This window comes from Streptomyces sp. NPDC002680, assembly GCF_042889145.1.
GTDB lineage: Bacteria > Actinomycetota > Actinomycetes > Streptomycetales > Streptomycetaceae > Streptomyces > Streptomyces adonidis.
Genome location: NZ_JBIAQP010000015.1, coordinates 1 through 56,259 on the forward strand (window position 1 = coordinate 1; position 56,259 = coordinate 56,259).

At 70.6% G+C, this 56,259-nt stretch carries 50 protein-coding genes (1 of these 50 only partly in view); 20 read left to right on the forward strand and 30 right to left on the reverse strand.

The features are described 5' to 3' along the window. Nucleotides 1-613: 613 nt before the first annotated feature. Nucleotides 614-1,642, forward strand: coding sequence for a tryptophan--tRNA ligase (gene trpS / locus ACFYXF_RS33960; protein ID WP_389355516.1), 1,029 nt, complete (start codon nt 614-616; stop codon nt 1,640-1,642). 25 nt (nt 1,643-1,667) lie between these two features. Here trpS and proC read toward each other — a convergent pair whose 3' ends face one another. From proC to ACFYXF_RS33975, 3 genes are all read right to left on the reverse strand, one after another. Next, entirely contained in the window at nt 1,668-2,480 is an 813-nt protein-coding gene (gene proC, locus ACFYXF_RS33965; protein ID WP_389355517.1) for a pyrroline-5-carboxylate reductase, read from the reverse strand. A gap of 224 nt (nt 2,481-2,704) precedes the next feature. Beyond that, nucleotides 2,705-3,487: an ABC transporter permease gene (locus tag ACFYXF_RS33970; RefSeq protein ID WP_389355519.1), complete on the reverse strand. Its 783-nt coding sequence runs from the start codon at nt 3,485-3,487 to the stop codon at nt 2,705-2,707. Then, the gene (locus ACFYXF_RS33975) at nt 3,484-4,293 is read right to left on the reverse strand and encodes an ABC transporter ATP-binding protein (protein WP_389355521.1); all 810 of its coding nucleotides are present in this window, start codon (nt 4,291-4,293) and stop codon (nt 3,484-3,486) included. The genes ACFYXF_RS33970 and ACFYXF_RS33975 overlap by 4 nt, the downstream gene beginning before the upstream one ends. A gap of 253 nt (nt 4,294-4,546) precedes the next feature. Here ACFYXF_RS33975 and ACFYXF_RS33980 point away from each other — a divergent pair, with 253 nt between their 5' ends. Continuing rightward, a complete protein-coding gene (locus ACFYXF_RS33980) occupies nt 4,547-6,046 on the forward strand; it encodes a SulP family inorganic anion transporter (protein ID WP_389355523.1) in 1,500 nt (499 codons plus the stop codon). Here the strand turns inward: ACFYXF_RS33980 and ACFYXF_RS33985 are convergent. The 3 genes from ACFYXF_RS33985 to ACFYXF_RS33995 all read right to left on the reverse strand — a co-directional run bounded on the left by ACFYXF_RS33985 (nt 6,035) and on the right by ACFYXF_RS33995 (nt 8,091). Continuing rightward, nucleotides 6,035-6,826, reverse strand: coding sequence for a class I SAM-dependent methyltransferase (locus tag ACFYXF_RS33985; RefSeq protein WP_389355525.1), 792 nt, complete (start codon nt 6,824-6,826; stop codon nt 6,035-6,037). The genes ACFYXF_RS33980 and ACFYXF_RS33985 overlap by 12 nt on opposite strands. Nucleotides 6,827-7,190: 364 nt before the next feature. Then, nucleotides 7,191-7,679: an EamA/RhaT family transporter gene (locus tag ACFYXF_RS33990; protein ID WP_389355527.1), complete on the reverse strand. Its 489-nt coding sequence runs from the start codon at nt 7,677-7,679 to the stop codon at nt 7,191-7,193. A 67-nt stretch (nt 7,680-7,746) separates the two neighbouring features. Beyond that, nucleotides 7,747-8,091: an SH3 domain-containing protein gene (locus ACFYXF_RS33995; protein WP_389355529.1), complete on the reverse strand. Its 345-nt coding sequence runs from the start codon at nt 8,089-8,091 to the stop codon at nt 7,747-7,749. A gap of 184 nt (nt 8,092-8,275) precedes the next feature. On the opposite strand from ACFYXF_RS33995, the gene ACFYXF_RS34000 reads away from it, so the two are divergent. Then, nucleotides 8,276-10,435 (forward strand): PQQ-binding-like beta-propeller repeat protein, encoded by a 2,160-nt coding sequence (locus ACFYXF_RS34000; RefSeq protein WP_389355531.1) that lies wholly within the window; start codon nt 8,276-8,278, stop codon nt 10,433-10,435. A 104-nt stretch (nt 10,436-10,539) separates the two neighbouring features. Here the strand turns inward: ACFYXF_RS34000 and ilvD are convergent, their stop codons facing one another. From ilvD to ACFYXF_RS34020, 4 genes are all read right to left on the reverse strand, one after another. Further along, a complete protein-coding gene (gene ilvD / locus ACFYXF_RS34005; protein ID WP_389355533.1) occupies nt 10,540-12,393 on the reverse strand; it encodes a dihydroxy-acid dehydratase in 1,854 nt (617 codons plus the stop codon). A 151-nt stretch (nt 12,394-12,544) separates the two neighbouring features. Beyond that, nucleotides 12,545-13,159: a TetR family transcriptional regulator gene (locus ACFYXF_RS34010; RefSeq protein ID WP_389355535.1), complete on the reverse strand. Its 615-nt coding sequence runs from the start codon at nt 13,157-13,159 to the stop codon at nt 12,545-12,547. Continuing rightward, complete coding sequence (locus ACFYXF_RS34015) at nt 13,156-13,980, reverse strand: sugar phosphate isomerase/epimerase family protein (RefSeq protein ID WP_389355537.1); 825 nt, start codon at nt 13,978-13,980, stop codon at nt 13,156-13,158. Before ACFYXF_RS34015 ends, ACFYXF_RS34010 begins: the two co-directional genes overlap by 4 nt. A gap of 150 nt (nt 13,981-14,130) precedes the next feature. Beyond that, nucleotides 14,131-15,075, reverse strand: coding sequence for a Ppx/GppA family phosphatase (locus tag ACFYXF_RS34020; RefSeq protein WP_389355539.1), 945 nt, complete (start codon nt 15,073-15,075; stop codon nt 14,131-14,133). 83 nt (nt 15,076-15,158) lie between these two features. Here ACFYXF_RS34020 and ACFYXF_RS34025 point away from each other — a divergent pair, with 83 nt between their 5' ends. Beyond that, a complete protein-coding gene (locus ACFYXF_RS34025; RefSeq protein ID WP_389355541.1) occupies nt 15,159-16,007 on the forward strand; it encodes a hypothetical protein in 849 nt (282 codons plus the stop codon). A 25-nt stretch (nt 16,008-16,032) separates the two neighbouring features. On the opposite strand, the gene ACFYXF_RS34030 is transcribed toward ACFYXF_RS34025, so the two are convergent. Beyond that, on the reverse strand, nt 16,033-17,823 hold the full coding sequence (locus tag ACFYXF_RS34030) for a hypothetical protein (protein WP_389355543.1): 1,791 nt from the start codon (nt 17,821-17,823) through the stop codon (nt 16,033-16,035). 241 nt (nt 17,824-18,064) lie between these two features. On the opposite strand from ACFYXF_RS34030, the gene radA reads away from it, so the two are divergent. Beyond that, complete coding sequence (gene radA / locus ACFYXF_RS34035) at nt 18,065-19,474, forward strand: DNA repair protein RadA (protein ID WP_389355545.1); 1,410 nt, start codon at nt 18,065-18,067, stop codon at nt 19,472-19,474. A gap of 81 nt (nt 19,475-19,555) precedes the next feature. Beyond that, nucleotides 19,556-20,680, forward strand: a complete 1,125-nt coding sequence (disA, locus tag ACFYXF_RS34040) for a DNA integrity scanning diadenylate cyclase DisA (protein ID WP_235475871.1) — start codon at nt 19,556-19,558, stop codon at nt 20,678-20,680. Nucleotides 20,681-20,728: 48 nt separating this feature from the next. On the opposite strand, the gene ACFYXF_RS34045 is transcribed toward disA, so the two are convergent. Then, a complete protein-coding gene (locus ACFYXF_RS34045) occupies nt 20,729-21,586 on the reverse strand; it encodes a hypothetical protein (protein ID WP_389355547.1) in 858 nt (285 codons plus the stop codon). A gap of 467 nt (nt 21,587-22,053) precedes the next feature. On the opposite strand from ACFYXF_RS34045, the gene ACFYXF_RS34050 reads away from it, so the two are divergent. The 5 genes from ACFYXF_RS34050 to cseC all read left to right on the forward strand — a co-directional run bounded on the left by ACFYXF_RS34050 (nt 22,054) and on the right by cseC (nt 26,697). Then, nucleotides 22,054-22,974, forward strand: a complete 921-nt coding sequence (locus tag ACFYXF_RS34050) for an A/G-specific adenine glycosylase (RefSeq protein ID WP_389355549.1) — start codon at nt 22,054-22,056, stop codon at nt 22,972-22,974. A 270-nt stretch (nt 22,975-23,244) separates the two neighbouring features. After that, nucleotides 23,245-23,787 carry a SigE family RNA polymerase sigma factor gene (locus ACFYXF_RS34055; protein WP_389355551.1) on the forward strand — a complete coding sequence of 181 codons (543 nt, stop codon included), beginning with the start codon at nt 23,245-23,247 and terminating at the stop codon, nt 23,785-23,787. A gap of 191 nt (nt 23,788-23,978) precedes the next feature. Continuing rightward, nucleotides 23,979-24,590 carry a hypothetical protein gene (locus tag ACFYXF_RS34060; protein WP_389355553.1) on the forward strand — a complete coding sequence of 204 codons (612 nt, stop codon included), beginning with the start codon at nt 23,979-23,981 and terminating at the stop codon, nt 24,588-24,590. A 56-nt stretch (nt 24,591-24,646) separates the two neighbouring features. Next, nucleotides 24,647-25,354: a two-component system response regulator CseB gene (gene cseB / locus ACFYXF_RS34065; RefSeq protein ID WP_389355555.1), complete on the forward strand. Its 708-nt coding sequence runs from the start codon at nt 24,647-24,649 to the stop codon at nt 25,352-25,354. Nucleotides 25,355-25,362: 8 nt separating this feature from the next. Next, nucleotides 25,363-26,697, forward strand: coding sequence for a two-component system sensor histidine kinase CseC (cseC, locus tag ACFYXF_RS34070; protein ID WP_389355557.1), 1,335 nt, complete (start codon nt 25,363-25,365; stop codon nt 26,695-26,697). Between the two features lie 207 nt (nt 26,698-26,904). Here cseC and ACFYXF_RS34075 read toward each other — a convergent pair whose 3' ends face one another. Further along, nucleotides 26,905-28,515, reverse strand: coding sequence for an MDR family MFS transporter (locus tag ACFYXF_RS34075; RefSeq protein WP_389355559.1), 1,611 nt, complete (start codon nt 28,513-28,515; stop codon nt 26,905-26,907). A 151-nt stretch (nt 28,516-28,666) separates the two neighbouring features. Between ACFYXF_RS34075 and ACFYXF_RS34080 the strand changes: the two genes are divergently transcribed. Next, on the forward strand, nt 28,667-29,251 hold the full coding sequence (locus tag ACFYXF_RS34080; RefSeq protein WP_389355561.1) for a TetR/AcrR family transcriptional regulator: 585 nt from the start codon (nt 28,667-28,669) through the stop codon (nt 29,249-29,251). A 22-nt stretch (nt 29,252-29,273) separates the two neighbouring features. Here the strand turns inward: ACFYXF_RS34080 and ACFYXF_RS34085 are convergent, their stop codons facing one another. Continuing rightward, nucleotides 29,274-29,849: a M23 family metallopeptidase gene (locus ACFYXF_RS34085; RefSeq protein ID WP_389355563.1), complete on the reverse strand. Its 576-nt coding sequence runs from the start codon at nt 29,847-29,849 to the stop codon at nt 29,274-29,276. A 471-nt stretch (nt 29,850-30,320) separates the two neighbouring features. On the opposite strand from ACFYXF_RS34085, the gene ACFYXF_RS34090 reads away from it, so the two are divergent. Next, nucleotides 30,321-30,956 carry an HAD family acid phosphatase gene (locus tag ACFYXF_RS34090; RefSeq protein WP_389355565.1) on the forward strand — a complete coding sequence of 212 codons (636 nt, stop codon included), beginning with the start codon at nt 30,321-30,323 and terminating at the stop codon, nt 30,954-30,956. A gap of 86 nt (nt 30,957-31,042) precedes the next feature. Here the strand turns inward: ACFYXF_RS34090 and ACFYXF_RS34095 are convergent, their stop codons facing one another. Continuing rightward, nucleotides 31,043-33,568: an ATP-dependent Clp protease ATP-binding subunit gene (locus ACFYXF_RS34095; protein WP_235475881.1), complete on the reverse strand. Its 2,526-nt coding sequence runs from the start codon at nt 33,566-33,568 to the stop codon at nt 31,043-31,045. 440 nt (nt 33,569-34,008) lie between these two features. Here ACFYXF_RS34095 and ACFYXF_RS34100 point away from each other — a divergent pair, with 440 nt between their 5' ends. Then, a complete protein-coding gene (locus ACFYXF_RS34100) occupies nt 34,009-34,650 on the forward strand; it encodes an SCO3374 family protein (protein ID WP_389355566.1) in 642 nt (213 codons plus the stop codon). Here ACFYXF_RS34100 and ACFYXF_RS34105 read toward each other — a convergent pair. The 10 genes from ACFYXF_RS34105 to ACFYXF_RS34150 form a co-directional block, all read right to left on the reverse strand. Continuing rightward, a complete protein-coding gene (locus ACFYXF_RS34105) occupies nt 34,629-34,964 on the reverse strand; it encodes an Lsr2 family protein (RefSeq protein WP_235475883.1) in 336 nt (111 codons plus the stop codon). The genes ACFYXF_RS34100 and ACFYXF_RS34105 overlap by 22 nt on opposite strands. A gap of 240 nt (nt 34,965-35,204) precedes the next feature. After that, a complete protein-coding gene (locus tag ACFYXF_RS34110; protein WP_235475884.1) occupies nt 35,205-35,738 on the reverse strand; it encodes an amino-acid N-acetyltransferase in 534 nt (177 codons plus the stop codon). 9 nt (nt 35,739-35,747) lie between these two features. Continuing rightward, nucleotides 35,748-36,161 carry a BlaI/MecI/CopY family transcriptional regulator gene (locus ACFYXF_RS34115; protein WP_389355568.1) on the reverse strand — a complete coding sequence of 138 codons (414 nt, stop codon included), beginning with the start codon at nt 36,159-36,161 and terminating at the stop codon, nt 35,748-35,750. A 130-nt stretch (nt 36,162-36,291) separates the two neighbouring features. Then, nucleotides 36,292-36,465 carry a hypothetical protein gene (locus ACFYXF_RS34120; protein WP_389355570.1) on the reverse strand — a complete coding sequence of 58 codons (174 nt, stop codon included), beginning with the start codon at nt 36,463-36,465 and terminating at the stop codon, nt 36,292-36,294. A gap of 75 nt (nt 36,466-36,540) precedes the next feature. After that, complete coding sequence (locus ACFYXF_RS34125; RefSeq protein ID WP_389355978.1) at nt 36,541-37,182, reverse strand: hypothetical protein; 642 nt, start codon at nt 37,180-37,182, stop codon at nt 36,541-36,543. 315 nt (nt 37,183-37,497) lie between these two features. Next, nucleotides 37,498-38,295, reverse strand: coding sequence for a type III pantothenate kinase (locus tag ACFYXF_RS34130; protein WP_105970850.1), 798 nt, complete (start codon nt 38,293-38,295; stop codon nt 37,498-37,500). A 10-nt stretch (nt 38,296-38,305) separates the two neighbouring features. Next, nucleotides 38,306-39,283, reverse strand: a complete 978-nt coding sequence (gene nadC / locus ACFYXF_RS34135) for a carboxylating nicotinate-nucleotide diphosphorylase (protein ID WP_389355572.1) — start codon at nt 39,281-39,283, stop codon at nt 38,306-38,308. 5 nt (nt 39,284-39,288) lie between these two features. After that, nucleotides 39,289-41,043 (reverse strand): L-aspartate oxidase, encoded by a 1,755-nt coding sequence (locus ACFYXF_RS34140; RefSeq protein WP_389355574.1) that lies wholly within the window; start codon nt 41,041-41,043, stop codon nt 39,289-39,291. Beyond that, nucleotides 41,040-42,059 (reverse strand): pantoate--beta-alanine ligase, encoded by a 1,020-nt coding sequence (gene panC, locus ACFYXF_RS34145; RefSeq protein WP_389355576.1) that lies wholly within the window; start codon nt 42,057-42,059, stop codon nt 41,040-41,042. Before panC ends, ACFYXF_RS34140 begins: the two co-directional genes overlap by 4 nt. After that, complete coding sequence (locus ACFYXF_RS34150) at nt 42,056-43,009, reverse strand: Rossmann-like and DUF2520 domain-containing protein (protein WP_389355578.1); 954 nt, start codon at nt 43,007-43,009, stop codon at nt 42,056-42,058. Before ACFYXF_RS34150 ends, panC begins: the two co-directional genes overlap by 4 nt. Nucleotides 43,010-43,212: 203 nt before the next feature. Between ACFYXF_RS34150 and ACFYXF_RS34155 the strand changes: the two genes are divergently transcribed. Both ACFYXF_RS34155 and ACFYXF_RS34160 read left to right on the forward strand, forming a co-directional pair. Beyond that, nucleotides 43,213-44,385: a threonine aldolase family protein gene (locus tag ACFYXF_RS34155; RefSeq protein WP_389355579.1), complete on the forward strand. Its 1,173-nt coding sequence runs from the start codon at nt 43,213-43,215 to the stop codon at nt 44,383-44,385. Between the two features lie 58 nt (nt 44,386-44,443). Next, entirely contained in the window at nt 44,444-45,544 is a 1,101-nt protein-coding gene (locus tag ACFYXF_RS34160) for a DUF5937 family protein (RefSeq protein WP_389355581.1), read from the forward strand. Between the two features lie 21 nt (nt 45,545-45,565). Here the strand turns inward: ACFYXF_RS34160 and ACFYXF_RS34165 are convergent, their stop codons facing one another. Continuing rightward, on the reverse strand, nt 45,566-46,237 hold the full coding sequence (locus ACFYXF_RS34165) for a response regulator (RefSeq protein WP_389355980.1): 672 nt from the start codon (nt 46,235-46,237) through the stop codon (nt 45,566-45,568). Nucleotides 46,238-46,290: 53 nt separating this feature from the next. Further along, nucleotides 46,291-47,493 carry a sensor histidine kinase gene (locus ACFYXF_RS34170; RefSeq protein ID WP_389355582.1) on the reverse strand — a complete coding sequence of 401 codons (1,203 nt, stop codon included), beginning with the start codon at nt 47,491-47,493 and terminating at the stop codon, nt 46,291-46,293. Between the two features lie 131 nt (nt 47,494-47,624). Here ACFYXF_RS34170 and ACFYXF_RS34175 point away from each other — a divergent pair, with 131 nt between their 5' ends. Further along, entirely contained in the window at nt 47,625-48,638 is a 1,014-nt protein-coding gene (locus tag ACFYXF_RS34175; RefSeq protein ID WP_389355584.1) for an SAM-dependent methyltransferase, read from the forward strand. A gap of 12 nt (nt 48,639-48,650) precedes the next feature. On the opposite strand, the gene ACFYXF_RS34180 is transcribed toward ACFYXF_RS34175, so the two are convergent. After that, the gene (locus ACFYXF_RS34180; RefSeq protein WP_389355586.1) at nt 48,651-49,811 is read right to left on the reverse strand and encodes an NADH-quinone oxidoreductase subunit D; all 1,161 of its coding nucleotides are present in this window, start codon (nt 49,809-49,811) and stop codon (nt 48,651-48,653) included. 31 nt (nt 49,812-49,842) lie between these two features. On the opposite strand from ACFYXF_RS34180, the gene ACFYXF_RS34185 reads away from it, so the two are divergent. Continuing rightward, complete coding sequence (locus tag ACFYXF_RS34185) at nt 49,843-50,358, forward strand: PH domain-containing protein (protein WP_389355587.1); 516 nt, start codon at nt 49,843-49,845, stop codon at nt 50,356-50,358. Further along, nucleotides 50,355-51,692 carry a PH domain-containing protein gene (locus ACFYXF_RS34190; RefSeq protein WP_389355589.1) on the forward strand — a complete coding sequence of 446 codons (1,338 nt, stop codon included), beginning with the start codon at nt 50,355-50,357 and terminating at the stop codon, nt 51,690-51,692. Before ACFYXF_RS34185 ends, ACFYXF_RS34190 begins: the two co-directional genes overlap by 4 nt. A 31-nt stretch (nt 51,693-51,723) precedes the next feature. Here ACFYXF_RS34190 and ACFYXF_RS34195 read toward each other — a convergent pair whose 3' ends face one another. Together ACFYXF_RS34195 and ACFYXF_RS34200 are read right to left on the reverse strand one after the other, a co-directional pair. After that, nucleotides 51,724-53,073, reverse strand: a complete 1,350-nt coding sequence (locus tag ACFYXF_RS34195; protein WP_389355591.1) for a hypothetical protein — start codon at nt 53,071-53,073, stop codon at nt 51,724-51,726. A 134-nt stretch (nt 53,074-53,207) separates the two neighbouring features. Then, nucleotides 53,208-54,329, reverse strand: a complete 1,122-nt coding sequence (locus ACFYXF_RS34200) for an alpha/beta hydrolase (RefSeq protein WP_389355593.1) — start codon at nt 54,327-54,329, stop codon at nt 53,208-53,210. A gap of 232 nt (nt 54,330-54,561) precedes the next feature. On the opposite strand from ACFYXF_RS34200, the gene ACFYXF_RS34205 reads away from it, so the two are divergent. Further along, nucleotides 54,562-56,259: the 5' portion of a phosphatidylglycerol lysyltransferase domain-containing protein gene (locus ACFYXF_RS34205; RefSeq protein ID WP_389355595.1), read on the forward strand. It continues 111 nt past the right edge of the window; the window shows 1,698 of its 1,809 coding nt (coding positions 1-1,698); the start codon lies at nt 54,562-54,564; its stop codon lies beyond the right edge, outside the window.

Consider the following 56,259-nt stretch of genomic DNA (forward strand, 5'->3'; position numbering starts at 1 on the left):
GCACGCTGTTGAGTTCTCAAGGAACGGACGCTTCCTTCGTACTCACCCTCTCGGGCTTTCCTCCGGGCAGTTTCCCTTCGGTCTTGCTGTCTTGCGTTTCCGACTCTATCAGATCCTTTCGGGCCTGATTCCCAGTCAGTGGGGCTTGTCTTCCCGGCTGTTGGGCCGTTCCGACGAGTGAGACTTTAGCGGATTCCCTGCCCCCGAGCTAATCGGGGGCTGCGTCCTTTCGAACGCGGATTCCTCATTTCGCGAATACGCATGCCAATGACACGCCAACGGCGCGACGACAGGTCGTCGACCATTGCTTGGTACCTGCGGAATGGCTGTCCGGGGACCGACCGGGGTCGGCGCTCACGTCGGACAACTCGGAGAACACTACGTACGGGCCTGAGGTGTGTCAACTCGGTGTCGGAGGGGGCCCCTGCGGCGTACTCTCGTGCCCATGACCACGCGTACGTGCACCCAGCAGTGGTGGGCCGCCTGACGGCGGCCGTACACACGTATGTACTCAACGGCCGCCGCCTCGGCGGCCGTTCTTGTTTCTCCCTCCTGAGGGGTCGGCCGGCCGGGTGCGGTGGTCTCGACCGGTAGATCAGGAGATGGGGAAGAGATGACGCGGGTCTTCAGTGGGATCAAGCCGACCGGGCATCTGACGTTGGGGAACTACCTGGGGGCCATGCGGCGGTGGGCCGCGGTGGACCAGCACCGGGCCGACTCCCTGTTCTGCATCGTCGATCTGCACGCGCTGACCGTGGACCACGATCCCGCGCGCGTGCGTCGGCTCAGTCGGCAGGCGGCCACGCTGCTGCTGGCGTCGGGGCTCGATCCGGAGCTGTGCACCGTCTTCGTACAGAGTCATGTGGACGAGCACACGCGGCTGTCGTACGTGCTGGAGTGCGTCGCCTCCGACGGGGAGATGCGGCGGATGATCCAGTACAAGGAGAAGGCGGCGCGGGAGCGGGCGCGGGGTGGGAGTGTGCGGCTGTCGTTGCTGACGTACCCCGTGCTGATGGCGGCGGACATCCTGGCGTACGGGGCCGACGAGGCGCCCGTCGGGGACGATCAGACGCAGCATGTCGAGCTGACCCGGGATCTGGCCGTGCGGTTCAACCAGCGGTACGGGCATACGTTCGTGGTGCCGCGGGCCACTCGGCCGGGGGTGGGTGCTCGGGTCATGAACCTGCAGGAGCCGACGTCGAAGATGGGGAAGAGCGAGGACGTCGGGCCGGGGATCGTCTATCTGCTCGATGAGCCCGATGTGGTGCGGAAGAAGGTCATGCGGGCCGTGACCGACAGTGGGCGGGATGTCGTGTACGACCCGGAGGCCCGGCCCGGCGTCTCGAATCTGCTGGAGATTCTGGCCGCCTGTACGGGTGGGGATCCGGAGGGGTTGGGCGGCGTGTACTCGTCGTACGGGGATCTGAAGCGGGACACCGCGGAGGCCGTGGTCGAGGTACTTCGGCCGGTGCGGGACCGGCACAGGGAGTTGTGTGCCGATCCCGCGTTCGTGGAGGGGGTGCTCCGGGATGGGGCCGAGCGAGCGCGGGCCATGGCCCGGCCCACCGTTGATGCCGCTTATCGCGCGATCGGACTGCTGCCTGCGGCTTCCGGGGCTGTGGTGAGCGCGGGTCCTCGGTAGGCGCAGGGCCGGCCGGCGGTCGGTTTCAGTTGCTGTTGCCGGATGCCAGGGCTCGGCTGCGGTCCCGGGCTGCTTCCAGCGCGGCGATGAGGGCTGCTCGTACGCCGTGGTTCTCGAGTTCGCGGATGGCGTTGATCGTGGTGCCCGCGGGGGACGTGACGTTCTCGCGGAGCTTCACCGGGTGTTCGCCGCTGTCGCGGAGCATCACGGCGGCGCCGATCGCGGACTGGACGATCAGGTCGTGGGCCTTGTCGCGGGGCAGGCCCAGCAGGATGCCGGCGTCCGTCATGGCTTCGACCAGGTAGAAGAAGTACGCCGGGCCCGAGCCGGAGAGCGCCGTGCAGGCGTCCTGCTGGGACTCGGGGACGCGGAGTGTCTTGCCGACTGCGCCGAAGATCTCCTCGGTGTGGGCGAGGTGGTCGGCGGTAGCGTGGCTGCCGGCGGAGATCACCGACATGGCCTCGTCCACCAGGGCCGGGGTGTTCGTCATCACGCGGACGACCGGGGTACCGGTGGTGAGGCGGGCCTCGATGGAGGTGGTGGTGATGCCGGCGGCTCCGCTGATGACCAGGCGGTCGGCGGGGACGTGAGGGGCGAGTTCGTCGAGGAGGGTGCCCATGTCCTGCGGTTTGACCGTGAGGATCAGGGTGTCGGCGGTCTTGGCGGCCTCGGGGTTCGTGACCGGGGTTACTCCGTAGCGGGTGCGGAGTTCTTCGGCTCGTTCCGGGCGGCGGGCGGTGACCAGGAGGTCTGCGGGGGCCCAGCCGGCTCGGATCATTCCGCTGAGCAGGGCTTCGCCGATTTTGCCGGTGCCTAGGACTGCGACTTTCTGGGTCATGGTGCGGTGCCCTCCGGGGGTTGCGTCGTCCGGGGTCATCCTCGCATTGGGGGGTGTGGGGTGGGGTTTGTGTCCGGTGGGCGGGATGTCCTTGTTTTTTCGCCCCCGCCGCCCCTACCCGTTCCCATCCCCTGGGGGCTGCGCCCCCAGACCCCCCTTGTCGCGCTGAACGCGCTCGTCCTCAAACGCCGGACGGGCTGGATAGTGCCGGGCGGGTTGAACCGTTATGTCGTTCGGCGGCGGAGAGTTGCTGCTCCCAGGGTCAGGACCAGTAGGGCGCAGGTTGCGACGATCAGGGTGTCTCGTACGAAGTTGGTGGTGATGTCCGTGTGGGTGAGGACCTCGTTCATGCCGTCCACCGCGTAGGACATGGGGAGGACGTTCGAGATCGCCTCCAGGATCGGGTGCATCTCGGAGCGGGGGGTGAAGAGGCCGCAGAGGAGGAGTTGGGGGAAGATCACCGCCGGCATGAACTGGACCGCCTGGAACTCCGACGACGCGAAGGCCGAGACGAAGAGGCCCAGGGCCGTGCCCAGTAGGGCGTCCAGGAGGGCCACTAGGAGGAGGAGCCAGGGAGAGCCCGTCACGTCCAGGCCCAGGAGCCAGACCGCCAGGGCTGTGGCCAGGGCCGACTGGATGATCGCCAGGATTCCGAAGGCCAGGGCGTAGCCGGCGATGAGGTCGCCCTTGCCGAGGGGCATGGCCAGGAGGCGTTCGAGGGTGCCCGAGGTGCGTTCGCGGAGGGTGGCGATCGAGGTCACCAGGAACATCGTGATCAGAGGGAAGATCCCTAGGAGCGACGCTCCGATGCCGTCGAAGGTGCGCTCGTTGCCGTCGAAGACATAGCGGAGCAGGAGCAGGAGCAGGCTCGGGAGCACGATCATCATCGCGATCGTGCGTGGGTCGTGGCGGAGTTGGGCCAGGACGCGGGCTGCCGTGGCTGTCGTTCGGGAGGCGTTCAGGGCCGTTGTGCGGGAGCGGGGGCGCGTAGGGGTTGCGGTGGTCATTTCTGGGGCTGCTTCCTCTTTGTCTGCTCTGTCTGTGGCTTCTTCGCTTCGTCCACCAGGTGCAGGAACGCCTCCTCCACCGTCTCCGTCGCCGTGCGGATGCGCAGGGCCTCCGGGGTGTCGTCGGCCAGGAGTTCGCCGGCCCGCATGAGGAGGAGGCGGTGGCAGCGTTCGGCCTCGTCCATGACGTGGGAGGAGATCAGGAACGTCGCTCCGCGGGTCGTCGCGATCGTGTGGAACAGGGCCCACAGGTCGCGGCGGAGTACCGGATCCAGGCCTACCGTCGGCTCGTCCAGGACCAGGAGTTCGGGGGCCCCGAGGAGGGCCACCGCCAGGGAGACGCGGCTGCGCTGGCCGCCGGAGAGGTTGCCCGCGAGGGTGTCGCCGTGGGTGGTGAGGTCGACGTCGGCGATGGCTCGGGTGACGTTCTCGTGGCGGCGGTCGGCGGCCGCGCGGCCGGGGTCGAGGATCGCGGCGAAGTAGGCGAGGTTCTGGCGGACCGTCAGGTCGTCGTAGACCGACGGGGCCTGGGTCACGTAACCGATGCGGTTGCGGAGGGTCGCGTGGCCGGCCGGGTGGCCGAGGACCTCCAGGGTGCCGGTGACCATGGCCTGGGTGCCGACGATCGCGCGCATCAGGGTCGACTTTCCGCAGCCCGAGGGGCCCAGCAGGCCGGTGATCTGACCTCGCGGGACGGTGAAGTCGAGGGCGCGCAGGACGGTTCGGGTTCCTCGTACGACGGTGAGGTCTTCGGCCTGGACGGCTTCGACGGCCCATCCGGGAGGCGGGTCACTGTAATTCATCATGTGATGAATAATGCTCGCCGTGCGGCGGCTCGTCAAGGCGATGCGTCGAGCGGGTGGGGGCGCAGGCGCGTGGTGGGGTGATCGGAGGAGGGGCGTCCGGTTCGGGTGACTCCGGGGGCTTCCTTTGACTCCGGTTCTCGGCCGGGGGCTGTGCGATGTGGGTGCCGCGCCTGTCCTACTTGCTGACAATGGGATTCATTCGCCGTACTGCTTCGCCGCCCCGCTTCCGTTCGCTGTCGGAGGTGTATTCGTCATGCGCCTTGGCTTGCGCAAGGCCGATCTGCTCGCTTCCCTCGTCGTCTTTCTCGTCGCGCTGCCGTTGTGCGTGGGCGTCGCCGTCGCCTCCGGTGTGCCCGCCGAGCTGGGGCTGGTGACCGGGATCGTCGGTGGGCTGGTCGCGGGGGCGCTGCCCGGCAGCAGCCTTCAGGTGAGCGGGCCGGCGGCGGGGCTGACCGTGCTGGTGTACGAGGCTGTGCGGGCGTACGGGCTCGAAGTGCTCGGGGTGGTCGTGTTCGCGGCCGGGGTCGTGCAGGTCGGGCTGGGGGCGTTGCGGCTCGGGCGGTGGTTCCGGGCCGTGTCCGTGGCCGTCGTCCAGGGGATGCTCGCCGGGATCGGGATCGTGCTGGTCGCCGGGCAGGTGTACGCCCTCGGCGACGTGAGCGCGCCCGCCAGTGCGCTCGGGATGGTGGGCGGGCTGGTCTCGCTTCCCGGGGACGCGGATCCCGTGGCGTTGGCCGTCGGGGGCGCCACCATCGCCGTACTGCTGCTGTGGCGGCGTTGGGCGTGGGGGACGCGGCTGGTGCCCGGGCCGTTGGTGGCGGTGGTGCTCGCGGCGGGGGTGACCTGGGGGTTCGACCTGGATGTGCGGCGGGTCGAGGTGCGGGGGCTGCTGGCTGCCGTACGGGTGCCGGAGGCGGCGGATTTCGGGCGGCTCGCGGAGGTGGGGGTGATCGGGACCGTGGTCGCCTTCGCCCTGATCGCGTCCGCGGAGTCGTTGTTCAGTGCGGCGGCCGTCGATCGGCTTCATCAGGGGGCGCGGACCGACTACGACCGGGAGTTGATGGCGCAGGGGGTCGGGAACGCGGTGTGCGGGGTGCTCGGGGCATTGCCGATGACCGCGGTGATCGTACGGAGTGCGGCGAATATCGGGGCCGGGGCTCGTACGAAGGTGTCACGGGTGCTGCATGGGGTGTGGCTGCTGGGTTTCGCGGTGGTCGTGCCGGGAGTGCTCGGGGTGATTCCCGTGGCCGCGTTGGCCGGGCTGCTTGTTTATGCCGGGTGCAGGTTGGTGCCTGTGCGGGAGGCGGGGGTGCTGTGGCGGGGGCATCGGGGGGAGGTGGTGGTGCTGGTGGTGACGGCGGGGGCCATTGTCCTGGGGAATTTGATCGCCGGGGTGGTGGCCGGGCTTGCGCTGGCCGTGGGGAAGGTCGCCTGGGAGATCAGTCATGTGCATGTGGAGGTGGGAGAGCCGGGCGACGGCCGTGACGGTGGTGATGCTGATGGTGGTGGTGACGGTGTTGTTGTCGTACGGGTCGTCGGGCATGCGACGTTCTTGCGGTTGCCCAAGTTGCTGGACGCGTTGGAGGCGTTGCCTCGGGGGCGTGAGGTTCGGCTGGAGTTGGGTGGGCTTCGGCATGTGGATCATGCGTGTGCGGCGGCTTTGGAGGGGTGGGTTGCCGGGCGGGGACGGGGGCCGGGGGTGGATCAGGGTGCGGGTGCCGGGGGCAATGGCGGTGGCGGGTCAGGTGGTTGAGGTTCTTGCTACCAGCAGGTCTACGTCGTAGGTCTCTTCGAGCGTTTCGGACGGGAAGAGCTTGAGCAGGAGGTTGCGTTCCTCGGCCAGGAAGGCGGCGGCTTCCTCCTTGTCGTGGACCAGGAAGAGCGAGTGGCTGCCGATGTTGGCCAGGTGGGTGTCGATCGGGACGCGGCGGCTCCAGCGGAGCTGACGGCGGGTGAAGTCGAGGCGGCCCGAGGGGTCTGCGGCTCGGAGGTAGGCGCCGTTCTGCTCCAGGGCCGTGTCTATGCCGAAGAAGTACTGGATGCGGTTCGCCTGGGCGGCGATCCAGGGGATGTTCAGGGCGTACGTGTTCCACCACAGGGCGAGTGCGCCGCCCGGGCGCAGGACGCGGAGGGCCTCCGGGACCGCGAGTTCCGGGTTGGTCCAGTGCCAGGACTGGGCGTAGGTGAGGAAGTCGACGGAGGCGTCGGCCAGGGGGAGGGCGTTGCCGTTGCCCCTGACGATCGGGACGTCGGGGAGGGTGCGGCGGAATTGGGCCGCCATGCCGTCGCCGGGTTCCACGGCGATCACGTGGGCGCCGTGGGCGTGGAGGAGGGCGGTGGAGATGCCTGTGCCGGCGCCGATGTCTGCGACGCGGGAGCCGGTCAGGGGGTGGGCGGCCAGGTGTTCTATTGCGTCGAGTAGGGCGGGTGGGTAGGAGGGGCGGTTTTGGGCGTACTGGGATGCGGCTGTGTTGAAGGATGTGGCGCGGGATGGGGAGGGGGACTGGCTGGGGGGTTGGGTGGAGGCCGTCATGTGGACATGGTGGCGGGGGGTGTGGGTGGGGGGTAGGGGTTTGGAGAAGAGTTGGGGCTTGGGTGGGGGTGCTTCTCGCCCCCGCCGCCCCTACCCGTCCCATCCCTGGGGGCTGCGCCCCCAGACCCCCCTTTGTCCTCAAACGCCGGACGGGCTGAAATGCCTGGGCCTGGGCTGAAAGATCAAGCCCGGCCGACACCATCCAACCCGGCCGGCACCATCCAGCCCGTCCGGCACCATCCAGCCCGTCCGGCGTTTGAGGACGAGCGCGTTCAGCGCGATACGGGGGTTCGGGGGCAGCGCCCCCGAGGATGGGACGGGTAGGGGCGGCGGGGGCGAGAGAACCCCGGCCTCCGCCCCTCCCTCAGGACCTGTTCCTCTTCGCCGGGTTGCCCGTTCGGCGGGTGGATTTGCGGGTGTGTTGGTCGCGCGCCGCCTCGTATTCCTGGCGCGTCAGGGACTCGCCGGGGGCCTCGCGCAGGGAGCGGAGGAAGTACGCCGTCAGGGAGCCCACGAAGCCGATCGTCAGCAGGCCTCGGAGGGAGGCCTGGCGGGCCGGGTCCGGGCGTTTGGTGAAGGCGCCCCAGGTGTGGCCGAACGCCAGTGCGCTGCACGTGGCGAACATGATCACCACCAGGAGGGTCACCAGGTCTCCCACCTGGCCTATTCGCAGACCCTCGTACGCGAAGCGGAGGATCAGGCACGATGCCGCCGTGGCCGCCAGGGAGCCGACGGCCACTCCCCACCGGCGAGCCGTGTAGCCCGCGTCGTGCTCCACCCACGTCGTGCCGAAGAAGCGGATGGGCTCGGGGCTGGGGCCAGTGTCGCCGCCCCGGGCGTTCTTGTCGCTCACCCCTCGATTATCGCCAGCCGGGTACCGGCACCCAATGCCGGTGCCGGTACCCGGGTGGATCACGCGGTCAGGAGCAGTGCGGTGCCACGTACCCGTCGCTGCCTGTCAGGACGTACGCGTCAGAGACGTACTGGCCGTTGTCGATGTTGTCCCAGATGTTCGACGTACCGTACGGACCGGCGATCGACTCGCCGGGACGCTGGCAGTAGATCGGGACCTTGGCGCCCTCGGACAGGACGCGGACGATGGTGTAGCTGGTGCCGGGGCCGCTGCGGACGTTGAGGCGGTAGCCGGGGGCGACCGAGTAGTAGCGCACGGCCGCTGCCGCCGCCGCGGTCGTGATCTTCAGCTCCGTCCGGCCCGTCCCGTTCGTCTCGTCGGCCGTTCTCTCCCCGATGTGGTCTGTGGACATGGAAAAACCTCCCCCGTTGGACCCCCATGACTGCCATGGGGTCCCGTTGATACCCCTAAAACACGCCATGAAACACATGTACGTAACTCGTACACCCGCGTCAGCAAGCCGCCTCTGTCCCGTCAATCTCATCGACTAGGCTCCGTCCGTCGCGCGCGCGGCCGAACAGCACGGGGGTGAGTCCATGACGCCACAGCGGAACTCCGGACCCGGCGCGGAAGCGGAACTTCCGGAGTACGCCGGTCAGTACCGTCTGGAGTCACGGCTGGGTTCCGGCGGCATGGGCGTGGTGCACCTGGCCCGGAGTACGTCCGGGATGAAGCTCGCGGTGAAGGTCGTGCATGGCGAGTTCGCCAAGGACCCCGAGTTCAGGGGGCGTTTCCGGCAGGAGATCGCCGCCGCCCGGCGCGTCAGCGGTGCCTTCACCGCGCCCGTCGTCGATGCCGACCCGGATGCCGAACGGCCTTGGATGGCCACCCTGTTCATCCCCGGGCCGACCCTCGCCGACGAGGTGAAGCGGAACGGGGCGATGAGCCCTGGGCAGTTGCGGCGGTTGATGGCCGGGCTCGCCGAGGCGCTGCGCGACATTCACCGGGTCGGGGTCGTCCACCGCGACCTGAAACCGAGCAACGTACTGCTCGCCGAGGACGGTCCGAAGGTCATCGACTTCGGCATTTCTCGGCCGAAGGACAGCGAACTGCGCACCGAGACCGGCAAGTTGATCGGTACCCCGCCGTTCATGGCGCCCGAGCAGTTCCGGCGGCCCCGGGAGGTCGGGCCGGCCGCCGACATCTTCGCCCTGGGGTCGGTGATGGTGCACGCGTCGACCGGGCGCGGGCCGTTCGACTCCGACAGCCCGTACGTGGTCGCCTACCAAGTCGTGCACGACGAGCCGGACTTGACCGGCGTACCGACCAACCTCGCCCCGCTGGTGCTGAGTTGTCTCGCCAAGGAGCCCGAGGACCGGCCCACTCCCGATGAACTCATGCGGGAGCTGCGGTCGGTGGCCGCCTCCTACGACACCCAGTCGTTCATACCCGAGCAGCGAAGCGCCTCCCGTACCGGTTCCGGCCCCTCCCCCGCGTCCGCCTCTCCTCCCTCCCCCTCCTCCGACTCGCCCTCTCCAGAACAGCGTTCGGATCGGCGGCGGCTGCGCAAGCGGGTCCTCCTCGCCGCCGGTGCGCTCGTTCTCGTCGCCGGGGGTGTCTTCGCCTCGGTGCAGGTGCTCGGCGGTGATCCGGTCGCCGCGCCCTCGGGGAGTTCCTCCGGTGGCGGTACGGCGACCAGCGCCGCCGCTTTCCGGGGCTGGACGGTGCGGCCGGCCACCGATGGTGACGCCGGGATGCCCCTCTGCTCGTACGGCGGCGGGACGTTGTTCTGTGCGCAGCAGGGGCTGGTCTCCGCCATCGATCCGGCCGACGGCACCGTCCTGTGGCGGCACCCGATCGACTCCACGCGCATTGCCGGCCGCCCGCCCGTCCTGTCGGGCGGGCTCGTGCACCCCCCGCAGAACGAGGGCCCCCGGATGGAGGCGCTCGACCCCCGCACCGGTGCCGTCCGCTGGCAGGAGACCGCGTCCGGCCGGGTCGGCCTCGGGTACGCCGGCGGGATGACCCTGCTCATCGGCGCCGACGGGAAGGTCACCGGCGTCGACAGCGCGTCCGGCGACAGCAAGTGGAACCGGCGGATCGCCGATCTGAGCGGGCCTCAGCTGTTCGCCTTCGCCGGTGACCAGCTCGCGTACGCCACGAGCGCCGCCGAGGACGGGGCGAGCACCCGGGTCGCCGCGCTGGACCCCGGTACGGGTGATGTGCGCTGGCAGAAGCGGCTGGACGGCGAGCTGAGACCCATCGGTACCACCTCCGAGGGCGCCTCCGTCTTCTTCGCGGCCCTCGACAGCGAGTACGGGGACACGGTCGCCGTCGTCGCCTACGACCCGGAGAGCGGGACCACCCGCAAGGTCGCCGTGACCGTTCCGCTCCAGCGGGCCCAGGGTGCCGTGCGCGGCAACGTCGTCTATCTGATGGCCGCGGGAGGCGGGCTGACCGCCGTGGATCTGTCGGCGGGCAAGCAGCTCTGGTCGCTGCAGACGTCCGTGAGCCTCGGCTCGGCGCCGGCCGTCGACGGGCGGTACGTGTACTTCTCCGCCGCCGACGGTCGGCTGATCGCGGTCGACGCCCGTACGGGGAAGCTCGTCGGGCAGACCCCGCCCCGGCTCGGCGCGGCCTCGGACACGATCGCGGCCTCGCTGCCCGCCCCGGTCGTCGCCGACGGACGTGTGTACGCGAGCGCTCCCGACGGGTCCGTCTTCGCGGTGGACGCGGGGGATCCGGCGGGCTGGTGACGGGCGGCGGCTGGAACACACGTACAAGAAACACACGTACTAGAAGAAGCGCATGGAGAAGGGCCGCTCCTGAGGAGCGGCCCTTCTTCGGACGTACGGGAGTCTCAGCCCAGCTTCGACACGTCCCGGACCGCGCCCCGGTCGGCGCTCGTCGCCATCGCCGCGTATGCGCGCAGGGCCGCGGAGACCTTGCGTTCACGGGAGACGGGGGCGTAGACGCCGTTCAGGGCCTCGCGGCGGGCCGACAGTTCGTCGTCCTCGACCAGCAGCTCGATCGTGCGGTTCGGGATGTCGATGCGGATGCGGTCGCCGTCCTTGACGAGGGCGATCGTGCCGCCGGAGGCCGCCTCGGGGGAGGCGTGGCCGATGGAGAGGCCCGAGGTGCCGCCGGAGAAGCGGCCGTCGGTGATCAGGGCGCAGGTCTTGCCGAGGCCGCGGCCCTTGAGGAAGGAGGTCGGGTAGAGCATCTCCTGCATGCCGGGGCCGCCCTTGGGGCCCTCGTAGCGGATGACGACGACGTCGCCGTCCGTGACCTGCTTGTTGAGGATCTTCTCGACGGCCTCTTCCTGCGACTCGCAGACGACGGCGGGGCCCTCGAAGGTCCAGATGGACTCGTCGACGCCGGCCGTCTTCACGACGCAGCCGTCGACGGCGAGGTTGCCCTTGAGGACGGCCAGGCCGCCGTCCTTCGAGTACGCGTGTTCCGCGCTGCGGATGCAGCCGCCGGCGGCGTCCGTGTCCAGGGCCTCCCAGCGCTCGGACTGGGAGAAGGCCTCGGCGGAGCGGACGCAGCCGGGGGCCGCGTGCCACAGTTCCAGGGCCTCCGGCGACGGCGAGCCACCGCGCACGTCCCAGGTCTTCAGCCAGTCCGCGAGGGACGAGCTGTGAACCGAGTTCACATCCTCGTTGAGGAGGCCCGCGCGGTGCAGTTCGCCGAGGAGGGCGGGGATGCCGCCGGCCCGGTGCACGTCCTCCATGTAGTACGTGCGGTCCTTGGCGACGTTCGGCGCGACCTTCGCCAGGCAGGGCACCCGGCGCGAGACCTCGTTGATGTCGTCCAGGTCGAACGGGACGCCCGCCTCCTGGGCGGCGGCCAGCAGGTGCAGGATCGTGTTGGTCGAGCCGCCCATCGCGATGTCGAGCGCCATGGCGTTCTGGAAGGCCGCGAAGGTGGCGACGTTGCGGGGCAGGACCGTCTCGTCGTCCTGCTCGTAGTAGCGGCGGGTGATGTCCATCACCGTGCGGCCCGCGTTCTCGTACAGCGCCTTGCGGGCCGTGTGCGTGGCCAGGACCGAGCCGTTGCCCGGGAGGGCGAGTCCGATGGCCTCCGCGAGGCAGTTCATCGAGTTGGCCGTGAACATGCCGGAACAGGAACCGCAGGTCGGACAGGCGTTCTCCTCGATACGGAGGATGTCCTCGTCCGAGATCTTCTCGTTCACGGCGTCGGAGATCGCGTCGACCAGGTCGAGGGTGCGGACCGTGCCGTCGACGAGGGTCGCGCGGCCGGACTCCATCGGGCCGCCGGAGACGAAGACCGTGGGGATGTTGAGCCGCAGGGCGGCGTTCAGCATGCCCGGGGTGATCTTGTCGCAGTTGGAGATGCAGATCATGGCGTCGGCGCAGTGGGCTTCGACCATGTACTCGACGCTGTCCGCGATGAGGTCGCGGGAGGGGAGGGAGTACAGCATGCCGCCGTGGCCCATCGCGATGCCGTCGTCGACGGCGATCGTGTTGAACTCGCGCGGGATGCCTCCGGCGGCCTTGATGGCCTCGCTGACGATGCGGCCCACCGGCTGGAGGTGGGTGTGGCCGGGCACGAACTCGGTGAAGCTGTTCGCGACCGCGATGATCGGCTTCCGCCCGATGTCGGCACCCGGTACACCGGAGGCGCGCATAAGGGCGCGGGCGCCCGCCATGTTGCGGCCGTGGGTGACTGTGCGGGACCTCAGCTCGGGCATCTTCGCTCGCCTCGCTACTTCGGAGAGTACTGACTCCGTCGAGAGTACGCCGGTTATCCAGTGGGCGGACACATCGTCCGAAATGCGGGATGATTGTCTCGGTTTTCGGGTGCGGGTCCGGTGGGGGCTGGTCGCGCAGTTCCCCGCGCCCCTACGGAACCAGGTGGGCCTGGATTACAGGGGCCACCCTCTTGATGATCTGGTCCGGGTCCGCCGACGCCAAGGGTTCCACCTTGATCACGTAGCGCAGCATCGCGATGCCCACCAGTTGGGCTGCTGCCAGTTCGGCTCGGAGTTCCGCGTCCGGGAGGTTCAGTTGGGCGGCTACCCGGCGTAGGAGCTGGGTGGAGATCAGGCGGCGGAAGACTCCGGCCGCTGCCTCGTTGTTCATGGCCGAGCGGACGATCGCCAGGAGGGCCTTGCGGGTGGCCGGGTTCTCCCAGACGCCGAAGAAGAAGCGGGCCAGCCGTTCGCCGACGCCGTCCAGGGGGCCCTCCGCGATCGAGCCGGGGGCGCTCAGGAGGGGGCCGACGGCGACCTCGATCGACGCCTCGAAGACCTGCTCCTTGGTGCCGAAGTAGTGGTGGACGAGCGCCGAGTCCACACCCGCGGCCTTGGCGATGCCGCGTACGGACGTCTTTTCGTACCCGCGTTCGGAGAACTCCTCGCGGGCCGCCGCCAGGATGCGGTCGCGGGCGGCGGGGGCGTCCGCGGAGTCCGTACGGGAGGGTCGTCCCCGGCCACGGCGGGGGGCCGCGCTGGTCATGGGCGCGGGACCTTCACAGCCGAGGCCAGGTGGAGGCGGGTGAAGGCGAGCGCCTCGGCGAGGTCGGCCTCGCGCTCGACGCTGGACATCGCGCGGCGGGTGTTGACCTCGATCACGACATGGCCGTCGAAACCAGTGTGCGCGAGCCGTTCGAGCAGCTCGGCGCAGGGTTGCGTACCGCGTCCTGGGACGAGGTGCTCGTCCTTGTTGGAGCCGTTGCCGTCGGCGAGGTGGACGTGGCCGAGGCGGTCGGCCATGAGGTCGACCATCTCCATGGCGTCGCTGCGGGCGGTCGCGGTGTGGCTGAGGTCGATCGTGAAGTGCCGGTAGTCGTCCTTCGTGACGTCCCAGTCGGGGGCGTACGCGAGCATCTCGCGGTCGCGGTAGCGCCAGGGGTACATGTTCTCGACGGCGAACCGGACGTCCGTCTCGTCGGCCATGCGCCAGATGCCGGTGACGAAGTCGCGGGCGTACTGGCGCTGCCAGCGGAAGGGGGGGTGTACGACGACTGTCGTCGCGCCGAGTTTCTCGGCTGCCGCCTGTGCGCGCTGGAGTTTGATCCAGGGGTCCGTGGACCAGACGCGCTGGGTGATGAGGAGGCAGGGGGCGTGGATGGCGAGGATGGGGATCTGGTGGTAGTCGCTCAGTCTGCGCAGGGCTTCGATGTCCTGGCTGACCGGGTCCGTCCAGACCATGACCTCGACGCCGTCGTATCCGAGTCGCGCGGCGATCTCGAAGGCCGTCGCCGTCGACTCCGGGTACACGGAGGCCGTGGACAGGGCGACCTTCGCATCCGGGATGCGTACGACTGGTTCTGCCACGGGAGACAGGGTACGGGGTGCCCCTGGCAGTTGGGCTCGGGGGCAGTGAGGTTGGCCGGGGTGGGTGGGCGGGTGCGGGTTGTGTGTGGCTTGTCGCGCAGTTCCCCGCGCCCCTAGGTGGGAACCGCCCAGGTCCCTCGATCAGTACTCCTACTCCGTGCCCAAGTGGGTGCCCATGTGGTCCAGTCTGCGGAGGATTACGCCCTCTCTGAGGGCCCAGGGGCAGACCTCCAGCGTCTTGACGGCGAAGAGGTCCATCGCCGCCTCTGCCACCAGCGCGCCCGCGACCAGCTGGTTGGCTCGGCCCTCCGAGACTCCGGGGAGGGCCGCTCGTTCCGCTGTCGTCATGGAGGCGAGCTGCGGGACCAGGGCGCCCAGGGACTCGCGCTTCAGCTCGCGCTGGACGTAGAGGCCGTCCGTGGAGCGGGCCGCGCCTGCCAGGCGGGCGAGCTGCTTGAAGGTCTTCGACGTGGCGACGACGTGGTCGGGGGCGCCGAAGCGGCTGAACTCGCCCACCGTACGGGCGATCTGGGCGCGTACATGGCGGCGCAGCGACCTGATGTCGTCGGGGGCGGGCGGGTCGCCGGGGAGCCAGCCCGCGGTCAGGCGGCCGGCGCCGAGCGGGAGGGAGGCGGCGGTGTCGGGCTCCTCGTCGATGCCGTAGGCGATCTCCAGGGAGCCGCCGCCGATGTCGAGGACGAGGAGCTTGCCCGCCGACCAGCCGAACCAGCGGCGGGCCGCGAGGAAGGTGAGGCGGGCCTCCTCGGCGCCGGTCAGGACCTGTAGCTCGACGCCTGTCTCGGCCTGCACGCGGGCGAGGACCTCGTCGGCGTTGGTCGCCTCACGCACGGCCGAGGTGGCGAACGGCAGCAGGTCCTCGACGCCCTTGTCCTCGGCGGCCTGGAGCGCGTCCTGGATCACGCCGACGAGTTTGTCTACCCCTTCGGGGCCGATGGCCCCTGCCTCGTCGAGGAGTTGGGCGAGCCGCAGCTCGACCTTGTGCGAATGCGCGGGCAGCGGGCGCGCGCCAGGGTGTGCGTCCACCACCAGCAGATGCACCGTGTTCGATCCCACGTCGAGGACACCGAGTCTCATGTACGAAACGCTACTGCCAGCCGAGACCGCATCCGCCCCCGGAGCGGTGCCGGAAGGGGTCCCGGGCCACTTACTCTGGACGCGTGCCAAAGACGAAAAAGGCAAAGGCCGACAAGTCGGCAACGTCAGCCCCCTCCGCGAAGTCCCCGAAGTCCACAAAATCTTCGAAGTCGGCCACCGCGGGCGACGAGAAGGGGCTCGACTTCGCGCGCGCGTGGGTGGAGTTCCCTGATCCTGCGGACGACGAACAGGTCTTCCGCTGTGACCTGACATGGCTGACCTCCCGCTGGAACTGCATCTTCGGCAGCGGCTGCCAGGGCATCCAGGCCGGCCGCGCGGACGACGGCTGCTGCACGCTGGGTGCCCACTTCTCCGACGAGGACGACGAGAAGCGGGTCGCCGGACATGTGGCGCGCCTCACGCCCGACATCTGGCAGCTCCACGATGTCGGCACCGAGTCCGGCTGGACCTCGGAGGACGAGGAGGGCTCGCGGCAGACCCGGCCCTACCAGGGGTCCTGCATCTTCCAGAACCGGCCGGGGTTCGCGGGCGGCGCGGGCTGCTCGCTGCACATCCTGGCCCTGAAGGAGGGCCGCGAGCCGCTGGAGACCAAGCCGGACGTCTGCTGGCAGCTTCCGGTGCGGCGGACCTACGACTGGATCGACCGGCCCGACGACACGCGCGTGCTCCAGGTGTCGATCGGTGAGTACGACCGGCGCGGCTGGGGTCCGGGCGGCCACGACCTGCACTGGTGGTGCACGTCGGCGACCTCGGCGCACGGCGCGGGCGACCCGGTGTACGTGTCGTACCGGCCGGAGCTGGTCGAGCTGATGGGCAAGGCGGGGTACGACCGACTGGTCGAGCTGTGCGAGGAGCGGCTGGCCTCGCAGCTGCCGCTGCTGGCTCCGCATCCGGCCGATCCCGTCCGCTGACACGGCAGACAGGTTGTGTGACCGGCTAGGACATCGCGGGACTCGGGGTCTCGCTGCCGCTCGGTGGCGGTGACGAGCCCCCGGGGTCTGCCGGGGTCGAGGTCACCGAGGCCGTCGGGGTGGGGGTCGGGGTGGGCTCCGGGTCCGGTGAGGACGGTGGCGGGTCGCTGGGGGGCGGGGTGGCGGGCGCCGAGGTCGTCGGGTGCGGGTTCGGGGGCGGGGCGCTCGGGCGGGGCGGGCCGGGGGCCGGTGGGTTCAGCGGGGTCGGGTCCGGAGGTGTGGGCGCGGTGCCGTACCCCTCGATGGAGACGACGGCGGACGCGGGTGCGATCGACACGCGCGCGCTCCAGTGACCGGCCGGTTCGCGCAGCGGGTCGACGTACACCTTGATCGTGAACGACTCGCCGGGCCGCAGCGTTCCCGCCGAGCGGCTCGGATACAGCCAGGACGCCCCGGTGTACGCCGTCCAGCGCACCGGTGTGTGCCCGGACGCGGTGAGCGTGATGAGCGTCGTGTCGCCGTCGCTGGTGGCCTCCACGGTGAGCAGGCCCGGGCTCTCCTTCGCGCCGGGGACGGCGCTGACGACCTCCACGGAGACATCCGGTGAGCCGACGTCCTTCCTGAGGAGGCCGGCGTCGGGGCCGGTGCCCGCGTTGCCCGCGTTCCCTGCGTTCTCGTAGCCGCCCGCACTCTCGCCGTCGAGGATGTCGGGGCGCTGTGCCTCGCTCGCGGTGGCCGAACGGTCCCCCTGGGCGCCCTCGGCGGTCATCGGGGCCCCGCGGTAGGCCGCCCAGAGGGCGAGCACGGGGGCGGCGACCACGGTGGCGACGACGGTGGTCGTGACGGCACGCGCGCGGAGACGGTCTCTTCGGGCGGCGCGGTCCTTGGGGTCCATCGGGAAGCCACGCCGGTCGAAGCGCGGGGCGGCGGCGCCCCGCGCGCGCGGGAGGTGGGCCATGGCGACGTGCAGGGCCGCGCGGGGTGCCTCCAGGACGGGCAGTTCGGCGGGCGTGACGGTGGCTCCGGGCCAGGCGCCGGGGACGGCCCGCTCGGCGGTACGGCGGCACCGCGGACAGTCGTCGACATGCCGGACCAGTTCACGGCGCAGTGCGCTGCTCAGCACCAGCTGGTGGTCGCCGGTGAGGCGGGCGACGCTCGGGCAGGCGCCGGTCTCGACGACGGCGAGGGCCGCGCGGGTGCGTTCGACCTCGCAGGCGGCGGAGGCCAGCAGTTCGCGGGCGGCGGTGGCGTCCATGCCGAGGACGGCGGCGACCTCGTGGGCGGCGAGCTTGTGGCGTACGGCGAGTTCGAGCGCCTCGCGCTGCTCGGGGGTGGTGCCTGCGGCCTCCGGCCAGGCGAGCTGGGCCAGTTCACGGCGGTGCTCCTCCTGGGCCTCCTCGGAGACGGGGACCGGGGAGGAGGCCTCCTGGGGGGCGGGGGCGGCGGACGTCTGCCGCTTGCCCCGGCGGCCTGCCGCGTGCGTACTCTGACGTTTCTGCTTGGCCTCGGCCAGCTTGCGCAGACAGGCCCAGCGGGCCAGGGCGTACAGCCAGGCCCTGCGGTCACCGGAGGACTCCGGGTCGCGCGGGCTGCGGCGGCGTTCGGCGAGCGCGAGGACGTCACCGAGGGCGGCGGTGGCCGTGTCGTGGTCGCACAGGACGGACAGGCAGTAGGTGAACAGGCCGTCCAGATACGGCTCGTAGCGCGCGGGCGGGCGCTGGACCAGCGTGCGCCCCGCCGCCCGGTCGCGCGCCTCACGGTGCGCCCGGTGTGCGCCGGTCGTGCGGGTCGGGGTTTCCGGACTGCTGCTCATCACCCGTGCGACCGTAGGCGTCTTACGACGACCCCTTCTCCCACCTTGAGCACATTTAATCCGTACGGGTGAAACGATCCCTCAATAGGGGACAGGAACCCCGGATTCCGTGGCTCGTTCGCGATGTGACGTGGCCGATTCGCGCCGGGAGCGCACGTTCCGGCACCGGTCGCCGAGGGCGGTGGGAGGCCGGTGCCGGTGACCCGGGGCCGCGGTGTCAGTGGTGCCGGATACGGTTCGTCCCATGGCTGCCCGTACGAAGACCGCGAAGGACCGACCGTCCTACCGCTGCACCGAGTGTGGCTGGCAGACGGTCAAGTGGCTCGGCCGCTGCTCCGAGTGCCAGGCGTGGGGCACGGTCGAGGAGTACGGCGCGCCCGCCGTCCGTACGACGACACCGGGCCGCGTGACCACCTCCGCGCTCCCCATCGGCCAGGTCGACGGCCGCCAGGCCACCGCCCGCTCCACCGGCGTACCCGAGTTCGACCGCGTGCTCGGCGGTGGACTGGTCCCGGGGGCCGTGGTCCTGCTGGCCGGTGAACCGGGCGTCGGCAAGTCGACCCTCCTCCTCGACGTGGCCGCGAAGTCGGCGAGCGACGAGCACCGCACGCTCTACATCACGGGTGAGGAGTCCGCGAGCCAGGTCCGGCTGCGTGCCGACCGCATCAAGGCGATCGACGACCACCTGTACCTCGCCGCCGAGACGGACCTCGCGGCCGTCCTGGGCCATCTGGACGCCGTGAAGCCGTCCCTCCTGATCCTCGACTCCGTCCAGACCGTCGCCTCGCCCGAGATCGACGGCGCCGCGGGCGGCATGGCGCAGGTCCGTGAGGTCGCCGGGGCGCTGATCCGGGCCTCCAAGGAGCGCGGCATGTCGACGCTCCTGGTGGGCCATGTCACCAAGGACGGCGCGATCGCGGGCCCGCGTCTCCTGGAGCACCTGGTGGACGTGGTCCTGTCCTTCGAGGGCGACCGGCACGCGCGCCTGCGCCTCGTACGAGGCGTCAAGAACCGCTACGGCACGACGGACGAGGTCGGCTGCTTCGAGCTGCACGACGAGGGCATCACGGGCCTCGCCGACCCGAGCGGCCTGTTCCTGACGCGGCGCGCCGAGCCGGTGCCGGGCACCTGTCTGACCGTCACCCTGGAGGGCCGCCGCCCGCTCGTCGCCGAGGTGCAGGCGCTGACTGTCGACTCGCAGATCCCCTCCCCCAGGCGTACGACTTCGGGCCTGGAGACGTCCCGGGTCTCGATGATGCTCGCGGTTCTCGAACAACGGGGCAGGATCAGCGCCCTCGGAAAGCGGGACATCTATTCGGCGACGGTGGGCGGAGTGAAGCTCTCCGAGCCCGCCGCGGACCTCGCGATCGCCCTCGCGCTGGCCTCCGCCGCGAGCGACACCCCGCTGCCCAAGAACCTGGTCGCGATCGGCGAAGTGGGCCTCGCGGGCGAGGTCAGAAGGGTGACGGGGGTCCAGCGCCGACTGGCCGAAGCCCACCGTCTGGGCTTCACCCACGCCCTCGTTCCGTCCGACCCCGGCAAGATCCCCGCCGGTATGAAGGTCATCGAAGTCGCCGACATGGGGGATGCTCTCCGAGTGCTCCCGAGGTCGCGTAGGCGAGAGGCCCCACGGGAGGAGGAGGACCGCCGGTAGACTTTGCCCAGGTCTCGCCCGTGCGTACGAACCCAGAGTGCGAAACGGGAGCACCCCAGAACCTGCGACCGGAGGAGTGCAGTGGCAGCCAACGACCGGGCAGCAGCTCCCGGAAAGTCCGGTGGGAGCTCCGGTGCCGATGGCCTGATGCGCGCCTCACTGAGCGCCGTGGCACCCGGCACGGCGCTGCGCGACGGGCTTGAACGGATTCTCCGCGGCAACACCGGCGGACTCATCGTGCTCGGCTCCGACAAGACCGTCGAGGCGATGTGCACGGGCGGTTTCGTCCTGGACGTCGAGTTCTCGGCGACCCGGCTGCGCGAGCTGTGCAAGCTCGACGGCGGCATCGTGGTCTCCTCGGACCTGTCCAAGATCCTGCGGGCCGGCGTCCAGCTGGTCCCCGACCCGACGATCCCCACCGAGGAGACGGGCACCCGGCACCGCACCGCCGACCGTGTGTCGAAGCAGGTGGGCTTCTCGGTCGTCTCCGTCTCCCAGTCCATGCGCCTGATCGCGCTGTACGTGGACGGCCAGCGCCGCGTCCTGGAGGACTCGGCGGCGATCCTGTCCCGCGCGAACCAGGCCCTGGCGACCCTGGAGCGCTACAAGCTCCGCCTGGACGAGGTCGCGGGCACGCTCTCCGCACTGGAGATCGAGGACCTGGTGACGGTCCGGGACGTCTCCGCGGTCGTCCAGCGCCTGGAGATGGTCCGCCTCATCGCGACGGAGATCGCCGAGTACGTACTCGAATTGGGCACCGACGGACGTCTCCTGGCCCTTCAACTGGACGAGTTGATCGCGGGCGTGGAGCCGGAACGCGAGCTGGTGGTCCGGGACTACGTCCCCGAGCCGACCGCCAAACGCTCCCGCACGGTCGACGAGGCGCTCGCGGAACTCGACGCCCTCAGTCACGCCGAACTGCTCGAACTCTCCACGGTGGCCAAGGCCCTGGGCTACACGGGCTCACCCGAGACCCTCGACTCGGCGGTCTCCCCCCGCGGCTTCCGCCTCCTGGCGAAGGTGCCGCGCCTGCCCGGCGCGATCATCGACCGCCTGGTGGAACACTTCGGCGGCCTGCAGAAGTTGCTGGCGGCGAGCGTCGACGACCTCCAGACGGTGGACGGGGTCGGCGAGGCGAGGGCGCGGAGCGTGCGGGAGGGCCTGTCGAGGCTGGCGGAGTCGTCGATCCTGGAGCGGTACGTGTAGGTGGGGACCGGGGAGAGTCCCCCGCGAGGGGGACTTATCTCAGTCCTTTCAGTCCTTGTCGAGTACGAAGGACGTCTGGGCCTTGGTGAACCCCTGGGCCTGTGCCTCGACCAGGTAGGTGCCGGCCGTCGCCGTCGCTGTCCCCGCCTCCGGTGTGGCGCACTCGGGGGCGCTCGCCTTGCGGTCCCACTCGAAGGTGTACGTGATACCGGCGCCGGCCGAGACCCTGAACAGCAGGCCTGACGTGTCCTTGGGGCAGTCGTCCGAGGACCAGATGTCGTCGTCGCTGCTCGCCTGCGTGATCGTCACCACGGCCGACTCCGGGCCGAGGTCGATCTTGCAGTCGTTCGCGGAGGAGTTCTTGGCGACCAGCTGGAAGGTGGGCGTCTCGTCGGGCGCGTACGCGTTCTGGACGCTGCGCAGGCTCAACTGGACGATGCCGGGGGTGCAGTTGGGCAGGGTGGAACCGGCCGGAAGGGTGTCGCCGCTGCCTACGCTGCCGTTGACGCCGTCGTCCGTGCCAGTGCCGCCGCCCGTCCCGGCGGACCCGCTGCCGCCACCGGAACCGGCCGAACCTTCCGATCCGCCCGAACCGGTTGAGCCCCCGGAACCGGAACCGGAGCTGGAGCTGGAGCTTGAGCCGCCGGTGTCCGTGCTCCCCGACTCGTCGCGTCCGCCCGGGGCTTGACTGATCGCGGGCCCCGAACCGGACGGGCCCGGGGTGATCGTCTGCACGGGGTTCTTGCCGTTGGCACCGTCCGTGCTCTTGTTCCCGCCTCCGCCGCCGGAGGCGACGACCCAGACGACCAGCAGCGTCAACAGGGCGAGCACAGACAGCAGAACGGCCCTCCGTCGCCAGTAGATGGAGGAGGGAAGCGGCCCGACCGGATTGCGCATAGATCCCACGGCGCAAACTGTACGAGAGATCGGACCGTGCACTCGCCCCACCCGCCGCCGGGTGCGCAACTTTTCCGGATCATCATCCCGGCGAACTCCTCCGAAGGAGCAGCCAGTTCACGCCCCCGCCGCCCCTACTCGTTCCCATCCCTGGGGGCTGCGCCCCCAGACCCCCCTTTGTCGCGCTGAACGCGCTCGTCCTCAAACGCCGGACGGGCTGGAGGGTGGCCCTCCGTCCTCAAACGCCGGACGGGCTGAAATGCCCGGGCTCGCGCTGAAGATCAAGCCCCGGCCGGCACCATCCAGCCCGTCCGGCGTTTGAGGACAAGGCCCCTTCAGGGCCGTAGCGGGGGTCTGGGGGCGGCAGCCCCCAGAAGGATGGGAACGGGTAGGGGCGGCGGGGGCGAAAACAACCCCGTTCGCACCGCACCGCGTCGCACACCCCCGCACCCCCACATGGCAGGATCGAACCCGCCATGACTGCGCCCACGAAACCCCCGCACCGCGACGACAACACCCCCGCCACCGACCACCTCCACGCCCCCGTCATCGACTGGTTCGACGAGCACGCCCGAGACCTCCCCTGGCGCCGCCCCGACGCCGGCCCCTGGGGCGTGATGGTCAGCGAGTTCATGCTCCAGCAGACCCCCGTCAGCCGCGTACTGCCCGTCTACGAGCAGTGGCTCGCCACCTGGCCCCGCCCCGCCGACCTCGCCAAGGACGCCCCCGGCGAAGCCGTCCGCGCCTGGGGCCGCCTCGGCTATCCCCGCCGAGCCCTGCGCCTGCACGGCGCCGCGGTCGCCATAACGGAACGCCACGGCGGCGACGTACCCACCGACCACTCCCAGCTGCTCGCCCTGCCCGGCATCGGCGAGTACACCGCGGCCGCCGTCGCCTCCTTCGCCTACGGCCAGCGGCACGCCGTACTGGACACGAACGTCCGCCGTGTCTTCGCCCGCGCCGTCACCGGCGTCCAGTACCCCCCGAACGCCACCACCGCCGCCGAACGCAAGCTCGCCCGCGCCCTGTTGCCGGACGACGAGCGGACGGCCGCCCGCTGGGCCGCGGCCTCCATGGAGCTCGGCGCCCTCGTCTGCACGGCCAGGAACGAGACCTGCCACAGCTGTCCGATCGCCGCCCAGTGCGCCTGGCGGCTCGCCGGGAAGCCCGAGCACGAGGGCCCGGCCCGCCGGGGCCAGACGTACGCGGGCACGGACCGCCAGGTGCGCGGCAAGCTGCTCGCCGTACTCCGCGAGGCCCCGACCCCCGTACCGCAGGCCGCGCTCGACCGCGTGTGGCACGAGCCGGTGCAGCGCGCCCGGGCCCTCGACGGCCTCGTCTCCGACGGTCTGGTCGAGCCCCTGCCGGGCGGGCTGTACCGCCTGCCGCACAGCTGAGACACATGCCGGGACACAGACTCGGCCTTCCGTAACGCGTCAAACACTCCTCCCCCACCCACCAAATCACCCCACACCACCACCAATTACCCCTCCCGCTTACCCCTTCCCTACTTCCGTTACACAACCGACGGACAGCCGCGCGCTCCCCGCAGGCTGGCTCGGACAGCTCCGTGACAACCCCTCCGTAGGTTCATCCCTGTACAGACCACAGGGCAGTGAAAGCCGGCCGGCAGGCGGGTCGGAAACGGGGATCGGAGGCGGTTGGACATGACGCAGCAGGGCGAGGTGCTCGAATTCGAGGAGTACGTCCGCACACGGCAGGACGCGCTGTTGCGCAGCGCCCGTCGACTGGTCCCGGACCCCGTCGACGCCCAGGACCTGCTGCAGACCGCGCTCGTACGGACGTACGGCCGCTGGGAGGGCATAGCGGACAAGCGGCTCGCGGACGCCTACCTCCGCCGGGTGATGATCAACACCCGGACCGAGTGGTGGCGGGCGCGCAAGCTGGAGGAGGTGCCCACCGAGCAGCTTCCGGACGCGTGCGTGGACGACTCCACCGAACAGCACGCGGACCGCGCCCTCCTGATGGACGTCATGAAGGTGCTCGCACCCAAGCAGCGCAGTGTCGTCGTACTGCGACACTGGGAGCAGATGTCCACGGAGGAGACGGCCGCCGCCCTCGGCATGTCGGCCGGAACGGTCAAGAGCACGCTGCACCGGGCGCTCGCCCGGCTCCGGGAGGAGCTGGAGGCCCGCGATCTGGACGCACGCGCGCTGGAGCATGAGGAGCGGGAGCGTTGCGCGGCCTAGGCACAGGGGCGACCGATCCCGGGGCCCCACGGGCACGGACCGGGACGGATTCGGACGCGGACCCACCCATGGGTGCGGGTCCGGGTACGGGTCCCGATGCGGGTGCGGGCTCACGGGGGTGGCAGGGGCACGGCCCGGGGCCGCTCACGCACCCGGCCCCCTCCGCCTCTGCCCGGCGGGCTTTTCAGGCGGTGATCACGGCTACGACCGTGCTCGCCGCCCTCGCCCTTTTTGTCTCCGCCTGCGCCACCGGCGGCACCGGCGCCCGTGACGAGGGCCCGGCCGGCGCGGACGCCGTCGCGGGCAAGCTGAACCCCTCCCCCGCGCCCTCCGCGTACGCCACGACGGACGACGTGGACGGGGTCAGGCTCGTCATGGACGACCCGGGGGTCGCGGCCTCGGTCAAGCGTGCGCTGAAACCGTGCGTCGGGGACGAGTACCCGGTCGACGTGTCGTACGGCGATCTGACCGACGGGGCCTCGGACGACGTCGTCGTCAATGTCATGACGTGCAGCGATGCCGTCGGCGTCGGGTCGTACGTGTACCGCGAGGCGGGCAGCGGCACCGGTTACCGGAACGTGTTCCGGGCCGAGGAGTCCCCCGTCTACGCGGAGATAGACCGGGGCGACCTGGTGGTCACCAAACAGGTGTACAAGAAGGACGACCCGGTGACGAGTCCGTCGGGCGAGAATGTGATCACCTACCGGTGGACGGCGGGCCGCTTCACCCTGGAATACCGCACGCACAACGAGTACAGCAGCGCGGTCGACGGTGAAACCGCGCCGACGACGGACTCCAACTGACCTGACGCCCGACCTGACACGACCTGGCACACAAGACGAGAACTGAGAGCACCGGGATGGCAGACCAGACCCACGTCCTCTTCGTCGAGGACGACGACGTCATCCGCGAGGCCACCCAACTCGCCCTGGAGCGGGACGGCTTCGCGGTCACCGCCATGCCCGACGGACTGTCGGGCCTGGAGGCGTTCCGCGCGGACCGCCCCGACATCGCCCTCCTTGACGTCATGGTCCCGGGCCTCGACGGGGTCAGCCTGTGCCGCCGTATCCGCGACGAGTCCACCGTGCCGGTGATCATGCTGTCGGCGCGCGCCGACTCGATCGACGTGGTCCTCGGCCTGGAGGCGGGCGCCGACGACTACGTCACCAAGCCGTTCGACGGTGCCGTCCTGGTCGCCCGGATCCGCGCGGTGCTGCGCCGCTTCGGTCACGCGAGCGGCCCGAACTCGGCGGGTGCGGAGGGCGGGGCGCCCGTGACCGGCGGGGTGCTCGTCTTCGGTGACCTGGAGATCGACACCGAGGGCATGGAGGTCCGCAAGGAGGGCCGGCCGGTGGCCCTGACGCCCACCGAGATGCGGCTGCTGCTGGAGTTCTCGTCCGCGCCGGGCACGGTCCTCTCCCGCGACAAACTCCTCGAACGCGTGTGGGACTACGGCTGGGGCGGCGACACCCGTGTCGTCGACGTCCATGTGCAGCGGCTGCGGACGAAGATCGGCCAGGACCGGATCGAGACGGTCCGCGGCTTCGGCTACAAGTTGAAGGCCTGAGCGGACCCATGGGCGTCAGGTTCAGAGGAATGACGGGGATCCACACCGGGCTCAGGTGGAAGCTGAGCGCCGCCATCGCGCTGGTCGGCGCGCTCGTGGCGATCACGCTCAGCCTGGTCGTCCACAACGCGGCCCGGGTGTCGATGCTGGACAGCGCGCGCGATCTCGCGGACGAACGCGTCCTGATCGGGCAGAGCAACTACAACCTGTCGGGGCGGCCCAACTTCCCCGGCATCAAGGTCGACGACCCGAACCTGCCGGAGGAACTCCGGCAGAAGGCGGCGGAGGGCCGCCGGGCGACCTATGTGACCGACCGGCCGGACGGGGTGCCGGACATCTGGGCGGCCGTACCGCTCAAGGACGGCCACATCATGTCGCTGCACACCGGGTTCACCGACCGCAGTACGGACATCATGGCCGACCTCGACCAGGCGCTGATCATCGGCTCGATCGCGGTCGTGCTGGGAGGCAGCGCGCTCGGTGTGCTGATCGGCGCGCAACTGTCGCGGCGGCTGCGGAAGGCGGCGGCAGCCGCGAACCAGGTCGCCAGAGGCGAGACGGACGTACGAGTACGGGATGCCATCGGCGGTGTCGTACGGGACGAGACCGACGACCTGGCCCGGGCGGTGGACGCGATGGCGGACACGCTGCAGCAGCGCCTGGAGGCGGAACGGCGGGTCACGGCGGACATCGCGCACGAGCTGCGTACGCCGGTGACGGGACTGCTGACAGCGGCCGAACTCCTCCCTCCCGGCCGCCCCACGGAGTTGGTCCTGGACCGGGCGAAGGCGATGCGCACGCTGGTCGAGGACGTCCTGGAGGTGGCCCGGCTCGACGGGGCGTCGGAGCGGGCCGAGTTGCAGGACATCATGCTGGGCGAGTTCGTGGCGCGGCGGGTGATCGCGAAGGACCCGGAGATCGCGGTGCACGTGGTGCACGAGTCGGAGGTGACGACGGATCCGCGCCGTCTGGAGCGGGTGCTGTTCAACCTGCTGGCCAACGCGGCGCGGCACGGCAAGGCGCCGATAGAGGTCTCGGTGGAGGGGAGGGTGATCCGCGTCCGCGACCATGGCGCGGGTTTCCCGGAGGACCTGCTGGCGGACGGCCCGAGCCGCTTCCGCACGGGCAGCACCGACCGCTCCGGCCACGGTCACGGCCTCGGCCTCACGATCGCCGCGGGCCAGGCCCGCGTCCTGGGCGCCCGCCTCACCTTCCGCAACATACGCCCCCCGGGCGCCCCGGAGGACGTCCCCGCGGAGGGCGCGGTAGCGGTCCTGTGGCTCCCGGAACACGCCCCGACAAACACGGGAAGCTACCCGATGATGCCGCGCCCGAAGCCCTGACGGAGGAGGTTCTCGCCCCCGCCGCCCCTACCCGTCCCATCCTTCTGGGGGCTGCGCCCCCAGACCCCCCTTCGTCCTCAAACGCCGGACGGGCTGACTATCCAGCCCGTCCGGCGTTTGAGGACAAGGCCCCTTCAGGGCCGTAGCGGGGGTTCGGGGGCGGCAGCCCCCGAGGATGGGAACGGGTAGGGGCGGCGGGGGCGAACCTCACGCCACCTCAGCCACAGCCCCCTTGACCGCCCCCGAACGAGCCCCCTCGTCCCCCTTCTCCGGCCCCGCCCCCTTCAACGGAACCTCCTTCACGAACACCGCCGCCACCAGCGCCACGACCGCCACCGAGGCCCCCAGCAGAAACGCCGAGTGCGTCCCGGAAGACACCGCGTACTGATACGCCTCCCGCGCCGCCGCCGGCAACTTCGCCAGACTCGCCGCATCCAGCTGAGCCGACTGCTCGGTCACCTTCGACCCCAGCGCCCCGGCCCGCTCGGTCATCACGTCCTGCACCCGGCTGTTGAACAACGCCCCCATGATCGCGACCCCGAACGACGCCCCGAGCGTCCGGAACAGCGTGGCCCCGGAGGACGCAACGCCCATGTCCTTCATCTCGACGCTGTTCTGCGCCACCAGCATGGTGATCTGCATCAGACAGCCCATACCGGCGCCCACGATCGCCATGTACACACCCGACGTGACACGCGAGGTCCCGGTGTCCATCTGCGCCAGCAGGAACAGCCCCACGATCATCAGCACACTGCCGACCACCGGGAACACCTTGTACCGGCCACTGCTCGTGGTCACCCGCCCCGCGATCATCGACACGACCATCATCGCGCCGAGCATCGGAAGCAGCAGCAGCCCCGAGTTGGTCGCGGACGCGCCCTGCACGGACTGCTGGTACAGCGGCAGGAACAGCACCGCACCGAACATCACGAACCCGGTGACGAAGCCGATGACCGACATCAGCGAGAAGTTGCGGCTGCGGAATATGTGCAAGGGCATGATCGGCTCGGCGGCCTTGGTCTGCCAGAACACGAACCCGACGAGCGAGGCGACGCCGATCCCGATCAGCTCCATGATCCTGGCGGAGCCCCACGCGTACTCCGTACCACCCCAGGTGGTGACAAGCACGATCGCGGTAATACCGACCGTCAGCAGCGCCGCACCCGGATAGTCGATCCGCGTCTGCGCCCGCTTCTTCGGCAGATGCAGCACCGCGCTGATGGCGACGAGCGCGACCACACCCAGCGGCAGGTTGATGTAGAACGACCAGCGCCAGCCCAGGTGGTCCGTGAGCGCCCCGCCGACCAGCGGTCCGCCGATCATGGCGAGCGCCATCACGCCGGCCATCATGCCCTGGTACTTGCCGCGCTCACGCGGCGGAATCAGGTCCCCGATGATCGCCATGACCCCGACCATCAGACCACCGGCGCCGAGCCCCTGGACGGCCCGGAAGCCGATCAGCTGGCCCATGTCCTGGGCCATGCCGCTGAGCGCCGACCCGATCAGGAAGAGCACGATCGACGTCATGAAGACGCCCTTGCGCCCGTACATGTCGCCGAGCTTGCCCCAGATCGGGGTGGAGGCGGCGGTCGCGAGCGTATAGGCCGTCACGACCCACGACAGGTGTTCGAGCCCGCCCAGCTCACCGACGATCGTCGGCATCGCCGTACCGATGATCATATTGTCCAGCATCGCGAGCATCATCGCGATCATGAGCGCGAGCAGCACCACCCGCACACTCCGCGGCTGCTTGCCCTGCGCTTCCGGCTCCCCCGGTTTCCCGTCCCGCTCGTCCACCACTGCTCGCGTGTCCGCCATCGTCTCCGACCCACTCCCCCACGTACTCCTACTTACTTGCCGCCCGGCAAGTTGACTACACTGGGGAAGCTAGACCTCTAACTAGCCGGGCGTCAAGTAAGTTTTACCCCAAGGGCGCCCACCAGGGCATTCAGAAGCAGGAGTACGAGCAATGGACCGCACCAAGCAGCGCCGTCGCGGGGACACCCGCCAGCGCATCCAGGACGTGGCGCTCGAACTCTTCGCCGAACAGGGCTACGAGAAGACCTCGCTGCGGGAGATCGCCGAGCGCCTCGATGTCACGAAGGCGGCGCTCTACTACCACTTCAAGACCAAGGAAGAGATCATCGTCAGCCTGTTCGAGGACCTGACGAAGCCGATCGAGGACCTGATCGAGTGGGGCAGGCAGCAGCCGCACACCCTCGACACCAAGCAGGAGATCGTCCGGCGCTACAGCGAGGCGCTCGGCGAGGCGGTGCCGCTCTTCCGCTTCATGCAGGAGAACCAGGCGACGGTACGGGACCTGAGCATCGGCGACACGTTCAAGTCCCGCATGCTCGGTATGCGGGAGATCATCATCGACCCGGACGCCGCCCTGGTCGACCAGGTCCGCTGCATCAGCGCGATGTTCACGCTGCACGCCGGGATGTTCGTCCTCCAGGACCTCGCGGGCGACGCGGACGAGAAGCGCAAGGCGGTCCTGGAGGTGGCGATCGGCCTGGTCACCCAGGCCCACGAGGGCACGGAACAGCCGTAGATCACGGCCCCCCGGACCTCCGTCAGACAGTCACGCCCTTGGCCCGCAGAAACGCCACCGGGTCCACGGCGGAGCCGTAGTTCGCGGTCGTACGGATCTCGAAGTGCAGGTGCGGGCCACTGGAGTTGCCCGTGTTGCCCGACAGGGCGATGCGCTGCCCGGTGGCCACGACCTGGCCGACCTTCACGTTGATCTTCGACAGATGGGCGTACTGCGAGTACGTGCCGTTGCCGTGCTTGATGACGATGGCATTGCCGTACGCGGACCCGTCACCGGCGCCGTTGCCGCCGGCCTTGACGACGGTGCCGCCGTGCGCGGCGACGACCTTCGTACCGCTCGGCACGGCGAAGTCCTGGCCGGAGTGGGTGGACGACCACATGTTGCCGGCCTGGTTGAAGCTGGCGCTGAGCGTGTACTTCTTGACCGGGTCCACCCAGGAGGCGGCCTTCTTGGCGGCGGCCTGGACCTGGACGGCACTCGCCGTCGAACCGGTGTCGGCGGCGGCCGAGACCCCGGCCGCGCCCAGCACGACCGAGACCCCGAGCCCTGCGGCCAGGACGGAGATGCGGGAAACACGGGTGGTGGCGCGCTGGAACATCAGAACCTCATGGGGACGGGGACAGAAAAACCACCCGGCACAGGCGACCTCGCCGGATGGGAAACCCCTTGGTACCCCCACCCCCCACCCATCCCCAAACACCAGGTCTACGACACAAGTTAGTAGTTCGCCGCAAATTCACCTACTTATTGACAAAGCAACCCAAGCCGCCGCACCACGCAAACCACCCCTCAGCCACCCCGTCACTCACTAATCACCCTAGTAACGGACATTTCGCCTGTGCATCATGTCACCGGCCACGAGGTCCGAAGACACGCGACTGTGACGCGCACAACGGGACCCACGCCACCCCGACTTCGGGCCGAACAAACCCCCTCCGACTACTGGCATCTCGCCGCTACCCGTGAGTAATGTTCCCTTCCCACCCGCGCCACTCACTCCCGCAAGCATGCCCCTGACATCTGCAGGCCCTGGCACCGCACGGACCTACGTGAGAGGACCCCCACCCCGATGACAAGAGGCTCCTGGACGCCCTGGACGCGCCGTATCGGCCTGACCGCGGTCGCAGCGGTCGCAGCGGTGACCCTGGCCGGCCCCGGCACCGCCCAGGCCGCGACCACCACGTCCGTGTCCGCCGCCGCGGCCGCCGAGGACGTCGACTACGCCACCTGGCAGCAGGACTGCCAGGCCGTGATGGACCAGGCACTGCCCTACCTGAAGCAGCGCATCGCCGCCGCCTCCACGGGCGAGAAGCAGGCGATCGTCTTCGACATCGACAACACCACCCTGGAGACCGACTTCGGCTTCAGCTACCCGTCGCCGGCCAACGCGCCCGTGCTGAAGGTGGCCCAGTACGCCCAGCAGCACGGCGTCGCCCTCTTCTTCGTCAGCGCGCGCCCGGACATCATCAAGCCCCTGACGCAGTACAACCTCACGCACGTCGGGTACAACGTCACCGGGCTGTACGTCCGCAATCTGATCGACCTGTTCAAGAACGTGGCCGACTACAAGACCGCGCAGCGCGTCGACATCGAGTCGAAGGGCTACACGATCATCGCCAACATCGGCAACAGCGCCACCGACCTCTCGGGCGGCCACGCCGAGAAGACGTACAAGCTGCCGGACTACGACGGCCAGCTGTCGTAGGCGACCCCATCAGGCCCCAGCGGGCATGCGAAAGGGGCCGGTGCTGGAAAGCACCGGCCCCTTTTCTGCGGCTCAACCCCGGAGGGTCACGCCTCCTTGCTCAGGTTCGGCCCGGCACCGCCGGCCGCCTGCTCGATCGGCGGGACGTCGGGCAGTGCCGACTTCTCCTCGCCGCGGAAGGTGAAGGTCGCCGCCTCACCCTCGCCCTCCGTGTCGACGACCACGATGTGACCGGGGCGCAGCTCGCCGAAGAGGATCTTCTCGGAGAGCGTGTCCTCGATCTCGCGCTGGATCGTGCGACGCAGCGGGCGGGCGCCCAGGACGGGGTCGTAACCCTTCTTGGACAGCAGCTCCTTGGCGGCCTGGGACAGCTCGATGCCCATGTCCCGGTCCTTGAGGCGCTCGTCCACCTTGCCGACCATCAGGTCGACGATCTGGAGGATGTCGTCCTGCGTGAGCTGCGGGAAGACGACCACGTCGTCGACGCGGTTGAGGAACTCGGGCCGGAAGTGCTGCTTGAGCTCGTCCGAGACCTTGTTCTTCATGCGCTCGTAGTTGGACTTCTTGTCACCGGAGGCCGCGAAGCCCAGGTTGAAGCCCTTGGAGATGTCCCGCGTGCCGAGGTTGGTCGTCATGATGATGACCGTGTTCTTGAAGTCCACGACCCGGCCCTGGGAGTCGGTCAGGCGACCGTCCTCCAGGATCTGCAGCAGCGAGTTGAAGATGTCCGGGTGGGCCTTCTCGACCTCGTCGAAGAGGACGACGGAGAACGGCTTGCGGCGGACCTTCTCGGTCAGCTGGCCGCCCTCTTCGTAGCCCACGTAACCGGGGGGCGAACCGAAGAGCCGCGACACCGTGTGCTTCTCGCTGAACTCCGACATGTCGAGGGAGATCAGCGCGTCCTCGTCACCGAAGAGGAACTCCGCCAGCGCCTTGGACAGCTCGGTCTTACCGACACCGGACGGGCCGGCGAAGATGAACGAACCACCGGGACGCTTCGGGTCCTTCAGACCGGCACGCGTACGACGGATCGCCTTGGAGAGCGCCTTGACGGCGTCCTTCTGGCCGATGACCCGCTTGTGGAGCTCGTCCTCCATGCGCAGCAGGCGGGACGACTCCTCCTCGGTCAGCTTGAAGACCGGGATGCCGGTGGCGGTCGCGAGGACCTCGGCGATCAGCTCGCCGTCGACCTCGGCGACGACGTCCATGTCGCCGGCCTTCCACTCCTTCTCCCGCTTGGCCTTCGCGGCGAGGAGCTGCTTCTCCTTGTCACGGAGAGAGGCGGCCTTCTCGAAGTCCTGCGAGTCGATCGCGGACTCCTTGTCCCGGCGCACACCGGCGATCTTCTCGTCGAACTCGCGCAGGTCCGGCGGAGCGGTCATCCGGCGGATGCGCATCCGGGAACCGGCCTCGTCGATGAGGTCGATCGCCTTGTCGGGCAGGAACCGGTCCGAGATGTAGCGGTCGGCGAGCGTCGCCGCCTGCACCAGGGCCTCGTCGGTGATCGAGACGCGGTGGTGCGCCTCGTACCGGTCGCGCAGGCCCTTGAGGATCTCGATCGTGTGGGGGAGGGAAGGCTCCGCCACCTGGATCGGCTGGAAGCGGCGCTCAAGGGCCGCGTCCTTCTCGAGGTGCTTGCGGTACTCGTCGAGCGTGGTGGCACCGATGGTCTGCAGCTCACCGCGGGCCAGCATCGGCTTCAGGATCGAAGCGGCGTCGATGGCGCCCTCGGCGGCACCCGCGCCGACGAGCGTGTGCAGCTCGTCGATGAACAGGATGATGTCGCCGCGGGTGCGGATCTCCTTGAGGACCTTCTTCAGGCGCTCCTCGAAGTCACCGCGGTAGCGGGAGCCGGCGACCAGCGCGCCGAGGTCCAGGGTGTAGAGGTGCTTGTCCTTGAGGGTCTCGGGCACCTCGCCCTTGACGATGGCCTGGGCGAGGCCCTCGACGACGGCGGTCTTGCCGACGCCGGGCTCACCGATCAGGACCGGGTTGTTCTTCGTACGCCGGGACAGCACCTGCATGACCCGCTCGATCTCCTTCTCGCGCCCGATGACCGGGTCGAGCTTGGACTCACGAGCGGCCTGGGTGAGGTTCCGGCCGAACTGGTCGAGGACCAGGGACGTCGAGGGGGTGCCCTCGGCGGGGCCGCCGGCGGTGGCGGTCTCCTTGCCCTGGTAACCGGAGAGCAGCTGGATGACCTGCTGCCGCACCCGGTTGAGATCTGCGCCCAGCTTGACCAGGACCTGGGCGGCGACGCCCTCGCCCTCACGGATCAGGCCGAGCAGGATGTGCTCCGTGCCGATGTAGTTGTGGCCCAGCTGAAGGGCCTCGCGGAGCGACAGCTCCAGGACCTTCTTGGCACGGGGAGTGAAGGGGATGTGACCGGACGGCGCCTGCTGGCCCTGTCCGATGATCTCCTCAACCTGCTGGCGGACCGCCTCAAGCGAAATGCCGAGGCTCTCCAGGGCCTTTGCGGCGACACCCTCACCCTCGTGGATCAGGCCCAGGAGGATGTGCTCGGTGCCGATGTAGTTGTGGTTGAGCATCCGGGCTTCTTCCTGAGCCAGGACGACAACCCGCCGCGCGCGGTCGGTGAACCTCTCGAACATCGTTAATCGCTCCTCAGAGCGGTCAGGCAGTAAGGGGACGCTCCCCTCCCTGTCCTTCCGCAGCTTAGTCCCGCAAGCGGGGACCGCTCATTCCAACTGCCGACACCGGACCGAGAACCAACACAGCCTCCTGACCCCGAACGCCGACATATGCTCCAACCCGATCGTGCGAGACGATGTTCCCGCAGGCCAGGCAGTTACCCTCACTATCAGTACGCCGATGGCGAACGTGAGACGGCCTTTTCTGCGTGTCGCCCCCTCCCACTAGGGATGTCTTACCCGTACGGACCGACACTCCATGCCGGATGCACCGGTTCCCTCCGCTACGGGCGAACAGCCTTGCGCCGCCGAACAGCTCCGGGCGTCCCCGAAATCGGAACTCCGCGCGTACGCAAGGGAACCCAGCGTAACTCGCGGCCCTTCGTGGCGGTTGGCTTCGCATGGTTCCCACTGTCCCCCTTCCGCGCCGTCCTCTCGACCCGGACGACATCACGAGCGATGTCCTGCACTGGTACGAGAACGAACTGGGATGGGCGACAGTGCCCGGTTCCGGATCCGGGGGCCTTCCGGTACGGCTGGTCGTGGGCCGGAGCTTCGACGTGCTCGACGTACCGGCCGAGGCGGGCTTCGCGGCGCTGCGGCACCGGGGGCAGATGCGGGCGCCGGCCTCCCCGGTGGCCCTGCACGGGGACCGGATGCTGCTGCTGGTGGCCGAGGGCAGCGCGGACGAGTTGCCGGGGCTGCTGGACTGGCTGGAGTGGGGCGGGCTGGCACCGGACCTGAGGGCGATCGGCGCGGGCGGCCACATCGAGGCGCCCTTGCCGCCCGGGCCGCCCGGTTCCCCCGTCCCGGCGGACGGCTCCACGGGCCCTTCTCAGGGCTGTACAAATCCGCAGGGGGCCGCTGTCTGGCTGCGGCCCCCTGAAACAGGGTGCGGGACGGCGGTCCCGCTGCCGACGATGTCGGCCCTGGGGGGCGTCGGAGGCGCCCCCGATCTCGTACGGCTGGTGGACACGCTGGCAACGCAGTGCCATCGCGTCCGACTGCGGCGTGCGTGCGCTCAGCCGTTGGCCTTCTCGTAAGCCTCACGAATGGACGCGGGAACACGGCCACGGTCGTTGACCTCGTAACCGTTCTCCTTCGCCCAAGCACGGATCTGCGCGGTGTCCTGGCTGCCGCCGGAAGCGACACGCGCCTTTCCACGCCCACCCGAAGCACGGCCTCCGGTACGGCGACCGCCCTTGACGTAGGGCTCGAGAAGACCGCGAAGCTTGTCAGCATTGGCAGTCGTGAGATCGATCTCGAACGTCTTGCCGTCCAACGCGAACGTCACGGTCTCGTCCGCCTCGCCGCCGTCGAGGTCGTCGACAAGAAGGACCTGAACCTTCTGTGCCACCGGATTTCCTTTCATCGATAACGTGGGAGCCGATGCCCACGGCGTGCGCCGCTGTTTCGCATCCCCTGTTATATGCAGTACTGCAGTACGTCGGAAAGCAAACCGCTTTTGCCGGAAAAACACAAACCCCCGGGAGAGACCGACCGCCCTTCCCCCGACCGGAAACGTGCGCGTTTCGGACATAGGGAACCTGGGCAGGCGGCTCACAGGAATTGCCGATGCCCGATCGGCGATGCCCGATCACAGATGCAGAAGCATCCGGCTGTTGCCCAAGGTGTTCGGTTTCACTCGTTCGAGACCGAGGAACTCCGCGACGCCCTCGTCATAGGAACGCAGTAGCTCGGCGTAGACATCGGTGTCGACGGGCGTCTCACCGATCTCCACGAAGCCGTGCTTCCCGAAGAAGTCCACTTCAAAGGTCAGACAGAAAACGCGTCGAACGCCTAGCCAGCGGGCGGTCTGCAGCAACTTCTCCAGCAACTGATGCCCGACACCGGAACCCTTGAGGTCCGGGTTCACTGCGAGAGTACGTACTTCGGCGAGGTCTTCCCACATCACGTGGAGTGCACCGCACCCCACGACCTCGCCGTTGTCGTCGCGTTCCGCGACCCAGAACTCCTGGATGTCCTCGTAAAGCGTCACCGTCGCTTTGTCGAGCAGGATACGGCCCCGGACGAACGAGTCAAGGAGTCCGCGTACGGCCTGGACATCGCTGGTCCTGGCCCGCCGGACGGTGATGGCTTTCGCTGTGACTTCGGGACGCATCGCTGACATGAGCGGACGCTATCGCCCGGTGGGACCCTCGGCCGAGGCGGGGTTCTCGTAGCCGGTATGTTCCACGGCTTCCGGCGGCCCGGCCTGTTCGGGCTGTTCCGGCCCTTGGGCGATGCGAACGGCATCCCTGAGGGCCAGCCGCTGTTCTTCGCTCATCATGCCGAAGAAGGCGACGAGAGCGGCGGCGGGGTTGTCGCTCTGCGACCACGCGTCGTTCATCAGCGCGGCCGCGTAGGCGGCTCGGGTGGAGACCGCCTCATATCGATAGGCCCGGCCTTCCGCCTCGCGACGGACCCAGCCCTTCTGATGGAGATTGTCCAAAACGGTCATCACCGTGGTGTACGCGATGGACCGTTCCTGCTGAAGGTCTTCCAGGACTTCTCGAACGGTGACCGGGCGGTTCCACTTCCACACCCGCGTCATGACCGCGTCTTCGAGTTCTCCCAATGGGCGAGGCACAACTCAGCACAGTAGTGGGAGAAAGGGTGAATAGCGCGAAGGACGTGCACTTTCCGGGGCAAACACCCACAGAAGCCTACGAAACAGGGCGCCCCTACTCGCCCTGTCCGGCCTGGCGGGTCTGCTCGGCCCTGGCGAGGGTCGCGTCGACGACGGCGTCCTCCTTGGCCTTGTTGGCACCGCCCTGACTCTTCACCATCGTCACGATCACACCGATGAAGAGCGCGGCCATCACTACCGGGGGCACGAGCGCGGAGACATAGTCCATGCGACCAGAGTAGCCAGGGCAGCAGAAAGGCCCGGGCGGGGGGCCCGGGCCTCTGTGGGTCGTACTCCGTTCAACTCAACCCGCGGCGAGCTGTTGCGGGGGATTCGCGGGCGGGGCGGGCTTGCGGCGCGGGAAGACCTCGCCAGGGGTGGGGATGGGGCGGCCGGGCTTGGGGGCGTCGGGCGCGGGCCGGGGCGCCGGGGCGGGACGCTCGCCGGGCTTCTTCTCCACGGGCTTCTCGCCGGGCTTCCTGCCTGGATCCTGGGCGGCGAGCCCGCCGGGCAGGGCCAGGAGCCGGGTACGGGAGGCAGGCACCGTCGGTGTGACCGGCGCCCGGCCGGACACCCTGGCACCGAGCCGGGCCCGTACGTTCCGTTCCGCGTGCCGCAGACAGCGGTCCAGGAGGGCGGCGGCGACCGGGTTGCCCCGCAGGGCCCGGAGGGCGGCGAGGTCGTCCGGGTCCGGGCGGTACCCGGCGCCCAGGGCCTCCTCCAGAAGCGTGAGATAGCCGGCGGCGGTGCCGGGGAGGGCGGCGCGGTAGCGGGCGAGGTCGGCCACGAGGAAGGCGCGCAGCCGGGCTCCCTCCCGCGCCGCCTCGTCGACGGACTCGGCGAGCCGGAGACAGTCCTGGACGTCCTCCGCGGAGGCGGGGCCGGGGTGGAGGGCGAGGGCGAGAGCACGGCGGAGCACACGCAGCTCCTCCGCACCGAACGCCATGCCGCCGCGAGATCCGAATGGCGTGGGCATGCGGCGACGATACGCGCTAATCAGACAAACTCGGCATTGGAAAGGAGACGTGGCCCAGGAAGCCACCCGGCTGGCCGTGCGCAAGTGTTCTCGCCCCCGCCGCCCCTACCCGTTCCCATCCTCGGGGGCTGCCGCCCCCGAACCCCCGCTACGGCCCTGAAGGGGCCTTGTCCTCAAACGCCGGACGGGCTGACAAACCAGCCCGTCCGGCGTTTGAGGACAAAGGGGGTCTGGGGGCGCAGCCCCCAGAAGGATGGGACGGGTAGGGGCGGCGGGGGCGAGAACTCACATACGGGACACGTTCCGCTCGTACACCAGCCGCAGCCCGATCAGCGTCAGCCACGGCTCGTGCTCGTCGATCACCGAGGCCTCGCCGAGCACCATCGGCGCCAGCCCACCCGTCGCGATCACCGTCACATCGTCCGGATCCTCCGCCAGTTCCTTCGCCATCCGGGTCACCACGCCGTCCACCTGACCCGCGAACCCGTAGATGATCCCCGCCTGCATCGCCTCGACCGTGTTCTTGCCGATCACCGCCCGGGGCCGAGCCACCTCGATCTTGCGGAGCTGGGCGCCCTTCACGCCCAGCGCCTCGACCGAGATCTCGATACCCGGCGCGATCACGCCACCCACGTACTCCCCGCGCGCGGACACCGCGTCGAACGTCGTCGCCGTACCGAAGTCGACGACGATCGCGGGCCCCCCGTACAGCTCGACCGCGGCGACCGCGTTGATGATGCGGTCCGCGCCGACCTCCTTGGGGTTGTCGGTGAGGATCGGTACGCCCGTCTTCACGCCGGGTTCGACCAGCACCGCCGGCACATCGCCGTAGTACCGCCGCGTCACCTCACGCAGCTCGTGCAGCACCGACGGCACGGTCGCGCAGATGGCGATCCCGTCGATGCCGTCGCCCAGCTCGTCGCCCAGGAGCGGGTGCATGCCCATGAGGCCCTGGAGGAGGACCGCGAGTTCGTCGGCGGTGCGGCGCGCGTCCGTGGAGATGCGCCAGTGCTCGACGATCTCGTCGCCGTCGAAGAGCCCGAGGACGGTGTGCGTGTTTCCCACGTCGATGGTCAGCAGCATGGCCGTGTACCTACTCCGCCGCTCGCAGGTCGAGACCGATGTCGAGGATCGGCGAGGAGTGGGTGAGGGCGCCGACCGCCAGGTAGTCGACGCCGGTGTCGGCGTATTCCTTGGCGTTCTTGAGGATCAGGCGACCTGACACCTCCAGGACGGCTCGGCCGTCGACGACCGCGACCGCCTCGTCGCACTCGCCGGGGGTGAAGTTGTCCAGGAGGATCAGGTCGGCGCCCGCGTCGACGACCTCGCGCAGCTGGTGCAGGGTGTCGACCTCGACCTCGATCGGTACGTCCGGGAAGGCGTCCCGTACGGCCTTGAAGGCCTGGGAGACACCGCCGGCGGCGACCACGTGGTTGTCCTTGACGAGGGCCGCGTCCGACAGGGACATGCGGTGGTTGACGCCGCCGCCGCAGCGGACCGCGTACTTCTCCAGGGCGCGCAGACCGGGAGTGGTCTTGCGGGTGTCGCGGACCTTGGCCTTGGTGCCCTCCAGGACGTCCGCCCACGCGCGCGTGGCGGTCGCGATGCCGGACAGCCGGCACAGGAGGTTGAGCGCGCTGCGTTCGGCCGTCAGCAGGTCGCGGGTGCGGGTGGTGACCGACAGGAGCTTCTGGCCCGCCTCCACTCGGTCGCCGTCCTCGACGTGTCGCTCGACCTCGAACTCGTCGGTGCAGACCACGGAGACGACCGCCTCGGCGATCCGCAGACCGGCTACGACCCCTCCCTCGCGGGCGGTGAAGTCGGCCGTGGCGCGGGCTTCCTCGGGGATGGTCGCGACGGTCGTCACGTCGACGCCGTGGTCGAGGTCCTCCTGGATGGCGACGTTGGCGATGTCCTCGACCTCAAGGGGGTCGAGGCCGGCGTCGGCGAGGAGCGCGGCCAGCGCGGGGTCGAGGCCGCACTCCAGGTAGACGTCGTCGGTATCGGCGCCACAGGCGCAGCCGTCGCCGCAGCCGCCGCTCTGGGCGAGGGGAAGGTCGGGGGTGCTCACGTCTGTCACTGCTCCTGGGGACGGTGCTCCGGCTGATGCGGCCGGGTCGGGGGGAAGTCTGCGGTGTCGGTGGTGTGTACGGCCAGCGTCCGGTCGGGATTCAGCCGTACGACGATGTGGCGGTGCCAGGTCGTGTCGTCGCGCTCGGCGTGGTCCTCGCGCCAGTGGCAGCCGCGGGTCTCCTCGCGCAGACGGGCGGCGGCGACCAGGACGCGGGCCACGCACAGGAGGTTGGTGGCCTCCCAGGTGTCGACGCCGGGTTCGGCGGTCTTGCCGTTCTCGTCGAGGGCGCCGCGGGCGTCGGTGTGCAGCCGCTGGAGGGCCTCGGCGGCGGTGTCCAGGGAGGCGGCGGAGCGCAGGACGCCGGCGCCCTCGGTCATGATGCGCTGGATCGTGAAGCGGGTCTCGGGGTCGAGAAGCGGGTGCGCGGGCTTCTCGGGGTGCGGGACGGGGGCGGGCACGCGCGCGTGGAGGCCGTCTCCGGCGTGGGCCGCGGTGATGTCGGCGACGATGCGCTCGGCGTAGACCAGGCCCTCCAGGAGCGAGTTGGAGGCGAGCCGGTTGGCGCCGTGGACTCCGGTGCAGGCGACCTCGCCGCACGCGTACAGCCCGGGGACGGTCGTACGGCCCCGGGAGTCGGTGCGGACGCCGCCGGAGGCGTAGTGCGCGGCGGGGGCGACCGGGACGGGCTCGGTGACCGGGTCGATGCCGTGGGCGCGGCAGGAGGCGAGGATCGTCGGGAAGCGGGTCTCCCACATGTCGGCGCCGAAGTGCCGGGCGTCCAGGAACATGTGTTCGGCGCCCTGTTCCAGCATCCGGCGTGTGATGCCCTTGGCGACGATGTCGCGGGGCGCGAGTTCGCCGAGTTCGTGCTGGCCGGTCATGAAGCGCACGCCGTCGGCGTCGACGAGGTGGGCGCCCTCGCCTCGTACCGCCTCGGAGACGAGCGGCTGCTGGCCCTCGGCGTCGGCCCCCAGGAAGAGCACCGTGGGGTGGAACTGGACGAATTCGAGGTCGCTGACCTCGGCGCCCGCGCGGAGGGCGAGGGCGACGCCGTCGCCGGTGGAGACGGACGGGTTGGTGGTCGCCGAGAAGACCTGGCCCATGCCGCCGGTGGCGAGGACCACGGCGGGCGCGTGGACGGCGCCGACGCCGTCGTGCTGGCCCTCTCCCATGACGTGCAGGGTCACGCCCGCCGTACGGCCGTCGGCGTCCGTCAGGAGGTCCAGGACGAGCGCGTTCTCGACCGTGCGCAGTCCGCGCGCGCGGACGGCCTCGACGAGGGCGCGGGAGATCTCCGCGCCGGTCGCGTCGCCGCCCGCGTGCGCTATCCGGCGGCGGTGGTGACCGCCCTCGCGGGTCAGCTCCAGTCCGCCTTCGGAGGACTCGTCGAAGTGGGCGCCGGTCTCGATGAGCCGTCGTACGGCGTCCGGGCCCTCCGTGACGAGGATCCGTACGGCCTCCTCGTCGCACAGGCCCACGCCGGCCACCAGGGTGTCGGCGAGGTGCTGTTCGGGGGTGTCGCCCTCCCCCAGGGCCGCCGCGATGCCGCCCTGGGCCCAGCGGGTGGAGCCGTCGTCGAGGCGGGCCTTGGTGACGACGACCGTCTTGAGGCCGGCCGCGTCGCAGCGCAGGGCCGCGGTGAGTCCGGCGACGCCGGAGCCGACGACGACGACGTCCGCTGCGAGGGCCCAGCCGGGGGCGGGGGCGTGCAGCCGTATGCCGGTGGCGGTGCCGGCGGTGGGGCCTGTGGTGCTCACGAGGCGGCTCCGGGGGTTCCGAAAGTGAGAGGGATGTTGTCGATCAGCCGGGTCGTCCCGACCTTGGCTGCGACGGCGAGGACGGCTTCGCCCGTGAAGTCGTCCGGAATCTCGGTGAAGTCGGCGGGGTCGACCAGGGCGAGGTAGTCGAGGACCAATGGGGGCTTGAGGCGGGCCGCGTCGTCCAGGAGGAGGCGCGCGGCGGCCCGGACGGCCGCGGGGCCGCCGCCGGGGACCTTGGCGACGGCGTGCGCGTCGGCGGCGGCCCGGGACTCGCCGATCGCGCTGAGGGCCTGGGCACGCGCGTGCGTGGCGGGCACTTCACGGGCCCGCGCGCGCAGCGCCTCCTGCGCGGCGTGCCGGTCGCTGCCCGCGAACAGGGCCTGGGAGAGGGCGAGCGCCGTACGCCGTTCCTCCGGGGAGAGGTAGCGGTTGCGGCTGGACAGGGCCAGGCCGTCGGCCTCGCGCACGGTGGGTACGCCGACGATCTCCACGCCGAAGTTCAGGTCGCGGACCATCCGGCGGATCATCGCGAGCTGCTGGGCGTCCTTCTGCCCGAAGAAGGCCACGTCGGGCCGGGTGAGGTGGAGCAGCTTGCCGACGACGGTGAGCACGCCGTCGAAGTGCCCGGGGCGGGTGGCCCCTTCGAGCCGCTCCCCCATGGGGCCCGCGCTGATCCGCACCTGGGGTTCGCCGCCGGGGTAGACCTCGTCCACGGAGGGGGCGAACACGGCGTCCGCGCCCGCCTGTTCGGCGAGTTTCACGTCGGCGTCGAGGGTGCGCGGGTAGCGGTCGAGGTCCTCGCCCTGGCCGAACTGGAGGGGGTTCACGAAGACGGTGACGACGACGAAGCCCTTGGGGCCGACGTGTTCGCGGGCGGCCCGGACCAGGGTGGCGTGGCCCTCGTGGAGGGCGCCCATGGTCATGACGACGGCGTTGCGCCCCGGCGCCCCGAGGTGCGCGTGGGCGTCCGCCAGTTCGTCGGTGTCGGACAGCAGTCCCCAGAAGCGGCTCATCGGTCTCCCCCGTCGCTGTCGGTGCTCTCGGGGTTCGCGGGCGGGGTCGGGCCGCCGGCGAGCACCCCGAGGAGGTCCTCGGCCAGTTCCGGCTTGAGGAGGCCGTGGGCGAGGGCGCGGTCGGCGGTCGCGCGGGCCATCGCCAGATAGCCGGGGACGCTCTGCGGGGAGTGCTTGCGCAGCTCGGCGACATGCGCGGCGACCGTACCGGCGTCCCCGCGCGCGACGGGCCCGGTGAGCGCCGCGTCCCCGGAGCGCAGCGCGTTGTCCAGGGCCGCCCCGAGGAGCGGGCCGAGCATCCGGTCGGGGGCTTCGACGCCGGCCGTGCGCAGGAGCTCCATGGACTCGGCGACCAGGGTCACCAGGTGGTTGGCGCCGAGGGCGAGGGCCGCGTGGTAGAGCGGGCGGCTCTCCTCGGCGATCCATTCGGGCTCGCCGCCCATCTCGATGACGAGGGCCTCGGCGGCCAGCCGCAGTTCGGGGCGCGCGGTGACCCCGAAGGAGCACCCGGCGAGCCGCTGGACGTCCACGGGGGTGCCGGTGAAGGTCATGACGGGGTGCAGGGCCAGCGGCAGCGCGCCGGCCCGCAGGGCGGGGTCCAGGACCTTCGCGCCGTACCGCCCGGAGGTGTGCACGAGCAGCTGTCCCGGCCGTACGGCGCCGGTCTCGGCGAGACCCTCGACGAGGCCGGGCAGGGCGTCGTCCGGGACGGTCAGCAGGACCAGGTCGGCGCGCTCCATGACCTGGGCGGGCGAGACGACGGGCACGTCCGGGAGGAGCTGCGCGGCGCGGCGGACGGAGGCGTCGGAGACCCCGGAGACGGCCACCGGACGGTGCCCGGCGAGTTGCAGGGACGCGGCCAGCGCGGGGCCCACGCGTCCGGCGCCGACGACGCCGACGGTGAGTCGCGCGGGACGGTCCCTGGGGTCTGGCTGTTGGAATGTACTCACTCGACGACGGCCTTCCCGTTCCAGTCCGCTCGGGGTACCGGACGATGTACCGGACGATTTCTCGTCATGTTAACGCGATCGGTCCGAGGGGCGTCCGGTTGTCCACAGGCTGTGGGTCGTCGCGGGCCGCGCATATGTGTCCGATGTCTCCGGTACGGAAATGCGGATGCCCGCGCGGCGGGGCGGGCGCGATGATCCGGAGCATGAGCGATACAGCGGGGCAGACGGAGGAGCAGTCGGCGGAGCAGTCGGCCGAGGACCGGTTGCGGGAGCGGCGCCGGGCCGCGGTGCGGGAGGCGCGGCGTGTGCTGTGGCGCGGAGGGTTCGCCGACACCATCCGGCAGCGGCTCGCACTGCTGGCGGAGGCCGCGCCTGAGGTGTACGACGTCGACGAGACCGCGGACATGTACGGCAACGGCGTCGTGGCGGCCCTGGAGGAACGGGTCGCGACCCTGCTGGGCACGGAGAGCGCCGCGTTCTTCCCCACGGGCACGATGGCCCAGCAGGTCGCCCTGCGCTGCTGGGCGGCCCGCACCGGCAGCCCCACGGTCGGCCTGCACGCCCTGGCCCACCCCGAAGTGCACGAACGGAACGCGTTCGGCCAGGTCAGCGGATTGCGTACGGTACGCCTGACCAGCGAGCCCCGGCTGCCCACCGCCGACGAGGTGCGCGACTTCGAAGAGCCTTTCGGCACCCTGATGCTTGAGTTGCCGCTCCGGGACGCCGGGTTCGTCCTGCCCACCTGGGAGGAGCTCGCCGAGGTCGTGGAGGCGGCGCGCGAGCGCGACGCGGTGGTGCATTTCGACGGAGCGCGTCTGTGGGAGACCACCGTCCACTTCGGCCGCCCCCTGGACGAGATCGCGGGCCTGGCGGACAGCGTCTACGTGTCGTTCTACAAGTCCCTCGACGGTTTTGGCGGTGCGGCGCTGGCCGGCCCGAAGACTCTGGTGGAGGAGGCGAAGACCTGGCGGCACCGGTACGGCGGCATGATCTTCCAGCAGTTCCCCACGACGCTGTCGGCGCTCGTCGGCCTGGAGCGGGAGCTGCCCCGGCTGCCGGAGTACGTGCGGCACGCGCGCGTGGTGGCCGCCGCGCTGCGGGAGGGTTTCGCCGGGGCCGGTGTGCCGTGGGCGCGCGTGCACCCCGAGGAGCCGCACACCCATCAGTTCCAGGTCTGGCTGCCGTACGACCCCGACGCGCTGACGGAGGCGGCGGTGCGGCAGGCGGAGGAGACGGGGACCTATCTGTTCGCCGGATACTGGGACCGCGGCGGGCCCGGCCTGGCCGTCACCGAGGTCACTGTCGGCGCCCCTGGCCTGGAGTGGACGGCGGACGACGTGAAGGCGGCGGTGACAGAGTTCGTAGCACGGCTGTAGATGCCTTCCCGGAGGCATTCGCGGGGGCGTTGTCAGTGGTCGGGTGCACCATGGCTGCATGAGCGTGAGCATCGACGTGTGCGGGCTGGGGCGGGAGCAGATCGCCGTCGTGCCCTCGCCCCTGGCCGAACTCGGCATGGCGCTGCACGCCCTGACCGAGCCGGGACACCACCCCCGGCTGCAGGGCTGGGCGACGGGGGTGACCGCCGGGCTCGACCCGCATCTGGCCGACCGGATGTGCGAGGCCGACTTCCTGTGGCGCTCCACGTTCTCGGACCTGTTCCTGCCGTACGCGGGCCTGGGCGCGGGCACGCTCCCCGCCGGCACGCTCAGCGCGGAACTCGACCAACTGGACCGGCTGACGGACGAACAGTTCGTGGACGCCTGTCTGGAGTTCACCTGCGCGCTGCCGTACGACGAGCAGGGCGCCGGCGCGCTCGCCGACCCCAGGGCGCGGCAGCGGGCCCTCGACCTGGCCGTCTCGCGCGGCCCCCTCCAGGTCCGGTTCACCCGGCGCCTGCTGGACGACCCGCCCCGGATCCGCACCTGGCTGCGACAGCTGCTGGCCGACTGCGACGAGGCGTTCTTCGCCGAGACCTGGTCCCGGCTGCACCCCCAGCTCACGGCGGACGCCCGCCACAAGACGGACCTCCTGCGCCACAAGGGCCTGCCGGAGGCGCTGGCGTCGGTGTCGTCGGCGGTCACGCTCGACGAGGCGGCGGGCCGGATCACCATCGACAAGCTGGGCAACGGCCACACCACGGCGGCGGGCAGCCTGCTGCTCGTCCCGACGAGCCTGGGCTGGCCCCATCTGATGGTCCTGCACCGGTACGGCTGGCAGCCGGTCCTGCACTATCCGGCGGGCTCCCCCGAACTCGCCGCCCCGCCCTCGGTCGAGCAGCTCGGCCTGCGGCTGACCGCGCTGTCCCACCCGGTGCGGATCCGGCTCTGCCGCCAGCTGGCCCGCAGCTCGTTCACGACGACCGAACTGGCACGGACGCACAACATGACGGCACCCGAGATATCCCGGCACCTGGCCGTCCTGCGCAAGGCGGGCCTGACCACCACCCGCCGCCGCGGCCGCTACGTCCTGCACCAGCTGGACGTGACGATGGTGGCCCGGCTGGGCAGCGACTTCCTGGAGGGGATCCTCAGGTAGCCGCCGCACACGCGGAGGTGCTCAGGCGGCCCCGCCCGCCCGCACGAGCCCCGTCTCGTAGGCGAGGACGACCACCTGCACCCGGTCCCGCAGACCCAGCTTGGTCAGGATGCGGCCCACGTGGGTCTTCACGGTCGCCTCCGACAGGACCAGGCGGGCCGCGATCTCGCCGTTGGACAGGCCCTGGGCGACCAGGATCATGACCTCGCGCTCGCGTCCGGTGAGCCGGTCCAGTTCCTTGTGCTGGGGCTGCTGGCCGGTGCCCGGCAGCAGGGGCGCGAAGCGGTCGAGGAGCCGCCGGGTCGTCGAGGGGGCGACGACCGCGTCGCCGCTGTGCACGGAGCGGATGGCGGTGAGGAGTTCACCGGGCGGCACGTCCTTGAGCATGAAGCCGGAGGCGCCCGCCTTCAGCCCCGAGAAGGCGTACTCGTCGAGGTCGAAGGTGGTCAGGATCAGCACCTTGGGCGGGTTCTCACCCTGGCAGATGCGCCGGGTGGTCTCCACCCCGTCGAGCTTCGGCATGCGTACGTCCATCAGCACCACGTCGACCTCGGTCTCCCGCAGCACCTGGAGAGCCTCCACGCCGTCGCCCGCCTCGGCCACGACCTCCATGTCCGGCTGGGCGTCGAGCACCATCCGGAACCCGGTGCGCAGCAGCACCTGGTCGTCGACGAGCATCACGCGGATGAGCATGGCGGGGTCCTCCGGTAGATCGAACATGCACACTCATATCGAACGTGCACGTGTCAGTGAGCGGGTTTGAGCGGCAACAGGGCGCTGATGCGAAATCCGCCGCCCGGGCGCGGGCCCGCGTCCAGGGTGCCGCCCACCATGCCGACGCGCTCGCGCATGCCGATCAGGCCGTGTCCCTGTCCGTCGGCGCCGCCCTCCTCGTACAGCTCGTGCGGGGCGCCCTTGCCGTCGTCCTCGACGAGCAGGCCGAGGCCGTCGTCGAAGTAGACCAGGCGCACGCTCGCTCCGGTGTTCGGGCCGCCGTGCTTTCGGGTGTTGGTGAGCGCCTCCTGCACGATGCGGTACGCCGTCAGCTCCACGCCGCTGGGCAGCGGGCGCGGGGTGCCCTCGATCTTGAAGTCGACGGGGAGACCGGCGCCACGGCACTTCTCGACGAGGTCGTCGATCTGCTCGACGTCGGGCTGCGGAACGTACTCCCCGCTCTCCTTGTGCTCGCCGGTGCGCAGCACGCCGAGCAGCCGGCGCATCTCGGCGAGGGCCTGGCGGCCGGTGCCGGAGATGGTCTCCAGGGCCTTGCGCGCCTGTTCCGGGGCGGAGTCGAGGACGTAGGCGGCGCCGTCGGCCTGGACCACCATCACGGAGACGTTGTGGGCGACGACGTCGTGCAGCTCGCGGGCGATCCGGGCGCGCTCGGCGGCGACCGCGACCTTGGCCTGGGCCTCGCGCTCCTTCTCCAGGCGGGCGGCGCGCTCCTCCAACTGGGCGAAGTAGGCGCGGCGCGTGCGCAGCGAGTCGCCGAGCACCCAGGCGAGGGCGAACGGCACCGCCAGGAAGACCACCAGGGCGAGATTGCCCGCGGTGCTCGCGTCCTTCTCCGGCCAGCGCAGCTGGGACAGCGGGGCCGCGCACAGACCGCCGATCAGCGCGAACCGCGAGGCCCAGCGGGGCCCGTTCACCGCGACCGTGTAGACGATCACCAGCATGGCGAAGTTCGCGGGCAACGGCTCGACGTCGAACGCCAGCTGCGCCACCCCGACCACTGCGGCCAGCACGAGCATCCGCTCGGGCATCCGCCGGCGCAGGGCGATCACCAGGCACAGCAGGAGCGACACCAGGACGATCGCCACCCGGGACTGGGCGCCCCCGGTCTCGCTCCCGACGGCTCCGCCCAGCGCGGAGATCCCGAACAGGCAGACGGCCCAGAAGCCGTCGACCCATGTCGGGTGTCTGCGAAGGAAGTCATAGACGCGTTGCACGTAACCCAGAGTAGGGAAGCGTTCTGTGCGCGGGGGTCAACCGGAGGGTCGATCCGCAACGCCCCCGCGTACTCCCCAAGGTGGAGACCCCGTCCCCTGGGTGGCGGGGGTCCGCGCCCTAGCCTGACCCCGTGGCAGGAGAGACGGTGGACGCGGCGGCGGGCGGAACAGCGGGCGAGTGGCACGGCTGGCGTGCGGCGACGCGGGAGGCGCTCTACGGCGAACATGGGTTCTACCGGCGGCCCGAGGGCCCCGCCGGGCACTTCCGTACGTCCGTCCACGCCTCGCCGCTCTTCGCCGGTGCCGTGGCCCGGCTGCTGTGCCGGGTCGACGAGTCGCTGGGCCGTCCCACGTCGCTCGGCTTCGTCGACATGGGCGCGGGCCGGGGCGAACTCGTCACCGGTGTCCTCAAGGCCCTGCCCCCCGAAGTGGCGGCACGCGCGCGTGGGTACGCCGTCGAGTTGGCCGACCGCCCAATGGACCTCGATCACCGCATCGAGTGGCTGGCCGAGCCCCCCGAAGGTGTCACCGGGCTGCTGTTCGCCAACGAGTGGCTGGACAACGTCCCCGTGGAGGTCGCGGAGGTGGACCCGGCGGGCGTACCGCGCCTGGTCCTCGTACGACGGGACGGCACCGAGCGGCTCGGGGAGCCGGTCTCCGGGGCGGACGCGGAGTGGCTGGCCCGGTGGTGGCCGCTGCCGCCGGAGCCGGGGGCGCGGGCCGAGATCGGGCTCCCCAGGGACACCGCCTGGGCCGCCGCCAGAGCCACGGTCGCCCGGGGCCTCGCCGTCGCCGTCGACTACGCGCACACCGCCGGCGCCCGGCCGCCCTTCGGAACGCTCACCGGCTTCCGGGCCGGCCGGGAGACCGCGCCCGTGCCGGACGGCTCGTGCGATCTGACCGCCCATGTGGCGCTGGACGCCTGCGCGGGCCCGGGAGCACGCCTGCTGACCCAGCGGGAGGCCCTGCACGCCCTCGGGGTGGCCGGCGGGCGCCCTCCGCTGTCCCTGGCCTCCACGGACCCCACGGCGTACGTACGGGCCCTGGCGAGCGCGGGAGAGGCCGCCGAGCTGACGGCGACGGGCGGGCTCGGGGACTTCGGGTGGCTGGTGGAGCCGACGGGCATCCCCGACCCGCTCCGGTAAGCCCCCGGGGAGCTACTTGTCGATGTCCCCGACCACGAAGAACAGCGACCCCAGGATCGCCACCATGTCCGAGACCAGCGTCCCGGGCAGCAGCTCCGTGAGCGCCTGGATGTTGTTGAAGGACGCCGAGCGCAGTTTCAGCCGGTACGGGGTCTTCTCGCCCTTGCTGACGAGGTAGTAGCCGTTGATCCCGAGGGGGTTCTCGGTCCACGCGTACGTGTGCCCCTCGGGCGCCTTCAGGACCTTCGGCAACCGCTGGTTGATCGGTCCTGGCTCCAGTTCGGCGATCCGGTCGAGGCAGGCGTCGGCCAGGTCCAGGGCATTGTGCGTCTGCTCCAGGAGGCACTCGAACCGGGCGAGACAGTCGCCCTCCTGCCGGGTGACGACCTTCAGGGTGTCCTGGAGGTCGCCGTACGCCAGATACGGCTCGTCGCGGCGCAGGTCGAAGTCCACGCCCGAGGCGCGCGCGATCGGCCCGCTCACGCCGTACGCGTGCACCGCCTCCGCCGAGAGCGTGCCCACGCCCCTCGTGCGCCCCCGGAAGATCTCGTTGCCGAGCACCAGGTCGTCGAAGCGGTCCATGCGCGAGCGCACGGAGGCGACGGCGGCACGCGCGCGCGTGGACCAGCCCGCCGGGAGGTCCTCCTTGAGGCCGCCCACGCGGTTGAACATGTAGTGCATGCGCCCGCCGGAGACCTCCTCCATGACGTTCTGGAGCTCCTCGCGCTCCCGGAAGGCGTAGAACATCGGGGTGATGGCGCCCAGCTCGATCGGGTACGAGCCGAGGAACATCAGGTGGTTCAGGACCCGGTTCAGCTCCGCGAGCAGCGTGCGCGTCCACACCGCGCGCGTGGGGACCTCCATACCGAGCATCCGCTCCACGGCGAGGACCACGCCCAGCTCGTTGGAGAACGCCGACAGCCAGTCGTGCCGGTTCGCCAGCATGATGATCTGACGGTAGTCACGCGCCTCGAAGAGCTTCTCCGCACCGCGGTGCATATAGCCGATCACCGGCTCCGCGTGCTGGATGCGCTCACCGTCGAGCACCAGCCGCAGCCGCAGCACGCCGTGCGTGGACGGATGCTGGGGCCCGATGTTGAGCACCATGTCGGTGCTCTCCGCGGCGCCGCCGACCCCGACCACGGTCTCCGTGGGACCCGTCGTGAGACTCATGGACACAGTCTGTCGTACGTACGCTTGCGGCATGGAGACGGGGAGCCCGGACACCGCGGGCGAAACGCGAGGCGAGCGGCACGACGAGCCGGTGTGGACCGGGCTGCCCCGGGACCTGCTGCGGATGCGCCGACTGCTGCTGGTGGTCTGGCTGGTGCCGCTGACGCTCGGTACGGGACTGCTGCTCGGCCTGCTCTGCGGCCCCGCCTGGGCGGCCTTCGCGCTGCTGCCGCTCGCCCTGCTGCTGTGGGGCTGGCCGATGCTGGGCCGCAACTGGGCCTCCTGGCGGTACGCCGAGCGCGCCGACGACCTGCTGATCAGCAGGGGTGTGCTGTGGCGCGAGGAGACGATCGTGCCGTACGGGCGGATGCAGCTGGTCGAGGTGACCTCCGGGCCCGTCGCCCGGCACTTCGGGCTGGCGAGCGTGCAGCTGCACACGGCCGCCGCCGCGACCGACGCGCTCATCCCCGGCCTGGAACCGGCGGAGGCGGAACGGCTGCGCGACCGGCTCACCGAACTCGGCGAGGCACGATCGGCGGGGCTGTGACGACCCCCGGCACCGACACGGACGTACCCATAGAGAACGGCAGGAAGCCGGTCGTCGAGCAGCGGCTGCATCCCGTGACGCCGCTGCGGCGCGCGTGGGCGCCGGTCGCCGTGCTCATCGGGTGGGCGGTGCACGACCCCGACCAGGCGCAGCGCCAGCTCACCAGGTTGACGACCACGACCCTGCTGCTGGGCCTCGCCGTGTGCGTGATCGGCGGCGCCCTGTACGGCTTTCTGACCTGGTGGTTCACGCACTTCGCGGTGACCGACACCGAACTGCGCATCCGTACGGGCCTGTTGTTCCGGCGTACCGCGCACATCCGGCTCGAACGCATCCAGGCCGTCGACATCACCCAGCCGCTGCTGGCCCGGGTCGCGGGCGTCGCCAAGCTCAAGCTGGACGTCGTGGGGACGGACAAGAAGGACGAGCTGGCCTACCTGGGCGAGGGGCACGCGCGTGCCCTTCGGGCCGAACTGCTCGCCCGCGCGGCCGGGTTCGCCCCCGAGACCGCGCACGAGGTCGGCGAGGCACCCGTACGGCAGCTGCTGCACATCCCCGCGCGCGTGCTCGCGATCTCCCTGGTGCTGACCGGCGCGACCTGGGGCTCGCTGGCCGCCGCCCTCGTCGTACCGCCGTTCCTCTGGTTCGCCACCCACAGCCTGTGGACGGTGCTCGCGACCGGCGTGCCGCTGCTCGGCGCGGCGGGTGCGAGCAGCGTGGGGCGGTTCGTCGCCGAGTACGACTGGACGGTCGGCGAGTCCCCGGACGGGCTGCGCATCGACCACGGGCTGCTCGACCGTACGCACGAGACGGTGCCGCCCGGGCGCGTGCAGACCGTACGGATCGTGGAGCCGCTGCTGTGGCGGCGGCGCGGGTGGGTCCGGGTGGAGCTGGACGTGGCGGGATCGTCGAACTCGGTGCTGGTGCCGGTGGCGCCGCGCGAGATCGCGGAGGCGGTGATAGGCCAGGTGCTGCCCGGGGTGAAGGTGCCCGCGTCGCTGTCGCGTCCGCCGCGCCGGGCGGGCTGGTGCCTGCCCTTCTGGTGGCGCGGCTACGGCATCGCCGTCACCGACAGCGTCTTCGTCTCCCGGCACGGGCTGCTGCGCCGCAGCCTCGCCCTGGTCCCGCACGCCAAGGTCCAGTCCGTACGGCTGGAGCAAGGGCCCTGGGCGCGCTTCAAGGGCCTCGCGGACGTCCATGTGGACACGGGGGCCAACAAGACCGTCACAGCCGGTCTACGGGACGCACAGGAGGCCGCGGAGCTGCTGCGGGGTCAGGCGGAGCGGTCCCGGACCGGACGGCGGGACGCGCGACCGGACCGGTGGATGGCGTGACGGGTGCGTACGGGTGGGGCCTGACCTGCCGTCAGGAGACCGCGCTCCGCAGGCCCTGCAGGTCGATGTGCTCGGTCTCGTCGTGTGCCGTCAGGTCGATCACCTGACCGATGCCGACCCCGCGCGACTCCTCGTCCGCGGGCTTGAACTGCGCCTCGGACTCCGCCTTGTGCAGCGCGAGCGCCTCCTGCCCGACGACGTCGGCGAGGTCCTCGTTCTGCACGGACTCCAGCGCGGCCGACGCCTGCTCCTTCTGCGTACCGAAGAAGTCGAACCCGCCCTCGACGGCGGGCCTGCGCAGGGGGGCGGTCGTCGGTACGACGGCCACCGCGGTCGGCACGGTGTAGTGCCCGGTGCCGCGCACGGGCTTGGCCGGCTTGGCCTCGGCGGGAGTTGCGGCGGCTCTCGTGTGCCCACGGGCCGCCTCGGGCTTCCCCTTCGCCTCGTCCTCCTGCACGGCCTCCGCCTTGTCGGCGGCGGGGCCGTCGGAGACGGTCTCGGAGACCACGGCGACGTCAGCGGGTATCTCCGCCGTCTTCACTGTCTTCGCCGTCTTCACGTCGGCGGGGGCCGGTTCGGCCTTCGTCCGGGTCTCGCCGTCGAACCTGGCCAGCGCCGCCCGCGCCCGCAGGAAGAGCGAGGAACCCTCCGGGGAGAAGACCGCCGGTGCCGCCGGGGTCTCCTCGTCGGACTCGTCGTCCGTGTCGGCCGACTCGGCCGTGTCACCCGTGGCCTGCGCGCCGACCGCGCCCAGGGCCGCCGAGACGCCGGCCGCCGCCGCGTCCAGCGCGGCCGCGTCGGAGTCCACCACGTCGGCCTCGTCCGCCGAATCGCCGGACCCGGCGAGCAGCGCCCGCGCGGAACCCGTACGCGCGGTCGCCTTCACGTCCACGTCGACGTCCGTGTCCTCGTCCTGGGCCGGTACCGCGGCCTCCAGCTCCAGCAGGCGCCGGCCCTCCAGCGCGCTGGCCCGCTCGGTCTCCGCCGTGGCGTACCGCCGCAGCAGCGCCGCGTGCTCGTTGCGCAGTCCCTGCAGTTCGGCCCGCTTCCCGCGCAGCTTCTGCTCCAGCTTGACGCGCAGCTCGCGGGACTCCTCCAGGTCGGTCTCCAGTTCGGCGATGCGCTCCTCGTGCCGCCAGTCGTCGCTCGCACGCGCGCGGGTGAGGTCGGCGACCTGCTTGCCCGCCTCCATGTCCCAGCGGCGCATGACCGCGGCGCCCACGACGGTGATGGCCGCGGCGAACGCGGCGATCACCCGGAGGACGCCGGTATCCGTGAACACCCATGGCCCCAGGGCGCAGACGAGCGAGACGCCCGCGATCGCCGCTGGAGGCAGCAGCCGGTGCAGAGGTGGTGAATGGCGGTGACGTCCACGTGGCATGGCCAGAAACTTACCGCGCGTAGGCGAATCTTGGTGCCCCGCCCGGTAAAAACACAGCCGCCCCAAACCCTTCACAGGGCATACGGCCCTTGGCCCAGGGGCTCGGAACGGCCCTCCCGCGCGCGTCCGCGACGTCAACGGTCCGTCAGCCGCTGGCTCAGCCACTCCAGCGAGCCGGGGATCTCCCGCCGCCAGGTGTTGAAGTTGTGGCCGCCGCTCTCCAGGACGATCGTCGAGATCCTCGTCGGGGCCTTCGTCTTCACGAGGTCCACGAACCGCATCGTCGGACCGTAGTTGGCCTCTCCGTGCCTGCTGGTGGTGACCAGCAGGGAGACCTCCGGCGGCGGCATGTGCCGGATGTACCACTCCAGGTCGGCGTGGCGCTTCAGCTTCCTGTCACCCTGGAAGAGGTCTCCCGTGGTGGCGTCGATCGGCGCCTTGTAGGACGCCGACAGACCCACCGCCGCCGTGTACACGCGCGGGTGGTGCATCGCGAGCTTCAGCGCGCAGTAGCCGCCCGTGGAGTCGCCGATGATGCCCCAGCTCCCGGGCCTCGACCCCACCCGGTAGTGGCCGGCGAGGGCCCTGGGCAGGTCCTGGGCGAAGAACGTCTCCGTCTGCGGCCCGTTCGGCACGTCCACGCACTCGGTGTCCCGGGGCGGCGCCACGGTCGGCCGCAGCATCACCAGGATCATCGGCTGCGCCCTGCCCTCGCGCGCCAACTCGTTCGCCGTGTGCGGGTAGTCGAGCTTCGTGATGAGGGACTCGGCGGTCCCCGGATAGCCGGTGAGCACGACGACCACCGGGAAGGTGCGCTTCGCGTACTGCGGCTGGAAGTACTCCGGTGGCAGATAGACGTACGCCGGAGAGGTGATCCCCGTCTTCTTGCCGACGACGCCGATCTTCTGGATCTGGCCGCCGACCCTGGGCAGATGACCGCCCGGCACCCGCACCGACTGCGTGGACAGCACCTGGAAGCCGCCGTGCGCCCCGCTGCTCTGGTCGACGACCACGCCCTGGTCGGTCTCCTTGCCCAGGAGGTCGTCCCAGGAGGCGTAGAAACCGAAACTCTGGTTGACGGCGAGACCGACCGAGGCGAACACCGCGACCTGGGTCGCCAGCAGGAGCACCGCCCGGCCGCCGACGGCCCGCCAGTTGCGGCGCGCCAGCCGGGGCCAGAACGCGATCGTGCCGATGAACAACAGGGCGGCGGCCAGGATCGCCAGCGCCAGCACTGTTTTGCTCGTGAGCCCCATGACTGCTGTTGCCCGCTCTCTCCACCGGCGGCGGCCGCTGCCGTCACGTTCCTTCACAGCGGCTTGCCCCGGACTTTGGGTGTCCTTTGAAACGGCTTTCCACGGGGGAGTGAACCTGTTCCCCCGAGACACCGTCCTAGAGGGCGCAATGTCGCCGGATGCCGGATTGGCTCCGGATTCCAGGTCTCTCGCAGAACTACGGGATGCGATGTCTGTCAGGACAGATGGTGAAATGTCGACCGGGGTTCCGGGACGATCAAGCCGAGTACGGCGCGTACTGAGCGGCCCGCGTCCCGAGGCCGTCCCCACGGTGGTCGCCCGGGCCTGTGCGCTGGTGGGTCTCGTCGACATCGCCGCCGGGGTCTTCCCGCGCTTCCGGCACAGCCGGATGCACGCGATCGCCGAGGTGCTGCCCGGCGCGCTCGGCCCGTTCGCCGCCGCGCTCTCCCTCAGCACCGGCGTTCTGCTGCTGCTCCTCGCGCACGGCCTCAGGCGCCGCAAGCGCCGGGCCTGGCGGGCAGCCGTGGCCCTGCTGCCGGCCGGCGCCGTGGCCCAGTTCACCTACCGCCACTCGCTCGTCGGGCTGGTCATCTCCGTCCTCCTGCTGGTGATGCTGCTGCGCCACCGCACCGAGTTCGAGGCGCTGCCCGACCCGCGCAGCCGCTGGCGCGCGCTCACCAACTTCGTGCTGATGAGCGCCGGTTCGCTCGCGCTCGGGCTGGTCATAGTGAGCGCCCACGGCGACCGCATGTACGGCGACCCGAGCCTCGCCGACCGCATCACCCACGTCCTGTACGGCCTGTTCGGCTTCGAGGGCCCCGTCGACTACGACGGGCCCACCTCCTGGACCGTCGGCTACTCGCTCGGCGCCCTGGGCCTGCTGACCGCCATCACGACGATCTACTTCGCCTTCCGCCCCGAACACCCGGCCGCACAGCTCACCCAGGAGGACGAGGACCGGCTGCGCGTCCTCCTCGACAAGCACGGCCGCCGCGACTCCCTCGGCCACTTCGCGCTGCGCCGCGACAAGGCGGTCGTCTTCTCCCCCAGCGGCAAGGCGGCGGTGACCTACCGCGTCGTCTCCGGTGTGATGCTGGCGAGCGGCGACCCGATCGGCGACGTGGAGGCCTGGCCGGGCGCCATCGAACGCTTCATGGACGAGGCCAAGGCCCACTCCTGGACCCCCGCCGTCATGGGCTGCTCGGAGACCGGCGGCGAGGTCTGGACCCGCGAGACCGGCCTCGACGCCCTCGAACTGGGCGACGAGGCGGTGGTGGACGTCGCGGATTTCTCCCTCTCCGGGCGCGCGATGCGAAACGTGCGCCAGATGGTCAAGCGCATCGAACGCGCGGGCTACGAAACCCGGGTACGGCGCATCCGTGACCTCGGGGAGAACGAGCTGGAGCGGATCAGGCGCGCCGCGGAGGACTGGCGCGGCACCGACACCGAGCGCGGCTTCTCCATGGCCCTGGGCCGCATCGGCGACCCGGGAGACGGTGACTGCCTGATCGCCACCGCCCACAAGACCGACGAGCAGCCGGGCCCGTACGGCGATCTGAAGGCGATCCTGCACTTCGTGCCGTGGGGCACCGACGGCGTCTCCCTGGACCTGATGCGACGCGACCGCTCGGCCGACCCCGGCATGAACGAACTGCTCATCGTGGCCGCCCTGGAGGCCGCCCCCCGCCTCGGCGTCGCCCGCGTCTCCCTGAACTTCGCCATGTTCCGCTCGGCCCTGGCCCGCGGCGAGAAGATCGGCGCAGGACCGGTGCTGCGCGCCTGGCGCGGCCTCCTGGTGTTCCTGTCCCGCTGGTTCCAGATCGAGTCCCTGTACAAGTTCAACGCGAAGTTCCGCCCCCGCTGGGAACCCCGCTTCGTCGTCTACCGCACCTCCAGCGATCTCCCCCGCATCGGCCTGGCCGCGATGCAG

Bases quoted from the DNA above. Each gene is read 5' to 3' on its own strand.
- trpS (WP_389355516.1), top strand. From the start codon at position 614: ATGACGCGGGTCTTCAGTGGGATCAAGCCGACCGGGCATCTGACGTTG.
- proC (WP_389355517.1), bottom strand. From the start codon at position 2,480: ATGACCCAGAAAGTCGCAGTCCTAGGCACCGGCAAAATCGGCGAAGCC.
- ACFYXF_RS33970 (WP_389355519.1), bottom strand. From the start codon at position 3,487: ATGACCACCGCAACCCCTACGCGCCCCCGCTCCCGCACAACGGCCCTG.
- ACFYXF_RS33975 (WP_389355521.1), bottom strand. From the start codon at position 4,293: ATGATGAATTACAGTGACCCGCCTCCCGGATGGGCCGTCGAAGCCGTC.
- ACFYXF_RS33980 (WP_389355523.1), top strand. From the start codon at position 4,547: ATGCGCCTTGGCTTGCGCAAGGCCGATCTGCTCGCTTCCCTCGTCGTC.
- ACFYXF_RS33985 (WP_389355525.1), bottom strand. From the start codon at position 6,826: ATGACGGCCTCCACCCAACCCCCCAGCCAGTCCCCCTCCCCATCCCGC.
- ACFYXF_RS33995 (WP_389355529.1), bottom strand. From the start codon at position 8,091: ATGTCCACAGACCACATCGGGGAGAGAACGGCCGACGAGACGAACGGG.
- ACFYXF_RS34000 (WP_389355531.1), top strand. From the start codon at position 8,276: ATGACGCCACAGCGGAACTCCGGACCCGGCGCGGAAGCGGAACTTCCG.
- ilvD (WP_389355533.1), bottom strand. From the start codon at position 12,393: ATGCCCGAGCTGAGGTCCCGCACAGTCACCCACGGCCGCAACATGGCG.
- ACFYXF_RS34010 (WP_389355535.1), bottom strand. From the start codon at position 13,159: ATGACCAGCGCGGCCCCCCGCCGTGGCCGGGGACGACCCTCCCGTACG.
- ACFYXF_RS34020 (WP_389355539.1), bottom strand. From the start codon at position 15,075: ATGAGACTCGGTGTCCTCGACGTGGGATCGAACACGGTGCATCTGCTG.
- radA (WP_389355545.1), top strand. From the start codon at position 18,065: ATGGCTGCCCGTACGAAGACCGCGAAGGACCGACCGTCCTACCGCTGC.
- ACFYXF_RS34050 (WP_389355549.1), top strand. From the start codon at position 22,054: ATGACTGCGCCCACGAAACCCCCGCACCGCGACGACAACACCCCCGCC.
- ACFYXF_RS34055 (WP_389355551.1), top strand. From the start codon at position 23,245: ATGACGCAGCAGGGCGAGGTGCTCGAATTCGAGGAGTACGTCCGCACA.
- cseB (WP_389355555.1), top strand. From the start codon at position 24,647: ATGGCAGACCAGACCCACGTCCTCTTCGTCGAGGACGACGACGTCATC.
- cseC (WP_389355557.1), top strand. From the start codon at position 25,363: ATGGGCGTCAGGTTCAGAGGAATGACGGGGATCCACACCGGGCTCAGG.
- ACFYXF_RS34075 (WP_389355559.1), bottom strand. From the start codon at position 28,515: ATGGCGGACACGCGAGCAGTGGTGGACGAGCGGGACGGGAAACCGGGG.
- ACFYXF_RS34080 (WP_389355561.1), top strand. From the start codon at position 28,667: ATGGACCGCACCAAGCAGCGCCGTCGCGGGGACACCCGCCAGCGCATC.
- ACFYXF_RS34085 (WP_389355563.1), bottom strand. From the start codon at position 29,849: ATGTTCCAGCGCGCCACCACCCGTGTTTCCCGCATCTCCGTCCTGGCC.
- ACFYXF_RS34090 (WP_389355565.1), top strand. From the start codon at position 30,321: ATGACAAGAGGCTCCTGGACGCCCTGGACGCGCCGTATCGGCCTGACC.
- ACFYXF_RS34095 (WP_235475881.1), bottom strand. From the start codon at position 33,568: ATGTTCGAGAGGTTCACCGACCGCGCGCGGCGGGTTGTCGTCCTGGCT.
- ACFYXF_RS34100 (WP_389355566.1), top strand. From the start codon at position 34,009: ATGGTTCCCACTGTCCCCCTTCCGCGCCGTCCTCTCGACCCGGACGAC.
- ACFYXF_RS34110 (WP_235475884.1), bottom strand. From the start codon at position 35,738: ATGTCAGCGATGCGTCCCGAAGTCACAGCGAAAGCCATCACCGTCCGG.
- ACFYXF_RS34115 (WP_389355568.1), bottom strand. From the start codon at position 36,161: ATGACGCGGGTGTGGAAGTGGAACCGCCCGGTCACCGTTCGAGAAGTC.
- ACFYXF_RS34120 (WP_389355570.1), bottom strand. From the start codon at position 36,465: ATGGACTATGTCTCCGCGCTCGTGCCCCCGGTAGTGATGGCCGCGCTC.
- ACFYXF_RS34125 (WP_389355978.1), bottom strand. From the start codon at position 37,182: ATGGCGTTCGGTGCGGAGGAGCTGCGTGTGCTCCGCCGTGCTCTCGCC.
- ACFYXF_RS34130 (WP_105970850.1), bottom strand. From the start codon at position 38,295: ATGCTGCTGACCATCGACGTGGGAAACACGCACACCGTCCTCGGGCTC.
- panC (WP_389355576.1), bottom strand. From the start codon at position 42,059: ATGAGCCGCTTCTGGGGACTGCTGTCCGACACCGACGAACTGGCGGAC.
- ACFYXF_RS34155 (WP_389355579.1), top strand. From the start codon at position 43,213: ATGAGCGATACAGCGGGGCAGACGGAGGAGCAGTCGGCGGAGCAGTCG.
- ACFYXF_RS34160 (WP_389355581.1), top strand. From the start codon at position 44,444: ATGAGCGTGAGCATCGACGTGTGCGGGCTGGGGCGGGAGCAGATCGCC.
- ACFYXF_RS34165 (WP_389355980.1), bottom strand. From the start codon at position 46,237: ATGCTCATCCGCGTGATGCTCGTCGACGACCAGGTGCTGCTGCGCACC.
- ACFYXF_RS34180 (WP_389355586.1), bottom strand. From the start codon at position 49,811: ATGAGTCTCACGACGGGTCCCACGGAGACCGTGGTCGGGGTCGGCGGC.
- ACFYXF_RS34185 (WP_389355587.1), top strand. From the start codon at position 49,843: ATGGAGACGGGGAGCCCGGACACCGCGGGCGAAACGCGAGGCGAGCGG.
- ACFYXF_RS34195 (WP_389355591.1), bottom strand. From the start codon at position 53,073: ATGCCACGTGGACGTCACCGCCATTCACCACCTCTGCACCGGCTGCTG.
- ACFYXF_RS34200 (WP_389355593.1), bottom strand. From the start codon at position 54,329: ATGGGGCTCACGAGCAAAACAGTGCTGGCGCTGGCGATCCTGGCCGCC.